Annotated in this window: 46 protein-coding genes (1 of these 46 running past the window's edge); 11 read left to right on the forward strand and 35 right to left on the reverse strand. The window is 71.9% G+C overall.

From position 1 onward, the window contains the following. Positions 1–447 precede the first annotated feature (447 nt). From ACWFQ8_RS00005 to thyX, 3 genes are all read right to left on the reverse strand, one after another. The gene (locus ACWFQ8_RS00005) at positions 448–2,133 is read right to left on the reverse strand and encodes a ribonuclease J (protein WP_453783906.1); all 1,686 of its coding nucleotides are present in this window, start codon (positions 2,131–2,133) and stop codon (positions 448–450) included. A gap of 110 nt (positions 2,134–2,243) precedes the next feature. Then, entirely contained in the window at positions 2,244–3,143 is a 900-nt protein-coding gene (gene dapA / locus ACWFQ8_RS00010; RefSeq protein ID WP_453783907.1) for a 4-hydroxy-tetrahydrodipicolinate synthase, read from the reverse strand. 198 nt (positions 3,144–3,341) lie between these two features. After that, a complete protein-coding gene (thyX, locus tag ACWFQ8_RS00015; protein ID WP_453783908.1) occupies positions 3,342–4,082 on the reverse strand; it encodes an FAD-dependent thymidylate synthase in 741 nt (246 codons plus the stop codon). A 238-nt stretch (positions 4,083–4,320) separates the two neighbouring features. On the opposite strand from thyX, the gene ACWFQ8_RS00020 reads away from it, so the two are divergent. Both ACWFQ8_RS00020 and ACWFQ8_RS00025 read left to right on the forward strand, forming a co-directional pair. Beyond that, entirely contained in the window at positions 4,321–4,560 is a 240-nt protein-coding gene (locus ACWFQ8_RS00020; protein ID WP_453783909.1) for a hypothetical protein, read from the forward strand. Positions 4,561–4,608: 48 nt separating this feature from the next. Then, on the forward strand, positions 4,609–5,169 hold the full coding sequence (locus tag ACWFQ8_RS00025) for a PH domain-containing protein (RefSeq protein ID WP_453783910.1): 561 nt from the start codon (positions 4,609–4,611) through the stop codon (positions 5,167–5,169). Positions 5,170–5,242: 73 nt separating this feature from the next. Here the strand turns inward: ACWFQ8_RS00025 and ACWFQ8_RS00030 are convergent, their stop codons facing one another. From ACWFQ8_RS00030 to rpsO, 5 genes are all read right to left on the reverse strand, one after another. Further along, positions 5,243–5,695 (reverse strand): hypothetical protein, encoded by a 453-nt coding sequence (locus ACWFQ8_RS00030; protein WP_453783911.1) that lies wholly within the window; start codon positions 5,693–5,695, stop codon positions 5,243–5,245. Between the two features lie 10 nt (positions 5,696–5,705). Continuing rightward, on the reverse strand, positions 5,706–6,458 hold the full coding sequence (dapB, locus tag ACWFQ8_RS00035; RefSeq protein WP_453783912.1) for a 4-hydroxy-tetrahydrodipicolinate reductase: 753 nt from the start codon (positions 6,456–6,458) through the stop codon (positions 5,706–5,708). Positions 6,459–6,529: 71 nt separating this feature from the next. Continuing rightward, the gene (locus ACWFQ8_RS00040; protein WP_453783913.1) at positions 6,530–7,909 is read right to left on the reverse strand and encodes a M16 family metallopeptidase; all 1,380 of its coding nucleotides are present in this window, start codon (positions 7,907–7,909) and stop codon (positions 6,530–6,532) included. Then, the gene (locus ACWFQ8_RS00045; protein ID WP_453784269.1) at positions 7,906–10,137 is read right to left on the reverse strand and encodes a polyribonucleotide nucleotidyltransferase; all 2,232 of its coding nucleotides are present in this window, start codon (positions 10,135–10,137) and stop codon (positions 7,906–7,908) included. The genes ACWFQ8_RS00040 and ACWFQ8_RS00045 overlap by 4 nt, the downstream gene beginning before the upstream one ends. Positions 10,138–10,497: 360 nt before the next feature. Further along, positions 10,498–10,785: a 30S ribosomal protein S15 gene (gene rpsO / locus ACWFQ8_RS00050; RefSeq protein ID WP_031143997.1), complete on the reverse strand. Its 288-nt coding sequence runs from the start codon at positions 10,783–10,785 to the stop codon at positions 10,498–10,500. A 674-nt stretch (positions 10,786–11,459) separates the two neighbouring features. On the opposite strand from rpsO, the gene ACWFQ8_RS00055 reads away from it, so the two are divergent. Both ACWFQ8_RS00055 and ACWFQ8_RS00060 read left to right on the forward strand, forming a co-directional pair. Further along, positions 11,460–11,705, forward strand: coding sequence for a DUF397 domain-containing protein (locus ACWFQ8_RS00055; protein WP_384539037.1), 246 nt, complete (start codon positions 11,460–11,462; stop codon positions 11,703–11,705). A 593-nt stretch (positions 11,706–12,298) separates the two neighbouring features. After that, on the forward strand, positions 12,299–15,574 hold the full coding sequence (locus ACWFQ8_RS00060; protein WP_453783914.1) for an SCO5717 family growth-regulating ATPase: 3,276 nt from the start codon (positions 12,299–12,301) through the stop codon (positions 15,572–15,574). Positions 15,575–15,650: 76 nt separating this feature from the next. Here ACWFQ8_RS00060 and ACWFQ8_RS00065 read toward each other — a convergent pair whose 3' ends face one another. From ACWFQ8_RS00065 to rimP, 8 genes are all read right to left on the reverse strand, one after another. Further along, positions 15,651–16,607, reverse strand: coding sequence for a bifunctional riboflavin kinase/FAD synthetase (locus ACWFQ8_RS00065; protein WP_453783915.1), 957 nt, complete (start codon positions 16,605–16,607; stop codon positions 15,651–15,653). A gap of 1,162 nt (positions 16,608–17,769) precedes the next feature. Beyond that, the gene (gene truB, locus ACWFQ8_RS00070) at positions 17,770–18,678 is read right to left on the reverse strand and encodes a tRNA pseudouridine(55) synthase TruB (protein WP_453783916.1); all 909 of its coding nucleotides are present in this window, start codon (positions 18,676–18,678) and stop codon (positions 17,770–17,772) included. Further along, positions 18,675–19,127 carry a 30S ribosome-binding factor RbfA gene (gene rbfA / locus ACWFQ8_RS00075; protein ID WP_453783917.1) on the reverse strand — a complete coding sequence of 151 codons (453 nt, stop codon included), beginning with the start codon at positions 19,125–19,127 and terminating at the stop codon, positions 18,675–18,677. The genes truB and rbfA overlap by 4 nt, the downstream gene beginning before the upstream one ends. Positions 19,128–19,161: 34 nt before the next feature. Next, positions 19,162–19,455: a DUF503 domain-containing protein gene (locus ACWFQ8_RS00080; RefSeq protein ID WP_030030358.1), complete on the reverse strand. Its 294-nt coding sequence runs from the start codon at positions 19,453–19,455 to the stop codon at positions 19,162–19,164. 186 nt (positions 19,456–19,641) lie between these two features. Next, positions 19,642–22,770: a translation initiation factor IF-2 gene (infB, locus tag ACWFQ8_RS00085; protein ID WP_453783918.1), complete on the reverse strand. Its 3,129-nt coding sequence runs from the start codon at positions 22,768–22,770 to the stop codon at positions 19,642–19,644. Positions 22,771–22,913: 143 nt separating this feature from the next. Continuing rightward, the gene (locus ACWFQ8_RS00090; protein WP_453783919.1) at positions 22,914–23,207 is read right to left on the reverse strand and encodes a YlxR family protein; all 294 of its coding nucleotides are present in this window, start codon (positions 23,205–23,207) and stop codon (positions 22,914–22,916) included. A 177-nt stretch (positions 23,208–23,384) separates the two neighbouring features. Next, positions 23,385–24,395: a transcription termination factor NusA gene (gene nusA, locus ACWFQ8_RS00095; RefSeq protein ID WP_453783920.1), complete on the reverse strand. Its 1,011-nt coding sequence runs from the start codon at positions 24,393–24,395 to the stop codon at positions 23,385–23,387. A gap of 2 nt (positions 24,396–24,397) precedes the next feature. Beyond that, positions 24,398–24,895: a ribosome maturation factor RimP gene (gene rimP, locus ACWFQ8_RS00100; protein WP_453783921.1), complete on the reverse strand. Its 498-nt coding sequence runs from the start codon at positions 24,893–24,895 to the stop codon at positions 24,398–24,400. Between the two features lie 155 nt (positions 24,896–25,050). On the opposite strand from rimP, the gene ACWFQ8_RS00105 reads away from it, so the two are divergent. The 4 genes from ACWFQ8_RS00105 to ACWFQ8_RS00120 are packed head-to-tail and all read left to right on the forward strand — an operon-like array spanning position 25,051 to position 27,968. Further along, a complete protein-coding gene (locus tag ACWFQ8_RS00105; RefSeq protein ID WP_453783922.1) occupies positions 25,051–25,614 on the forward strand; it encodes a hypothetical protein in 564 nt (187 codons plus the stop codon). Then, positions 25,611–26,051, forward strand: a complete 441-nt coding sequence (locus ACWFQ8_RS00110; RefSeq protein WP_453783923.1) for a DUF4439 domain-containing protein — start codon at positions 25,611–25,613, stop codon at positions 26,049–26,051. The genes ACWFQ8_RS00105 and ACWFQ8_RS00110 overlap by 4 nt, the downstream gene beginning before the upstream one ends. A gap of 44 nt (positions 26,052–26,095) precedes the next feature. Next, a complete protein-coding gene (locus ACWFQ8_RS00115) occupies positions 26,096–26,998 on the forward strand; it encodes an aminoglycoside phosphotransferase family protein (RefSeq protein WP_453783924.1) in 903 nt (300 codons plus the stop codon). Positions 26,999–27,041: 43 nt separating this feature from the next. Then, positions 27,042–27,968: a slipin family protein gene (locus ACWFQ8_RS00120; RefSeq protein ID WP_453784270.1), complete on the forward strand. Its 927-nt coding sequence runs from the start codon at positions 27,042–27,044 to the stop codon at positions 27,966–27,968. A gap of 66 nt (positions 27,969–28,034) precedes the next feature. On the opposite strand, the gene ACWFQ8_RS00125 is transcribed toward ACWFQ8_RS00120, so the two are convergent. From ACWFQ8_RS00125 to ACWFQ8_RS00175, 11 genes are all read right to left on the reverse strand, one after another. Further along, a complete protein-coding gene (locus ACWFQ8_RS00125) occupies positions 28,035–29,738 on the reverse strand; it encodes a proline--tRNA ligase (RefSeq protein WP_453783925.1) in 1,704 nt (567 codons plus the stop codon). Positions 29,739–29,780: 42 nt separating this feature from the next. Next, positions 29,781–30,323, reverse strand: coding sequence for a GNAT family N-acetyltransferase (locus ACWFQ8_RS00130; RefSeq protein ID WP_453783926.1), 543 nt, complete (start codon positions 30,321–30,323; stop codon positions 29,781–29,783). A 100-nt stretch (positions 30,324–30,423) separates the two neighbouring features. Further along, positions 30,424–31,266 (reverse strand): GNAT family N-acetyltransferase, encoded by an 843-nt coding sequence (locus tag ACWFQ8_RS00135; protein ID WP_453784271.1) that lies wholly within the window; start codon positions 31,264–31,266, stop codon positions 30,424–30,426. A gap of 200 nt (positions 31,267–31,466) precedes the next feature. Further along, the gene (ispG, locus tag ACWFQ8_RS00140) at positions 31,467–32,624 is read right to left on the reverse strand and encodes a flavodoxin-dependent (E)-4-hydroxy-3-methylbut-2-enyl-diphosphate synthase (RefSeq protein WP_453783927.1); all 1,158 of its coding nucleotides are present in this window, start codon (positions 32,622–32,624) and stop codon (positions 31,467–31,469) included. Between the two features lie 175 nt (positions 32,625–32,799). Further along, positions 32,800–34,101 (reverse strand): M50 family metallopeptidase, encoded by a 1,302-nt coding sequence (locus ACWFQ8_RS00145; RefSeq protein ID WP_453783928.1) that lies wholly within the window; start codon positions 34,099–34,101, stop codon positions 32,800–32,802. Beyond that, entirely contained in the window at positions 34,098–35,351 is a 1,254-nt protein-coding gene (dxr, locus tag ACWFQ8_RS00150; protein WP_453783929.1) for a 1-deoxy-D-xylulose-5-phosphate reductoisomerase, read from the reverse strand. The genes ACWFQ8_RS00145 and dxr overlap by 4 nt, the downstream gene beginning before the upstream one ends. 21 nt (positions 35,352–35,372) lie before the next feature. After that, positions 35,373–36,710: a hypothetical protein gene (locus ACWFQ8_RS00155; RefSeq protein WP_453783930.1), complete on the reverse strand. Its 1,338-nt coding sequence runs from the start codon at positions 36,708–36,710 to the stop codon at positions 35,373–35,375. An 87-nt stretch (positions 36,711–36,797) separates the two neighbouring features. Continuing rightward, complete coding sequence (locus ACWFQ8_RS00160; RefSeq protein WP_453783931.1) at positions 36,798–38,789, reverse strand: acyl-CoA dehydrogenase family protein; 1,992 nt, start codon at positions 38,787–38,789, stop codon at positions 36,798–36,800. A gap of 155 nt (positions 38,790–38,944) precedes the next feature. Beyond that, positions 38,945–40,390 (reverse strand): aldehyde dehydrogenase family protein, encoded by a 1,446-nt coding sequence (locus tag ACWFQ8_RS00165; protein ID WP_453783932.1) that lies wholly within the window; start codon positions 40,388–40,390, stop codon positions 38,945–38,947. 147 nt (positions 40,391–40,537) lie between these two features. Further along, positions 40,538–42,118, reverse strand: a complete 1,581-nt coding sequence (locus ACWFQ8_RS00170) for a PucR family transcriptional regulator (RefSeq protein WP_453783933.1) — start codon at positions 42,116–42,118, stop codon at positions 40,538–40,540. 193 nt (positions 42,119–42,311) lie between these two features. Beyond that, positions 42,312–44,426 carry an ATP-binding protein gene (locus ACWFQ8_RS00175; protein ID WP_453783934.1) on the reverse strand — a complete coding sequence of 705 codons (2,115 nt, stop codon included), beginning with the start codon at positions 44,424–44,426 and terminating at the stop codon, positions 42,312–42,314. Between the two features lie 241 nt (positions 44,427–44,667). On the opposite strand from ACWFQ8_RS00175, the gene gabT reads away from it, so the two are divergent. Together gabT and ACWFQ8_RS00185 are read left to right on the forward strand one after the other, a co-directional pair. Next, complete coding sequence (gene gabT, locus ACWFQ8_RS00180; protein WP_453783935.1) at positions 44,668–46,017, forward strand: 4-aminobutyrate--2-oxoglutarate transaminase; 1,350 nt, start codon at positions 44,668–44,670, stop codon at positions 46,015–46,017. A 349-nt stretch (positions 46,018–46,366) separates the two neighbouring features. Next, complete coding sequence (locus ACWFQ8_RS00185) at positions 46,367–46,936, forward strand: phosphatase PAP2 family protein (RefSeq protein ID WP_453783936.1); 570 nt, start codon at positions 46,367–46,369, stop codon at positions 46,934–46,936. Here ACWFQ8_RS00185 and ACWFQ8_RS00190 read toward each other — a convergent pair. From ACWFQ8_RS00190 to ACWFQ8_RS00220, 7 genes are all read right to left on the reverse strand, one after another. Then, positions 46,902–48,686 (reverse strand): chitinase, encoded by a 1,785-nt coding sequence (locus tag ACWFQ8_RS00190; protein ID WP_453784272.1) that lies wholly within the window; start codon positions 48,684–48,686, stop codon positions 46,902–46,904. The two genes, ACWFQ8_RS00185 and ACWFQ8_RS00190, sit on opposite strands and share 35 nt — an antisense overlap. Positions 48,687–48,967: 281 nt before the next feature. Continuing rightward, positions 48,968–50,386: an NAD(P)/FAD-dependent oxidoreductase gene (locus ACWFQ8_RS00195; protein ID WP_453783937.1), complete on the reverse strand. Its 1,419-nt coding sequence runs from the start codon at positions 50,384–50,386 to the stop codon at positions 48,968–48,970. Between the two features lie 23 nt (positions 50,387–50,409). After that, a complete protein-coding gene (locus ACWFQ8_RS00200) occupies positions 50,410–51,216 on the reverse strand; it encodes an ABC transporter permease (protein ID WP_453783938.1) in 807 nt (268 codons plus the stop codon). Then, positions 51,216–52,145, reverse strand: coding sequence for an ABC transporter permease (locus ACWFQ8_RS00205; RefSeq protein ID WP_453783939.1), 930 nt, complete (start codon positions 52,143–52,145; stop codon positions 51,216–51,218). Before ACWFQ8_RS00205 ends, ACWFQ8_RS00200 begins: the two co-directional genes overlap by 1 nt. Further along, complete coding sequence (locus ACWFQ8_RS00210; protein WP_453783940.1) at positions 52,142–53,290, reverse strand: ABC transporter ATP-binding protein; 1,149 nt, start codon at positions 53,288–53,290, stop codon at positions 52,142–52,144. Before ACWFQ8_RS00210 ends, ACWFQ8_RS00205 begins: the two co-directional genes overlap by 4 nt. A gap of 71 nt (positions 53,291–53,361) precedes the next feature. Beyond that, complete coding sequence (locus tag ACWFQ8_RS00215; protein WP_453783941.1) at positions 53,362–54,612, reverse strand: polyamine ABC transporter substrate-binding protein; 1,251 nt, start codon at positions 54,610–54,612, stop codon at positions 53,362–53,364. Positions 54,613–54,662: 50 nt separating this feature from the next. Beyond that, positions 54,663–56,177 carry a gamma-aminobutyraldehyde dehydrogenase gene (locus ACWFQ8_RS00220; RefSeq protein WP_453784273.1) on the reverse strand — a complete coding sequence of 505 codons (1,515 nt, stop codon included), beginning with the start codon at positions 56,175–56,177 and terminating at the stop codon, positions 54,663–54,665. A 193-nt stretch (positions 56,178–56,370) separates the two neighbouring features. Here ACWFQ8_RS00220 and ACWFQ8_RS00225 point away from each other — a divergent pair, with 193 nt between their 5' ends. Then, positions 56,371–56,925: an NADAR family protein gene (locus tag ACWFQ8_RS00225; RefSeq protein ID WP_453783942.1), complete on the forward strand. Its 555-nt coding sequence runs from the start codon at positions 56,371–56,373 to the stop codon at positions 56,923–56,925. A gap of 127 nt (positions 56,926–57,052) precedes the next feature. On the opposite strand, the gene ACWFQ8_RS00230 is transcribed toward ACWFQ8_RS00225, so the two are convergent. Beyond that, on the reverse strand, positions 57,053–57,671 hold the 3' portion of the coding sequence (locus tag ACWFQ8_RS00230; protein ID WP_453783943.1) for a DUF4190 domain-containing protein. 119 nt of this gene lie beyond the right edge of the window; 619 of the gene's 738 nt are visible here — the last part of the coding sequence; the start codon falls outside the window, past its right edge; its stop codon occupies positions 57,053–57,055.

A 57,671-nucleotide genomic window follows, 5' to 3' on the forward strand; every position in this document is an offset into this window, starting at 1 on the left:
ATTTTTGGCACGCTGTTGAGTTCTCAAGGAACGGACGCTTCCTTCGTACTCACCCTGACGGGCTTTCCTCCGGGCTTCGTTTCGTTCTGTTCTTGCGTCTCCGACTCTACCAGACTCTTTCGTGTCCGATTCCCGGTCGAAACGGGTTTCGCTTTCCAGGTTTCCGCTTTCGCGTTTCCCTTTCCGGCGAGTCCGACTCTATCAGAACCGATTCCATGTCGTTTCCGACCGGATTCGAATTCCAATGGCCTTCGGAAGGCCTTTCCCTTTCGGGAGAACCAGACTTTATCAGGTCTCCCCGGTCCGGATTCCCACCCGCTCACGCGAACCGTCGGAACACACGTGTGTGCCCGAGTGCCGTGCGCGGTGGAGACGTAAACGTACTGGAGCGGGGCCCCCGGATGCAAATCCGGTTGCCCCGCTCTCCTGCGGTCGCTACGGCGAGGGTCAGACCTCGACGACGACGGGGAGGATCATCGGGCGGCGGCGGTAGCTGTCCGAGACCCACTTGCCCATGGTGCGGCGGATGAGCTGCTGGATCTGGTGCGGCTCGGCCACACCGTCGGAGGCCGCGCGCGCGATGGCCTCCTCGATCTTGCCGATCACCGGGCCGAAGGCGCCGTCGTCGATGCCGGAACCGCGGGCCTGGATGTTCGGGCCGCTGACGACCTTGCCCGTGGTGCTGTCGACCACCACGTAGACCGAGATGATGCCCTCGTCACCCAGGATCCGGCGGTCCTTGAGCGAGGCCTCCGTGACGTCGCCGACCGAGAGGCCGTCCACGTACACGTAGCCGGCCTGGACCTTGCCGGAGATGCGGGCCTTGCCGTCGATCAGGTCGACGACCACGCCGTCCTCGGCGATGACGATGCGGTCCTTGGGGACGCCCGTCAGGGCACCGAGCTCGGCGTTGGCGCGCAGGTGGCGCCATTCGCCGTGGACCGGCATCAGGTTCCGCGGCTTGCAGATGTTGTAGAAGTACAGCAGCTCGCCCGCGGAGGCGTGGCCGGAAACGTGCACCTTGGCGTTGCCCTTGTGGACGACGTTGGCGCCCCATCGGGTCAGGCCGTTGATCACGCGGTAGACCGCGTTCTCGTTGCCCGGGATCAGGGACGACGCCAGGATCACGGTGTCGCCGGGGACGATCCGGATCTGGTGGTCGCGGTTGGCCATGCGGGACAGGGCCGCCATCGGCTCGCCCTGGGAACCCGTACAGACCAGGACGACCTCATGGGCCGGCAGGTCGTCGAGGGTCTTGACGTCCACGACGAGGCCGGCCGGGACCCGCAGGTAGCCCAGGTCGCGCGCGATGCCCATGTTGCGGACCATCGAGCGGCCGACGAAGGCGACCCGGCGGCCGTACTCGTGGGCGGCGTCGAGGATCTGCTGGATGCGGTGCACGTGGCTGGCGAAGCTGGCCACGATGATCCGGTTGTGGGCGTTCGCGAAGACCGTGCGCAGGACGTTGGAGATCTCGCGCTCGGGCGGCACGAAACCGGGGACCTCGGCGTTCGTCGAGTCCGAGAGGAGGAGGTCGATGCCCTCTTCGCTCAGGCGCGCGAAAGCGTGCAGGTCGGTGAGGCGCCTGTCCAGCGGGAGCTGGTCCATCTTGAAGTCGCCGGTGGCGACGACCAGGCCCGCGGGGGTCCGGATCGCGACGGCCAGGGCGTCCGGGATGGAGTGGTTGACGGCGATGAACTCGCAGTCGAAGGGGCCGAGGTTCTCGCGCTCGCCTTCCTTCACCTCAAGGGTGTAGGGGCGGATGCGGTGCTCCTGGAGCTTGGCCTCGATGAGGGCCAGCGTCAGCTTGGAGCCGATCAGCGGGATGTCCGGCTTCTCCCGGAGGAGGAAGGGGACGGCGCCGATGTGGTCCTCGTGCCCGTGGGTCAGGACGATGCCGTCGATGTCGTCGAGCCGGTCCCGGATGGACGTGAAGTCCGGCAGGATCAGGTCGATGCCCGGCTGCTCCTCCTCGGGGAAGAGGACGCCGCAGTCGACGATCAGCAGGCGGCCGTCGAACTCGAAGACGGTCATGTTGCGGCCGATTTCGCCGAGACCACCCAGAGGGGTGATGCGCAGGCCGCCCTTGGGCAGCTTCGGCGGGGGACCGAGTTCAGGATGCGGATGGCTCAAAAGTATCTCCTCACCACACACGCCACGTACCTCGGAAGGCACGTGGCGCGCATGTCATTCGTGCTCTTGCTTCGTCTTTTTGATCTTGCGTATTCAGTTGTGAAGTCTTGTCAGAGCTGTACCCCGCCGGCGGCAAGGTCGATCTTGAGCTGCGCCGTCTCCTCGACGGACAGCTCGATCAGCGGGAGCCGCAGCGGCCCCGCGGGCAGACCCTGCAGTCCCAGTGCGCCCTTGGAGGTCATCGCGCCCTGGGTGCGGAACATGCCGGTGATCACGGGGAGCAGCTTCTGGTGGATCTCGGTGGCCTTCTGGACGTCGCCGCCCACGTAGGCCTCCAGCATGGCGCGCAGCTCGGGGGTGACCACGTGCCCGATCACGGAGACGAAGCCCACCGCGCCGACCGACAGGAGCGGCAGGTTCAGCATGTCGTCGCCCGAGTACCAGGCCAAGTCGCTGCGGGCGATGGCCCGGCTGGCAAGGCCGAGATCGCCCTTGGCGTCCTTGTTGGCCACGATACGGGGGTGCTCGCCCAGCCGTACCAGGGTTTCGGTGTCGATCGCGACACCAGTGCGGCCCGGGATGTCGTAGAGCATGACCGGCAGGGCGGTGGCGTCGGCGATGGCCGTGAAGTGCCGGTAGAGGGCCTCTTGCGGCGGCTTGCTGTAGTACGGGGTCACCGCGAGGAGGCCGTGGGCGCCGATGCGCTCGGCGTCGCGGGCCAGTTCCAGGGTGTGGCGGGTGTCGTTGGTGCCGATGCCGGCGACGACGTGGGCGCGGTCTCCGACCGCTTCGAGGACGGCTCGTACGAGGTCGTTTTTCTCCGCGTCGGTGGTGGTGGGCGACTCACCGGTGGTGCCGTTGATGATCAGGCCGTCGTTGCCTGCGTTCACCAGGTGGGCGGCGAGTCGCTGCGCGCCGTCGAGGTCGAGTGAGCCATCCGCCGTGAACGGCGTGATCATGGCGGTGAGGACCCGCCCGAAGGGGGTCTGCGGAGTCGAGATCGGAGCCATGGGTAACACGCTACTCGCTGCCATGCTCGCGGAGTCCTTCGGGGACTTCAACAGTGTGTTGGACGCCGGCACTGCCTGCTCGGGGGTTCAAGCAGTGCCGGGTCCGTTTGATCAGCCTAGATGAACTTTACGAAACGCCGCAATACGGACACTTGGGACTTGACTCCGCACATGCGTACGCCGCGAACGTCCCGGAGCCTACGGGGCCACGCGCCCGTTGCCGTTGAAGGCCGCGTACGTGAGCGGCATCAGCGAGGCCCAGTGCTGCTCCATCTTCTCGCCGACCATCTCGATCTCCCGCTGCGGGAAGGACGGGACCGCCGCCAGCTCGTGCTGCGTGCGCAGACCGAGGAAGTGCATGAGCGAGCGCGCGTTGCACGTCGCGTACATCGAGGAGAAGAGACCGACGGGCAGGACCGAACGGGCGACCTCGCGGGCCACGCCCGCCGCGAGCATCTCCTGGTAGGCCTCGTAAGCCTGTCGGTAGGAGTCCTCCATGACGCGGCCGGTGAGCTGCTGCTGCGCCTCGGTGCCCTCGACGAAGACGTACTTGCCCGGGCGGCCCTCCTGGACGAGCTTGCGCTCTGCGTCCGGGACGTAGAAGACCGGTTCGAGCTCCCTGTAGCGGCCGGATTCCTCGTTGTACGACCAGCCCACGCGGTGCCGCATGAACTCGCGGAACACGAAGATCGGGGCGCTGATGAAGAAGGTCATCGAATTGTGCTCGAACGGGCTGCCGTGCCGGTCCCGCATCAGGTAGTTGATCAGCCCTTTGGAGCGCTCCGGGTCCTTCCGCAGCTCCTCCAGGGACTGCTCGCCGGCCGTGGAGACGCGGGCCGCCCACAGCACGTCGGAGTCGGCGGCGGAGTGCTTCACCAGCTCCACCGTCACGTCACTGCGGAAGCTGGGTTTCAGATCTGAAGCGGCGCTGTCGCTCACCGGGGTCCTTCCAAACGTGCGTTCCTGGGGCGCGCCCACTCTACGTCGCCGCTCACCGCCCCTCGCGCACCCGCACGCGGGTCCGGGAACAACCGTGCGGCTGACGCAGTGCCATGGCTTCTGGTGAATGTCCCGGAATCCGGCACCGATTGCGCGCCTCGCGCGTCCTACAGAAGAGAACGCACCGCATCTGCCGTCGCCGCCCCCCAGGGCCCCTGTCGTGAGGAGAGTCGCTGCTGTGTTCCTCCGGCGCGAGAACGTCCCCTTCGCCTTCGTCGCCGAGGCCGATCCCTTCCGAAGCAACGTCACTCCACCGCCGCGCGAGCGGATGAGCAGGACCCAGATGGCCGCCCGTAGTCTGGTCGGGCTGACCGTGGTGGCGGGCCTCGCCGGATCGCTGCTCTTCGGCATGCCGGCGCTGGAGCCGAGCAAGGCACCGGAGACGTCGCAGCAGTCCGGGGCGTCCCAGGGGCGGTAGCCTCACGGGCACTGCCCAACCGAACGTGCATGTGAGTGAGGTACAGCCGTGCCCCTGCCCTTCCTGACGGCCGACGGCGTGTTCGACGCGGATGACGACGGCGGCGAGGTACTGGCCCACGACGACCGCGACCGCTGGCGGCGTCCCTACCGGCCCGGACCCTGGCGGGTCGCCATCGCCGCGCTGCTGCTCCTGCTGTCGGCCTTCATGCTGCTGGCCACGATGATCGTCGGCTTCGTCGGCGCCTGGGGCGGGGCGAGCGTATGCCTGGTGCTGGCGCTCGGCGTCCTCGGATCGGCCTTGCGGATCCTGCGCGCCGGGGTCTGGGTGAGCCGTACGGGCCTGCGCCGGGTGGCGTTCTTCGGGACCCGCTCCATCGCGTGGAGCGAGATCGCCGACGTGCGCACCGTGCAGCAGCCGGTGCGCTGGCTGGGTCTGCCGAGGACCGTGCAGGGCCAGGCGCTGACGGTGGCCGGGCACGGCGGTGCGCAGCTGCCGGTGCTGCTGACCGACCACAACGCCGACTTCCTGTCCCGGGCCGAGGCCTTCGACCGCGCGGCCGACACGGTCGAGGCCTGGGCGGAGGAGTACCGGCCGGTCGCCGCCTGACGCGCGGACGGCACGCACGCACGGGGGCCCGTACGGGTATCTGGCCTGTACGGGTATCTGGCCCGTACGGGTATCAGGCCCGTACGGGCTTTCCGTCGTGCAGGGCGATCGCCCGCTGCATGGCCTTGCGCGCCCGCGGGGTGTCGCGGGCGTCGTGGTAGGCGACGGCGAGCCGGAACCAGCTGCGCCAGTCCCCCGGAGCGTCCTCGGTCTCGGCCCGGCGGCGCGCGAAGACCTCGTCGGCGGAGTCGCGCCGGATGCGGCCGTACTGGTCGCGTTCCAGCTCGTCGACGGGCAGTCCGCCCTCGGCCTCCAGCTCGGTCGCGAGCTGGTTGGCCCGGGTGACGAACCGGGTGTTCTTCCAGAGGAACCAGATGCCGATGACCGGCAGGATCAGCACGGCCACGCCGAAGGTGACGGTGAGCCAGGTGCCGTGCCGGATCAGCATCAGGCCCCGGCTGCCGACCAGGACGAAGTAGACGACCAGGACGGCGGCCGTGAGGAAGTACGTGATCTTCGCGCGCATGGTGGTCGATTCAGCCCAGGTCGAGGAAGTTTTCCAGGCCGAAGGTGAGGCCCGGGGTCCGCACCACACGGCGGGTGCCGAGCAGGATGCCCGGCATGAAGCTGCTGTGGTGCAGGGAGTCGTGACGGATGGTCAGGGTTTCGCCCTCGGCGCCGAGGAGCACCTCCTGGTGGGCCAGCAGGCCGCGCAGGCGGACGGCGTGCACGGGGACCCCGTCGACGTTCGCGCCGCGCGCGCCGTCGAGGGCCGTGGCGGTGGCGTCGGGCTGCGGGGCGCAGCCCGCCTCCGCACGAGCGGCCGCGATGAGCTGCGCCGTACGGGTCGCCGTGCCGGAGGGGGCGTCGACCTTGTCGGGGTGGTGCAGTTCGACGACCTCGACGGACTCGAAGTAGCGGGCTGCCTGGGCCGCGAACTTCATGGTGAGGACGGCGCCGATGGAGAAGTTCGGGGCGATGAGCACACCGGTCTGCGGGGAGCCGGCCAGCCAGGTGTTCAGCTGCGCGAGGCGGTCCTCGGTCCAGCCGGTCGTACCGACCACTGCGTGGATGCCGTGGCGGATGAGGAAGTCCAGGTTCCCCATCACGGAGGCGGGGGTGGTCAGCTCGACCGCGACCTGGGCGCCGGCTTCCGCCAGCGTCTCCAGTTTGTCTCCGCGGCCGAGCGCGGCCACCAGTTCCATGTCCTCGGCGGCTTCGACCGCCTTGACGGCCTCGGCGCCGATGCGGCCCTGGGCTCCGAGGACTGCCACGCGCAGCTTGCTCATATCCATGTCCTTAAATCAGCACAGACTTACCTACGTGAGAACTGGTGCTGTGGCCGGCGAGGTCCACAGCACTAGGCGACCACTTCGTCGAGGCGGCCGGCCTGCTTCTCCTTCAGCGGGCCGATCACCGCGAGCGAGGGGCGCTGGGCCAGTACATCCTGCGCGACCGCGCGGACGTCGTCCGGGGTCACGGCGGCGATCCGGGCCAACATGTCGTCGACCGACATCTGGTCGCCCCAGCACAGCTCGCTCTTGCCGATGCGGTTCATGATCGCGCCGGTGTCCTCCAGGCCCAGGACGGTGGATCCGGAGACCTGGCCGATGGCACGCCTGATCTCCTCGTCGCTGAGCCCGTCCGCGGCGACCTTGTCGAGTTCGTCGCGGCAGATCCGCAGCACGTCGTGCACCTGGCTGGGCCGGCAGCCCGCGTACACGCCGAACAGGCCGGTGTCGGCGAAGCCCGAGGTGTACGAGTACACGCTGTAGGCCAGGCCGCGCTTCTCCCGGACCTCCTGGAAGAGGCGCGAGGACATGCCGCCGCCGAGGGCGGTGTTCAGCACGCTCAGGGCCCAGCGGCGCTCGTCGGTGCGGGCCAGGCCGGGCATGCCGAGGACCACGTGGGCCTGCTCGGTCTTGCGGTTGACCAGGTCCACGCGGCCGGCCGTGCGGATCCGCTTGGTGCCGGTGCGCGGGCCGACGGGCTCGGCGTCGGTGCGGCCGAGGGCGCCGGCCTTCTCGAAGGCGGCGCGTACCTGGCGTACGACCTTGGCGTGGTCGACGTTTCCGGCCGCGGCCACGACCAGGTGGGTCGGGTCGTAGTGCTTCTTGTAGAAGCGGCGGATCCGGTCGGCGCCGAGGGCGTTGATCGTGTCGACCGTACCGAGGACGGGACGCCCGAGCGGGGTGTCGCCGAGCATGGTCTTCGCGAACAGGTCGTGCACGCAGTCGCCCGGGTCGTCCTCGGTCATCGCGATCTCTTCGAGGATGACGCCGCGCTCGGCGTCGACGTCCTCCTCGCGGATGAGCGAGCCGGTGAGCATGTCGCAGACCACGTCGATGGCCAGCGGCAGGTCGGTGTCGAGCACGCGCGCGTAGTAGCAGGTGTACTCCTTCGCCGTGAAGGCGTTCATCTCGCCGCCGACCGCGTCGATCGCGGCGGAGATGTCGAGGGCACTGCGCTTCTCGGTGCCCTTGAAGAGGAGGTGCTCCAGGTAGTGCGTGGCGCCGTTCAGCGTGGGGGTCTCGTCACGGGAGCCGACGTGCGCCCAGATGCCGAAGGTGGCGGAGCGGACGGAGGGCAGCGTCTCGGTGACGATGCGCAGTCCGCCGGGCAGGACGGTGCGCCGGACGGTGCCGATGCCGTTCCGGCCCTGGAGGAGGGTTTGGGTACGGGTGACGGCCCGCCCCTCCGAGGAGGGGCGGGCCGTCACACGGGAACTACGCGACATCACTTGTCGGAGTCGTCCTTGTCTGCGTCATCGGCGGCAGCATCGGCGGACTCGCCGTCGACCACGGGGATCAGGGAGAGCTTGCCGCGCTGGTCGATCTCGGCGATCTCCACCTGGACCTTGGCGCCGACCGCGAGCACGTCCTCGACGTTCTCCACGCGCTTGCCACCGGCGAGCTTGCGGATCTGCGAGATGTGCAGCAGGCCGTCCTTGCCGGGCATCAGGGAGACGAAGGCACCGAAGGTGGTGGTCTTGACGACCGTACCCAGGTAGCGCTCGCCGACCTCCGGCATGGTCGGGTTGGCGATCGCGTTGATCGTGGCGCGGGCGGCCTCGGCGGCCGGGCCGTCGGAGGCACCGATGTAGATGGTGCCGTCGTCCTCGATCGTGATCTCGGCGCCGGTGTCCTCCTGGATCTGGTTGATCATCTTGCCCTTGGGGCCGATGACCTCACCGATCTTGTCCACCGGGATCTTGACGGTGATGATCCGGGGGGCGAACGGGGACATGGCGTCCGGCGTGTCGATCGCTTCCATCATCACGTCGAGGATGTGGAGGCGGGCGTCGCGGGCCTGCTTGAGGGCGGCGGCCAGGACCGAGGCCGGGATGCCGTCGAGCTTGGTGTCCAGCTGGAGCGCGGTGACGAACTCCTTGGTACCGGCGACCTTGAAGTCCATGTCGCCGAAGGCGTCCTCCGCACCGAGGATGTCGGTGAGGGCGACGTAGTGCGTCTTGCCGTCGATCTCCTGGGAGATCAGACCCATGGCGATACCGGCGACGGGGGCCTTGAGGGGCACACCGGCGTTCAGCAGCGACATGGTGGAGGCGCAGACCGAGCCCATGGACGTCGACCCGTTGGAGCCGAGGGCCTCGGACACCTGGCGGATCGCGTAGGGGAACTCCTCGCGGGTCGGGAGGACCGGCACGATCGCGCGCTCGGCGAGCGCGCCGTGGCCGATCTCGCGGCGCTTGGGCGAGCCCACGCGGCCGGTCTCACCGACGGAGTACGGCGGGAAGTTGTAGTTGTGCATGTAGCGCTTGCGGGTCACCGGGGAGAGGGTGTCCAGCTGCTGCTCCATGCGGAGCATGTTGAGGGTGGTGACGCCCAGGATCTGGGTCTCGCCACGCTCGAACAGTGCCGAGCCGTGCACGCGCGGGATGGCCTCGACCTCGGCGGCGAGGGTACGGATGTCCGTGATCCCGCGGCCGTCGATGCGGACCTTGTCCTTGATGACGCGCTCGCGCACCAGGGCCTTGGTCAGGCTGCGGTAGGCGGCGGAGATCTCCTTCTCGCGGCCCTCGAAGGCCGGGAGGAGCTTGTCGGCGGCCAGCTCCTTGACGCGGTCCAGCTCGGCTTCGCGGTCCTGCTTGCCGGGGATGGTCAGCGCCTGGGAGAGCTCGCCCTTGACGGCGGCCGCGAGGGCCTCGAACACGTCGTCCTGGTAGTCCAGGAAGACCGGGAACTCGCCCTCGGGCTTGGCGGCCTTGGCGGCCAGGTCGGCCTGGGCCTTGCAGAGGACCTTGATGAACGGCTTCGCGGCGTCGAGACCCGCGGCCACGACCTCCTCGGTCGGCGCCTCGGCGCCGCCCTTGACGAGGGCGATGGTCTTCTCGGTGGCCTCGGCCTCGACCATCATGATCGCGACGTCGCCGTCGTCCAGGACGCGGCCCGCGACGACCATGTCGAAGACGGCGTCCTCAAGCTCGGTGTGCGTCGGGAAGGCGACCCACTGGCCGCGGATCAGCGCGACGCGGACGCCGCCGATCGGGCCGGAGAAGGGCAGGCCGGCCAGCTGGGTGGACGCGGACGCGGCGTTGATCGCGACGACGTCGTACAGGTGGTCCGGGTTGAGCGCCATGATCGTGGCGACGACCTGGATCTCGTTGCGCAGGCCCTTCTTGAAGGACGGGCGCAGCGGGCGGTCGATCAGGCGGCAGGTGAGGATCGCGTCCTCGGAGGGGCGACCCTCGCGGCGGAAGAACGAGCCGGGGATCTTGCCGGCCGCGTACTGGCGCTCCTCGACGTCCACCGTCAGGGGGAAGAAGTCGAGCTGGTCCTTGGGCTTCTTCGACGCGGTGGTCGCGGAAAGCACCATCGTGTCGTCGTCCAGGTAGGCAACGGCGGAGCCGGCGGCCTGGCGGGCCAGACGGCCCGTCTCGAAGCGGATGGTGCGGGTGCCGAAGGAACCGTTGTCAATGACGGCCTCGGCGTAGTGGGTCTCGTTCTCCACTAGCGTTTTCTCCATTTTCGTCGTCTCCGTCCGCCACCCGTGTGGTGGCGAACGGTTGCGGAGAAGCGCTCCTGGCCTGGGGCCGGTCTTCGATCGAAGCACCCGGTTCGTTGCCCGTCGGGGCATTCCGGGTGCCACTACCGAGGACCGGCGGCGTAGGGAGGGCGCTCCTCCTCTTCGGTTGTGCACGTCCTCGCGCGTCTCGCGCGTCTTCACGCGTCTTCTCAGGTCATGTCCGACCTACACGCTTCTCAGACGTGCGCGTGCGTCCTCTCCAGACTACAAAGGGTCCGGTCGGTCCCGCACGTACAGCAAAGGGAGCGGCCCCCGGATGTGGGAACCGCTCCCCTTCACGCCGTGTTACTTGGCGCCGGCCGCACCGCGGCGGATGCCGAGGCGCTCGACCAGCGTACGGAAGCGCTGGATGTCCTTCTTGGCCAGGTACTGCAGCAGGCGGCGACGCTGGCCGACCAGGATCAGCAGACCACGACGGGAGTGGTGGTCGTGCTTGTGCGTCTTGAGGTGCTCGGTCAGGTCCGAGATGCGGCGGGACAGCATGGCGACCTGGACCTCGGGAGAGCCGGTGTCGCCCTCCTTGGCACCGAACTCGCTGATGATCTGCTTCTTCGTAGCGGCGTCGAGCGGCACGCGTACTCCTCGTTTAGGTCTTCGTAGCCACCGAGTGCCCCAGGTCTGAGTCTCTGGGGAGCTTCCGTTACTCGGGAGGCGGGGTCCGCTGAGCGCAGCCTCCAGAGGACTCCGGGGGCGCGTACACAAACGGCCGTAACACAGCGTACCAGGCTGCCGCACGCCCGCGTCTCAGCTGGTGAGCGCGCGGACCTCGGCAAGATCGTCGGGAAACGGCCGCCGGGGGACGGGAACGTGCGCACCGGGTGCCGAACCGGGCCGGGGCTCCGCGGCCTCCGCGAGGTCGAGCCGTCGCCTCCAGAAGAGTGACAGACGGGGGCGGGCGGGGCCAGTGGTTTTCTCGGGGGTGAAGTAGGGGGCGGGGCGGAGGCCGGCGGCGACGCTGAGTCACCGGGGGGACCGGGGGGACCGGGGGGACCGGGGGAAATCGGCGGGCGGATCGGGCCGGGGTGGCGGTGCGGCGGTCGGTCGGGGGTGGGGCGGTCATGGTGCCGGCGGACCTCTTGGATCACCTGGGTCCTGGATCAGCCGGCTCCTGGATCAGCCGGCTCCTGGATCACCCGTGGATCCTGGAGCACCTGGATCACCCGGAAAGCTCCCGGTGGAGCCGGGTCGTCGCCGATAATCGGCAGCGGAGACCGAGCAGGACCGCACCACCGAGGGAAAGGCCGCGCATGGGCACCCAGCAGGAGAAGGACGAGCTGTACGCGCTCGACATCAGCGGTGTCGAGTGGGAAGGCCCGCCCGGGACCAGCCCGGAGGAGGAGCGCGTCGAGATCGCCCGGCTGCCCGAGGGCGCGGTGGCCATGCGGTCCTCGCTGGACCGGGAGACCGTGCTGCGGTACACCGCCGCCGAGTGGGAGGCATTCGTACTGGGCGCCAGGGACGGCGAGTTCGACCTGGACCGCCATCACCCCTGAGGGCGGCGGCAGGACGGACGACGGAAGGGGCGCGCCCGGTGGGGCGCGCCCCTTTCCGTGCGTACGCGTGCGCGGTGCGGGTACGGGAGCCCAGCACGGGTGCGGCGTACGGGCGCCTGGTGCGCGTACGGGCGCCTGATGCGCGTACGGGTGCCTGGTGCGGGTACGCGTCATGCGTGCGTACGGGTGGCTGGTGCGGGTACGCGCCGTGCGTACGGTCCGGTGCGGCGGCCCCCTCTCCCTCCTTCAACGTTGCCTCTTCGTCCTCTTGTTCTCGTCCCGCTCTGGTCCCCTTTCATCCGGCCGGTGGGAGTCGGCCGTGAGCCGACGGGGGATCACCTCCTGTGGGAACCAACCCCGTTGTCCGAGGCGACCTTGAACATGTCCGAAGCCGCGTGCCGCAGTGCGGAGAGCGGGGAGGGGCAGTTGCCGTGCGGCGGACCGCTGCGGGCACTATGAGAGGTGCGTCCGGCCAGCCGGGGAGGGGTGCGTCGACGGGGGCGGACTCTGGCGGGCGGAGCGCGATTAGGCTGAGCGTGGGCGCGGCGTCGAGGTGGGCGCCGGACCGGTGTTCGACAGACCAGGAGGACCAAGTGAGCGGCGATCGGAACGAGAGGCGCGGCGGGACGTGGGACGTCCCGACGGACGATCAGTCCGACGCGGAGCCCGAGACGACGGGCGAGTTCACCATCGACTACACCCCGCCGGCTTGGTACACCCAGGGCTCGACGGCTCCGGCCGCGTCGGTACCGGGACTGCCCGAGGGCAGCGGCTACGAGCCCTACCGCCCTGCGGAAGTGGTCTCGCCGCCGCCGGTGCGGTTCACTCCGCCGACGCCCCGGACGCCGCCCGCCGGCGCGGCCGAGCCCGCCCCGTACACGCCTCCGGCGTCGGACTCGGCGGGCACGTACACGCCGTACTCGGCGCCCGCCGCCGAACCGGTCGCTCCCCCGAAGTCCGTCGACAGCCCGCCGGCCGCGCAGGCGCCGAAGGACGTCGCCCCTGAGTCGTCGGCCGCTCCCGCGGCCGCCGCACCCGCTCCGGCCGACGAGGCACCCTCCTCCTTCTCCGCTTCCGTGGCGTTCGGCGGCGCCGGGTCGCGCGCGGCCTTGCCGGTCACCGGGACCCCCTTCGGTGGTGGCGCCGCGGTGAGCACCGCGGGTCCGTCCGACTGGGCCGGCTCGCTGCCGCCCTTCGCGGGAGCTCCTGCGGCTCCGACCGCTGCCGTGGCCGAGCCTGTGGCCGCGGAGGAGCCTGCGGCCGTGGCCGAGCCTGTGGCCGCGCCCGAGCCGGCCGATGCCGTTCGCGACGCCGTCGCGCCGGTTGCGGGCCCCGAGCCCGTGGCGTCGGCCGACCCGATCGAGGAGGTCGGCGTACCCGCGCCGCGCAAGGCCCCCGCCGAGGAGGCAGTCGCCGCGTCCGCGACCCAGGAGCGTCGGGTCGCGGAGAGGCCCTTCGCCGGGTCGGCCACCGAACTGCCGCCGCTGCCGCCCGCGTTCGCGGCGTCGGAATCCCCGCAGGACGGGTACGGCTTCCCGCCCGCGCCTCCCGCACCGGCGCCGACGCCCGCTCCGGCCGACGCGCCGGGGTACGGGTTCCCTCCACCCGCGCCCGAGCAGCCGCAGGCCGCCGGGAGCCCGCACGGTTACGGCTTCCCGCCGCCGGCGCAGGCTGCCGAGGACGGCACTCCCCCTGCCCCGAAGCAGGCACCGGCACCGGCACAGGCACCGGCACCGGCGTCCGTGGACACCCCCGGACACGGCTTCCCGCCGGCGCAGCCGCACGACGCGAACTCCGATGGCGCCTCGTTCGCCCCGGCACAGGCCGCCGACGGCTACGGCTTCCCGCGCGCGCAGGCGCAGGACGCGCACCCTTACACCCCGGCCACCCCGGCCCAGGCCGACGCCGACGGGCACACCGCCCCTTCCGCGCGGCCAAAGGCCGACACCCCCGGCTACGGCTTCCCGCCCGCCCCCGCGCAGCCGCAGGCACCGGCCCCCCAGGACGCGAACCCGTACGGCGCCCCATCAGCCCCGGCCGACGGGCACACCGCCCCTTCCGCGCGGCCGCAGGCCGGCACCGCCGGCTACGGCTTCCCGCCCGCGCCCGCGCAGCCGCAGGATCCGGCGTCTCAGGACGCGAGCTCGTACGGTGCCCCGTCCGCCCCGGCACAGGGCGACCGTTCCGGCTACGGCTTCCCGCCCGGCCCGGCAAAGCCGCAGGGGCCGTCCCCGCAGGCGCCGCAGGATGGGACCCCGTACGGCGCCCCGTCCGCCCCCGCGTCGGCCGACGCCGGCGGGTACGGCTTCCCGCCCGCGCAGCCGCAGGCACCTCGGGACGTGAACCCGTACGGCGCTCCGCCCGCGCCCGCGATGCCCGCACCGGAGCAGCCGCAGGCGGCCGAGGACGGTCATGGGTACGGATTCCCGCCCGCGCAGCCGCAGGCGCCGCAGGGCGGCGGACCGTACGGTGCTCCGCCCGCCCCGGCCGGGGCCGATGGGGCACCGTACGGGATCCCGTCCGGGCCGGAGCGGCCGCAGGCACAAACGCAGCCGCAGGCACAGCCCCAGCCACCCGCACACCCCCAGGCCCAGGCACAACCGCAGTGGACCCCCGGGCCCGGGCAGCAGCCGTACGACCCCCGTTACGCGGCCGGTCAGACGGCCAGCGGTGCGCCGCTCGGCTACACCGCCGCCGTCGAGCTGTCCTCCGACCGGCTGCTGCGCAACAAGCACAAGCCGAAGACCGCCGGCAGCGGGAGCGGCAACGGCGGGCTGTTCCGTTTCGGCGGCAAGGCGGCCGAAGCGGAGCGCCAGCGCAAGCTGGCCCTCATCCGCACCCCCGTGATGTCCTGCTATCGCATCGCCGTCATCAGCCTCAAGGGCGGCGTCGGCAAGACCACGACCACCACCGCGCTCGGCGCCACCCTCGCCACCGAGCGCCAGGACAAGATCCTGGCCATCGACGCGAACCCCGACGCCGGCACGCTCGGCCGCCGCGTCCGCCGCGAGACCGGTGCCACGATCCGGGACCTCGTCCAGGCGATCCCGTACCTGCACTCGTACATGGACATCCGGCGGTTCACCTCGCAGGCGCCGTCCGGACTGGAGATCATCGCCAACGACGTGGACCCGGCCGTCTCCACGACCTTCAACGACGAGGACTACCGCCGCGTCATAGAGACGGTGGGCCGGCAGTACCCGATCGTCCTCACCGACTCGGGTACCGGTCTCCTCTACTCCGCGATGCGCGGCGTCCTGGACCTGGCCGATCAGCTGATCATCATCTCCACGCCCTCGGTGGACGGTGCGAGCAGCGCCAGCACGACGCTCGACTGGCTTTCCGCGCACGGGTACTCCGAGCTCGTCTCACGCTCCCTCACCGTCATCTCCGGGGTCCGCGAGACCAGCAAGATGATCAAGATCGAAGACATCGTGCAGCACTTCGAGACCCGCTGCCGGGGTGTCGTCGTGGTGCCTTTCGACGAGCACCTGGCGGCGGGCGCCGAGGTCGACCTCGACATGATGCGGCCGAAGACGCGCGAGGCGTACTTCAACCTCTCCGCCCTGGTGGCCGAGGACTTCATCCGCGCGCAGCAGCAGGCCCCGCAGGGGCAGTGGGGAGCTCCCCAGCAACCGCACCCGGCTCAGCCGCAGCAGCCCCAGCAGCCGCACGTGCACCCGCAGCAGCCCCATCCGCAACAGCCGCCGTACGGGCAGCCGCAGCCCCAGGGCCAGCCCCCGTACCAGCAGCCGCAGCCCCCGCAGCAGCCCTACGGACAGCCGTACCCCCAGGCCGGGCAGCCCTGGCAGGAGCCCCCGGCCCCGCCGCAGCCGGGACAGCCGCCGCGCGACCCCCGACTCGGCTGAGACAACGAGGAGGGCCCGTACCTTCCCGGATCGTGGATCCGGGAAGGTACGGGCCCTCGCCCGTCAGCGCCGCGCGTCAGCGTCGGGCGTCGTACGCGTCCGTCAGCACCCGCGCGCGCTTCACGTCGTCCGCGATCGCTTCGAGCAGCCCGTCCAGCGACTCGAACTTCGCCATGCCCCGCACGTACGCGAGGAACTCGACGGCCACGTGCATGCCGTAGAGGTCCAGCCCGATGCGGTCGATCGCGTACGCCTCCACGGTCCGCTCGGTGGCGTCGAACTGGACGTTCGTCCCGACCGAGATCGCCGCGGGCATCCGCTCGCCGTCCGCGTTCAGCCAGCCCGCGTACACGCCGTCCGCGGGGATGGCGGTGTGGGGCTGCGTCTCGACGTTGGCGGTGGGGTAGCCGAGTTCCCGTCCGCGCTGCGCTCCGCGCACCACGACGCCCTCGACGCGGTGCGGCCGTCCGAGGATCTCGGCCGCGCCCTCCACGTCACCGTCGGCGACCAGTTTCCGCGCCAGCGTCGAGGAGAACGGCACACCGCCGCCCGCCGCGCCCCGCACGACCAGGTCCACGACCTCGACCTCGTAGTCGTAGGTGGAGCCCAGTTCGCTGAGGAAATCGACGTTCCCCGCGGCCCGGTGGCCGAAGCGGAAGTTCGGTCCCTCTATGACGGCGCGCGCGTGCAGCTTGTCGACGAGCACCTTCACGATGAAGTCGGCCGGGGAGAGCTGCGAGAACTCCGCCGTGAACGGCAGGATCAGCAGCGCGTCCACGCCCAGCCCGGCCATCAGTTCGGCGCGGCGGTCGTACGGGGCCAGGATCGGCGGATGGCTGCCGGGCCGGACGACCTCGCTCGGATGCGGGTCGAAGGTGACGACGACGGACGGGACGCCCAGCTCGCGCGCCTTGGCGACCGCCCGTCCGATGATCAGCTGATGACCCCGGTGCACACCGTCGTAGGAGCCGATGGTGACGACGCTGCGTCCCCAGTCCTGGGGGATGTCCTCCAAGCCACGCCAGCGCTGCACTGTGACCGCTCCTCGCCCGAACCCGTGTAGTCCCTGTACCGATTGCCGATTGCAGGTCTAAGACTGCCATGCCGTCGGCCGGTGCCCCGCATCGGCATCCGGCACCTCCGTCACGTCACGTCCGCCGCTGCTCCGCCGAGGGTCTCCACCGCCCGCCACGCCCTCGGTCCCGCCGGCGCCGCCGCCCCGACGCCGACCCCGACGCCGACCCGGCCGCCGGGTGCGCCGCGGCCGCTCGCGGCTCCGGTCGTCCGGCGGCACCGGCCGCGTACGTGCGGGTCGCGGTCCATCCACACGGCCCGCCGCTTGCCGCGGAAGACCACCGCGCACCGATCGCCGGCTCGACGTCCACCCCAGGGGCAGGACGCACGCGGGTTCCGGCTCCTCCTGGACGACCTGGCCACAGCAAAAGCGCCCCCCTTACGCTCCCTCCATCACTCCGAGCGCCTGCTCGGACGGGTGAATAACGGGGTCCGGATGGACAGACACCTACCCGAGGGGGGTCGTGGAGCGGTGAGCGGCAGTGAGTGCGGCGCTCACCGCTCCACGTCGACAACGCGGCAGCGGCACCGGGGTCGGGGGGCGCGGATCGGCTTCCGTGGCAGCCGGAGAAACCGATCCGCGGACCGGTACCACGGGTCCGGCGGAAGGGCCGGCCGACAGACCGGTTCACCCGGGTCGGCCTCCGAAGAACCGGCCCGTCCGGGGCCGAACCACGTACCGGTCCACCGGGCAGCAAGGCGAAGGGGCCGGCCTGGGGACGGCCGAAGGCCCGTACCGGCCGACCCCGAGCCCAGGCCACGCACCGCCGCCCCCCCGGACGGACAGGCCTCAGGGACGGTTCACCGGGAGGCCAAGCGAAGGACCCCGCCGGGGACGGCCGAAGAATGGGTCCGCGGACCGGCCCCGGACCCGGGCATGGACCGGCACGTCCGGGCCAAACCGCGAATTGTCGGGGCCAGGCCACGGGCCGGACCGCCGGACAGTCAGGCCACGAGCCGGTCCGCCGGACGAGCCACAGGCCGGCTCCCGCCCAGGCCCGGGCCCCGGGCGGGAGCCGGCTTGGGCACGGCCGCGGGCCCAGGTGGGCGGGGTGCGGGGCGAGAACCGGCCCGGGCCCGGGCCGCGGGCGCGGGCGGGCGGGGTGCGGGGCGGGCGGTGGTCAGGCGAAGACCGCGAGGGACTTCGCCTTGCCCCCCTTGCTCTCCACCAGGCCGAGCAGTTCGCCCGCCGGCCCGTAGACCGCAACGGTCCGGCCGGCCTCGTACGCGTCCGGCATCTCGATCCGCACGCCGTTGGCGAGCAGCGATGCCCGCCGGGCGTCCAGGTCCCAGCGCGGGAAGGCGGCGGCCGCCGCCTCGCCGATCGGCATGACGGTCAGCTCCTCCTGGAGCTGGTCCAGCGTCTTCGCCCGGTCGATCTTGTACGGCCCCACCCGGGTGCGCCGCAGCGCGGTCAGGTGCCCGCCGACGCCCAGGTCGGCGCCGAGGTCACGGGCCAGGGCGCGGATGTACGTACCGCTGGAGCAGACGACGGAGACGACGAGATCGACGACCTGGGTGCCGTCCTCGGCCTGCGCCCCGCGCATGTCGTACACCTGGAACGAGGAGACGGTCACCGGCCGGGCCGGGATCTCGAAGTCCTCGCCGTCGCGGGCGCGCTTGTAGGAGCGCACGCCCTTGATCTTGATGGCGCTGACCTTGGAGGGGACCTGCATGATGTCGCCGGACAGCTTGGCGACTCCCGCGTCCACGGCCTCGCGGGTGACCGAGGTGGCGTCCACCGAGGAGGTGATCTCGCCCTCGGCGTCGTCCGTCAGGGTGTTCTGGCCCAGGCGGATCGTGCCGAGGTACTCCTTCTCCGTGAGCGCGAGGTGGCCGAGGAGCTTGGTGGCCTTCTCGACGCCCAGGACCAGCACGCCCGTCGCCATCGGGTCGAGGGTGCCGGCGTGGCCGACGCGGCGGGTCCTGGCGATCCCGCGCATCTTGGCGACCACGTCGTGCGAAGTGAAGCCGGACGGCTTGTCGACGATGACAAGGCCGTCCGGAGTCTTCCCTGCTTCGGTGCTCATTCCGCGGCTGCGTCCTCGTCGTCGTCCTCGCCCGGCTTCTTGTACGGGTCGGCTTCGCCGGCGTACTTCGCCCCGGAGGACACCTCGCGCACCTGGGCGTCGGAGGCGCGCGCCTTGTTGAGGAGGTCCTCGATGGTCTTCGCGTTCTCGGGGAGGGCGTCGGCGACGAAGGTCAGGGTGGGCGTGAACTTGGTCCCCGCCGCCCGGCCGACCGCGGAGCGCAGGACGCCCTTGGCGCTCTCCAGGCCCGCTGCCGCACTGGCCCGGTCCTCGTCGTCACCGTAAACCGTGTAGAAGACCGTGGCCTCCCGCAGGTCGCCGGTGACCCGGGTGTCCGTGATGGTCACGTGCGTGCCGAGGCGGGGATCCTTGACACCGCGCTGCAGCTTCTCGGCCACCACCTCCCGGATGAGGTCCGCCAGCTTCTTCGCCCGCGCATTGTCGGCCACTGGTCCGTCTCCTTCTTTTCTTGCAGACAAGCAATCAGTCTTCATCACCGTGGAAGCGCCGTCGTACGGACAGCAACTCCACTTCCGGACGCGCCGCGACCAGCCGCTCGCAGCGGTCCAGTACGTCCGAGAGGAACCCCGCGTCCCCACTCACCAGGGCGACCCCTATACGGGCCCTGCGGTGCAGGTCCTGGTCGCCCACTTCGGCCGCGCTCACGGAGAACTTGCGTTGGAGCTCGGCCACGATGGGGCGGACGACGGAGCGTTTCTCCTTCAACGAGTGGACGTCGCCGAGGAGCAGATCGAAGGACAGAGTCCCTACGTACATGCAGTTCCGGATGTCCCGCCGGTGCGGGTTCGGTGGCCCTCCGGGCCGTCGCCCGGTGGAGGTCACCCGGCGCTCGCACGGCCGGGTCACCAGAACCGTACACGCAACGGCCGGGGCCGATCGACGGATATTCCGCCGACCGGCCCCGGTGCTACGCGTTACGACACGGTGCGAACCGCCTCGCGCTTACGCGCGCGGCTTCTCGCGCATCTCGTACGTCGCGATGACGTCGTCGATCTTGATGTCGTTGTAGCTGCCGAGGTTGATACCGCCCTCGAAGCCTTCGCGAATCTCGGTGACGTCGTCCTTGAAGCGGCGCAGACCGGAGATGGTGAGGCTCTCCGCGATGACCTTGCCATCGCGCAGGAGCCGCGCCTTGGTGTTGCGCTTGACCTCGCCGGACCGGATGAGGACACCGGCGATGTTGCCCAGCTTGGACGAGCGGAAGACCTCGCGGACCTCCGCCGTACCGAGCTCGACCTCTTCGTACTCCGGCTTGAGGAGACCCTTGAGGGCCGCCTCGATCTCCTCGATGGCCTGGTAGATCACCGAGTAGTAGCGAACGTCGACGCCCTCGCGGTCCGCCATCTGCGCGGCACGGCCGGCCGCACGGACGTTGTAACCGATGACGATGGCGTCGGAACCCATCGCCAGCGAGATGTCGGACTCGGTGACCGCACCCACACCGCGGTGCAGGACCCGGATGTCGACCTCTTCACCGACGTCGAGCTGGAGCAGCGAGGACTCGAGAGCCTCGACCGCACCGGACGCGTCGCCCTTGATGATGAGGTTGAGTTCCTGGACCAGACCGGCCTTGAGCACGGAGTCGAGGTCCTCGAGGGACACGCGACGGACGCGCTTGGCGAAGTTGGCGTTGCGCTCGCGCGCTGCCCGCTTCTCGGCGATCTGACGGGCCGTACGGTCCTCGTCGACGACGAGGAAGTTGTCGCCGGCGCCGGGGACGTTGGTGAGACCCAGGACCAGGACGGGGGTCGACGGACCCGCTTCCTCGACGTTGTTGCCCTTGTCGTCGAGCATGGCGCGCACACGGCCGTAGGCGTCGCCCACGACCATCGTGTCGCCGACGCGGAGGGTACCGCGCTGGACGAGGACGGTGGCGACGGCACCGCGGCCGCGGTCGAGGTGGGACTCGATCGCAATACCCTGAGCGTCCTGCTCCGGGTTGGCGCGCAGGTCGAGCGAGGCGTCGGCGGTGAGGACGACGGCCTCGAGCAGGGAGTCGATGTGCAGACCCTGCTTGGCGGAGATGTCGACGAACATCGTGTCGCCGCCGTACTCCTCGGCGACCAGACCGAACTCGGTGAGCTGACCGCGCACCTTGACCGGGTCGGCACCCTCGACGTCGATCTTGTTGACCGCGACGACGATCGGGACGCCGGCGGCCTTGGCGTGGTTGAGCGCCTCGATCGTCTGCGGCATGACGCCGTCGTTGGCCGCGACCACGAGGATCGCGATGTCGGTCGACTTGGCACCGCGGGCACGCATGGCGGTGAACGCCTCGTGACCCGGGGTGTCGATGAAGGTGATCTTGCGCTCTTCACCGTTGACCTCGGTACCGACCTGGTACGCACCGATGTGCTGCGTGATGCCGCCGGCCTCGCCCGCAATGACGTTCGTCTTGCGGATGGCGTCGAGCAGTCGGGTCTTACCGTGGTCGACGTGACCCATGACGGTCACGACCGGCGGACGCGGCATGAGGTATTCCTCGCCGCCCTCGTCCTCGCCGAACTCGATGTCGAAGCCCTCGAGGAGCTCGCGGTCCTCTTCCTCCGGGCTGACGATCTGGACGACGTAGTTCATCTCGCCGGCCAGCATTTCGAGCGTCTCGTCGGAGACGGACTGCGTGGCAGTGACCATCTCGCCGAGGTTCATCATCACGGCGACGAGCGACGCCGGGTTGGCGTTGATCTTCTCCGCGAAGTCGGTGAGGGACGCACCGCGCGACAGGCGAACGGTCTCGCCGCCGCCGCGGGGCAGCATCACGCCGCCGACGGACGGGGCCTGCATGGCCTCGTACTCCTGGCGCCTCTGACGCTTGGACTTGCGACCACGACGGGCCGGACCGCCGGGACGGCCGAAGGCACCCTGCGTGCCACCACGGGCACCGGGACCACCGGGACGCCCGCCGAAGCCGGGACGACCGCCGCCACCGGCACCGGCCGGACCGCCGCCGAAGCCGCCGCCACCGGGACGCGGGCCGCCGAAGCCGCCGCCACCACCGGGACGCGAGCCCGGACCGGCCGGACGGCCGGCGAAGCCGCCGCCACCGGGACGGGCGCCGCCGCCACCGGGACGAGCACCGCCGCCACCGGCACCGGGACCGCGGCCACCGGGGCCGCCACCGGGACGCGGACCGGGACCACCGGCAGCGGGACGCTGCGGCATCATGCCCGGGTTGGGACGGTTACCGCCGGGAGCACCACCCGGACGCGGGGCGCCGCCCTGCGGACGGGGCATGCCGCCCGGAGTCGGACGGGCGCCGCCCTGACCCTGCGGACGCGGAGCGCCGCCGGGGCCGCCCTGCGGGCGGGGAGCACCCTGGCCGCCGCCGGCGCCGGGGGCACCGGGACGGGGAGCGCCGGCCGGACGGGGCGCCTGCGGGCGCGCCATGCCGGTGGAGCCACCAGAGGTGAACGGGTTGTTGCCCGGACGGGGACCCGCCGGACGGGAACCCTGCGGACGCGGGGCCTGCGAGCCGGGGCCCGCGGGACGCTGCGCCGGAGCACCGGGAGTGGTGCCCGCGGGACGCGGGGCACCGGGACGGGCGCCGGCCTGGCCGCCCTGGGCCGCCGGACGCTGCTGCGCCGGACGGGGGCCGGGGGCCGCGGCGGGACGCTCGGTGCGCGCCGGGGCGGCCGGAGCCGCCGGAGGCGCGGAGAACTCGGTCGCCACGGGCGCCGCCGGAGCGGGCTTCGGGGCGGCCGGAGCCTTCGGGCCGGGACGCGGGCCGGATGCGGCCGGAGTCACCGGGGCGCCGGGGGCCGGAGCCTCGGCAGCGGCCGGCTTGGGAGCCGGTGCGCCGGGCTTCGGGGCGGCGGGACGTGCCGCAGCGGCCGGGGAGGGCGCTGCGGGCTTGGCGGGCGCGGCCTTGCGGGGCGCGCCGGGCTTCGCAGCGGACTTGCCGGCGTTGCCGCCGGGCCCCTGCAGTGCGTCAGTCAACTTGCGTACAACCGGCGCCTCGATCGTCGAGGACGCCGAACGGACGAATTCACCGAGTTCTTGGAGCTTGGCCATGACGACCTTGCTCTCCACTCCGAACTCCTTGGCGAGTTCGTATACCCGGACCTTAGCCACTTCGCTCCTTTTAGGTCCGGGTTACGCCGGACCGTCGCTACTTCATGGGCGTACTCATCGCGTACTCATCGAGTGCTCATCGCAATCTCGACCTACTTCCAACTCGCGAGGTACCTGACCGCACGGGGTATCCGTGCGCCGTACTACTTCTTTCGGTGTGCCCCGGCCTCGCCGGCCACGGCGTTGCGCAGTTCGTCCGTCCCGAGTGCTCCGGCGGACCGGAGGGCCCGGGGGAACGCGCGGCGGCGGACCGCCTGGTCGAGGCAGACCACGGCGGGATGCACGTACGCACCCCGACCGGGCAGCGTACCGCTTGGATCGGGGACGCATGCGTCCTCGACCGCCACGATGCGCAGCAGATCGCTCTTGGCCGCTCGCTCCCGGCACCCGACACAGGTGCGTTCGGGGCGTGCGCGGGCTTGCGTCCGGCCAGACACGCTTAAGTCTACCTCCCCGCACCGACGTATTCCCCGGCGAGATCCGGGCGAAAGTCGAACGGTCGTCGATGTGGTCGTTCCGGACGTCCCACGCGGCGCGCGCGGAACCCGCTGGGGGTCCCGTGCGCGCGGTCGTGATCCTGTCTACCGTCGGGGTAGCCCCGACCGGTACCGGTTTTATTCCCCGTCCCGGTCCGAGTCGGCGTCCTGGACCGTCTCGGTGTCGGGGCGGATGTCGATGCGCCAGCCGGTGAGCCGCGCGGCGAGGCGGGCGTTCTGGCCCTCCTTGCCGATGGCCAGCGACAGCTGGTAGTCCGGCACGGTCACCCGGGCGGAGCGGGTGTCCCAGTCGACGACGTCGACCTTGCTCACCCTGGCCGGTGACAGGGCGTTCGCGACCATCTCGGCGGGGTCGTCCGACCAGTCGACGATGTCGATCTTCTCGCCGTGCAGCTCCGCCATGACATTGCGCACACGGCTGCCCATCGGGCCGATGCAGGCGCCCTTCGGGTTGAGGCCCGAGCGGGTGGACCGGACGGCGATCTTGGTGCGGTGTCCCGCCTCACGGGCGATCGCCGAGATCTCGACGCTACCGTCGGCGATCTCCGGGACCTCCAGCGAGAAGAGCTTCTTCACCAGGTTGGGGTGGGTGCGCGAGAGGGTCACGGACGGGCCGCGGACACCCTTCGCCACCCGCACGACGTACGCCTTCAGGCGCAGGCCGTGCGTGTACTCCTCGCCGGCTACCTGCTCCTGCACGGGCAGGATGGCCTCCAGCTTGCCGATGTCGACGAGGACGTTCTTGGGGTCCTTGCCCTGCTGGACGACGCCGGTGATGACGTCGCCCTCGCGGCCGGCGAACTCGCCGAAGGTCAGGTCGTCCTCGGCGTCGCGCAGACGCTGGAGGATCACCTGCTTGGCGGTCGTCGCCGCGATGCGGCCGAAGTCCGACGGGGTGTCGTCGAACTCCTTCGGCTCCTGGCCCTCTTCGAGGTCCCTCGGGTCTTCCGTCGCCCACACGACCACGTGACCGTTGGTGCGGTCCAGCACGACGCGGGCGCGGCGGAAGCTCCCCTCGGTCCGGTGGTACGCGATGAGGAGGGCCGACTCGATCGCCTCGACGAGCAGGTCGAAGGAGATCTCCTTCTCCCGGACCAGACCCCGCAGGGCACTCATGTCGATGTCCACGGCTACGCCTCCTCTTCCTTCTTGTCCTTGCGGTTGAACTCGATCTCGACGCGCGCCTTGGCGATGTCGGTGAAAGTGATGCGGCGGGCGGTCGCCTTGCGGCCCTTCACGCCCGGGATTTCGAGGTCCAGGCCCTCGTCGTCCACGTCGAGGACGCGGGCGATGATTTCCCCGCCGTCCGCGAGCTGGAACTTCACGAGGCGGCCGATCGCCCGTACGTAGTGACGGTGCTCGGTCAGCGGGCGGTCGGCGCCCGGCGAGCTCACTTCGAGGACGTACTCGTCCTCACCCATCACGTCGGACGCGTCGAGCGCGTCGGAGACCTCGCGACTCAGCTCGGCACACGCGTCCAGCTCCACGCCCTCGTCGGAGTCCACGATGATCCGCAGCATCCGGCGCTTGCCCGCCCGGGACAGCTCGATCTCTTCGAGGTCCAGGCCCTTGGCGGCGACGAGCGGCTCCAGCAGTCCGCGCAGCCTGTCGCTCTGGGTGGTGCTCATCCGGGTGACTCCTCGGCCGCGTGTGCTGTTGTGATGTCCGTCGTGTGTCAGGTCAAAGGGTATCCGGTCGCGGAGGGTGTTGCCGTCAGCCCTGTGGACGGGGCGCCGGGTACGGTGATCACACCTGTCCCGCCATCACCCCCGAGGACGTCGCCGTGCCCTGGACCCCGCCACCTCGGCCCTCGCGGAGGAGCCTGCTCGTCGGTGCCGCCGGTGCGGCCGGCGCCGCCCTGCTCACCGGGTGCTCCGAGGGCGACCCGCCCGACGGCGACACCGGTATTCCACTCGAACGGCGGATGCGCGCGGCAGCCGTTCGTGACAGTGAGCGGCTGGTGGAGCGCTACGACGCCACCACCACCGCCCATCCGGCGCTGACGGAGCGGCTCGCGCCGCTGCGGGCCTCGGTCGCGGCGCACGTGGCGGCCCTGTCGCCGTCCGGAACGGCCGTGCGCCCCCCTTCGGGTTCCCCGCCGCCCTCGTCCCCGTCCGGAGCGGCGGCGGGCGGTTCCGCGACGCCCGCCGAGCCGGTGCCGCCCGTGCCGCCGCAGCCCGCCGACGCGCTGACCGCCCTCGCCGACGCCGAGCGGCGCCTGTCCGAGACCCGGACCGTCGATCTCGCCGCGGCGCCCGGGGAGCTGGCCCGGCTGCTGGCCTCGGTGGCCGCCTGCGGCGCCGTCCACGCCCATCTGCTGACCTCGACCCCGGGAGCCAAGCCGTGACGCCCGAACCCTCCCCCGTCGGCCGCCCGTTGGAAGCGGCGCAGGCCGCACTCGCCGCCGAGCACGCGGCCGCGTACGGGTACGGGGTGATCGGCGCCCGCAGCGCCGGCGCCCGCGCCGCCGAGGCCCGGGAGGCGTACGGCGAGCACCTCGCGCGCCGGGACGCCCTCGCCCGTACCGTGCGGGAGCTGGGCGGGGCGCCGCGCGCCGCGGAGGCCGCGTACGCCCTCCCGTTCGCGGTGCGCACCCCCGCCGACGCCGAGCGGATGGCGGCCGACATCGAGGACCGCGTGGCCGGCGCGTACTCCGATCTGGTGCGGGCGGCCGAGGGTCCGCTGCGCCGGGAGGCGGCCGACGCGCTGAGCGCCGCGGCCGTGCGGGCGGCACGCTGGCGCGGGGTCGGCGTAGCCTTCCCTGGGCTCACGGAAATGCGCTGAGGCAGCGCGACGGGCCCGGCTCCACTGAAAGGGACCACTCACGCATGGCTTTCGAACCGCCGCAGCGGCTTGTACGGGCGCTCGGCGAGCTGCCGGAGACGGCGCGGGACGCGGACTGGCTGGGGCAGCTGCCCGGGCTCACCGAGGACGCGCTGGCCCGGCGCGAGGTACAGGCCCAGCGGGTGCAGGCCCCGGGGGGCCGCAGCAGCCTGGTCGTCCTCGTCCGGTACGCCGACGGCACCCCGGCCGCTCTGAAACTCGCGCCCCCGCAGGCCCGGCCCGGCCTGGAGCTGGCCGCGCTCGCGCACTGGGGCGGTTTCGGGGCCGTACGGGTCCTGGACACCCGCCATCACGAGGTGGACGGCGCGCTGCTCCTGGAGCGGCTCCATCCGGAGGTCTCGCTGCGCTCGCTGCCGGAGGCCAAGGCCCTGCTGGAGGCGAGCGGCACCCTGCGCAGGCTGTGGGTGGCGCCGCCGGCCGGGCACGGATGGGAGACGGTCGCGGAGCGCACGGAGCGGCAGGCGCGGGCCTTGCGGGCGGCGCCGGCCGAGGCGGAGGCCCTGGCCGCGACGGCTCTGGCGATCCGCGAGGAGCTGACGGCCCTGCCCGGTGAGGAACTGCTGCTGCACGGCAACTTCCGGCAGGGCAAGGTGCTGGCCGGCGAACGGGCCCCGTGGCTGACGGTGGGACCGGATCCGCTGGTCGGCGAGCGGGCGTACGACCTGGCGCGGCTGGTCCGGGACCGGCTGGAGGACCAGATGGCCACCTCGGCGGGGGCGGCGGGGGCCCGGCGCCGGGTGAACAAGCTGGCCGACGCCCTGGAAGTGGACCGGGAACGGCTGCGCGGCTGGACGGTGTTCCGGGCGGTGGAGTCCGGGAACCGGGCCCTGGCGGCGGGACGGCGTCGGGAGGCCGAGCTGTTGTTGGAGTTCGCCGCCTGGTTGTAGGGCATACCGTTCATAGGTAGACATGTCCGGGCAGGGGGCCGTCATGGTCGAAGAACTGCTGACCGCGGGGATCGCCGCGGGTGTGGGCATCGCGGCCTACATGGGTGTCGCGGCCCGGGTGGTGAAACAGTACGAGCGGGGCCTGGTCTTCCGCTTCGGCCGCTTGCGCGAGGGGATCCGGGGGCCCGGTTTCACCGTGATCCTGCCCGCCGTGGACCGCCTGAAGAAGGTGAACATGCAGATCGTGACGCTGCCGGTGCCCGCGCAGGAGGGCATTACGCGGGACAACGTCACGGTCCGCGTGGACGCGGTGGTGTACTTCAAGGTCGTCGACCCCGCGAGCGCGATCGTGGCCGTGGAGGACTACCGCTTCGCGGTCTCGCAGATGGCGCAGACCTCCTTGCGGTCGATCATCGGCAAGTCCGACCTGGACGACCTGCTCTCCAACCGGGAGATGCTCAACCAGGGGCTGGAGCTGATGATCGACAGTCCGGCGGTGGGGTGGGGCGTCCAGATCGACCGGGTCGAGATCAAGGACGTGTCGCTGCCGGAGACGATGAAGCGGTCGATGGCCCGGCAGGCGGAGGCCGACCGGGAGCGGCGGGCACGCGTGATCAACGCGGACGCCGAACTCCAGGCCTCGCACAAGCTGGCCGAGGCGGCGGAGGTCATGTCGGAGCAGCCGGCGGCGCTGCAGTTGCGGCTGCTGCAAACGGTGGTGGCGGTGGCCGCCGAGAAGAACTCGACGCTGGTGCTGCCGTTTCCGGTGGAACTGCTGCGGTTCCTGGAGCGGGCCGCGCCGGCGCCGGCGCACCCGGAGCAGGGCTCCGACTCCGCCGCGAGGGGCGGGGCGGCGGCTCCGCCCGCCGGGGGCCCGGGCGAGGACGGGGGCCCGGCCCCGGACGGGGTCCCGCCGGTTCCGGTGGACCCGGTGGACTCGGTGGACCCCGACGCCGGGCTGCGCCCGTAGCGGCCGGTGCGGCCCGGAGATCGGGGCTCCGCCCCGGACCCCGCGCCTCGAACGCCGGCGGGCCGGCTACCGGCGGGCAGTCAGGCGGGACAGGGCCTCCTGGAGGGGGAGCTCCTCGCGGGTGCCCGTGCGGCGGTCCTGGAGTTCGACCACCGACTCGGCGGAGCGGCGGCCCGCCACCAGGATCCACGGGACGCCGATCAGTTCCGCGTCCGTGAGCTTGACGCCCGGGGAGAGCCCGGGCCGGTCGTCGAGGAGCACCCGCAGGCCGGCGCCGGCCAGCTCGGAGGCCGCCGACTCCGCCAGCGCGAGCGGCACCGCCTTGCCCGCCGCCACCACGTGGACGTCGGCCGGGGCCACCTCCGCAGGCCAGCACAGGCCGCGCTCGTCCGCCGTCTGCTCGGCCAGCGCCGCCACCGCGCGCGAGACGCCGATGCCGTACGAGCCCATGGTGACCCGGACCGGCTTGCCCTCGCGGCCCAGGACGTCCAGTCCGAAGGCGTCCGCGTACTTGCGGCCCAGCTGGAAGATGTGCCCGATCTCGATCGCGCGGCCGAGCCCGAGTCCCGCCCCGCAGGACGGGCACGGGTCGCCCGGCTCGACGACCACCACGTCGAGGTACTGGTCCACCTCGAAGTCGCGGCCGCACACCACGTTCCGGGCGTGGGTGTCCGCCCGGTTGGCCCCGGTGACCCAAGCCGTGCCCGGGGCCACGCGGGGGTCGGCCAGGTAGCGGACCTTGTCCAGGCCCTGCGGGCCCACGTAGCCCCGTACGAGATCGGGCCGGTCCGCGAAGTCCTCGGCCGTCACCAGTTCCACCGCGGCGGGCGCCAGGTGCTCGCCGAGCTTGCCCAGGTCCACCTCGCGGTCCCCGGGCACGCCCACGGCCACGATCTCGCCGTCCACCTTCACCAGAAGGTTCTTCAGGGTCGCGGAGGCGGGGACCCCGAGGTGCGCGGCGAGCGTCTCGATCGTCGGGGTGTCGGGGGTGTCCACCTCCTCCAGCGGCGGATGCCGGTCCGTGGCCGGCGCCGGGGCGAAGGTCACGGCCTCCGTGTTGGCCGCGTAGGAGCAGGACGGGCAGTCCACGAAGGTGTCCTCGCCCGCCGCGGCGGGGGCCAGGAACTCCTCGGACGCCGAGCCGCCCATCGCCCCGGACACCGCCGAGACGATCCGGTGGTCCAGGCCGAGCCGCTCGAAGATGCGGACGTAGGCCTCGCGGTGGAGCCGGTAGGACTCCGCGAGGCCCTCGTCGGACACGTCGAAGGAGTACGAGTCCTTCATGTGGAACTCGCGGCCCCGCAGCACGCCGGACCGGGGGCGGGCCTCGTCGCGGTACTTCGTCTGGATCTGGTAGAGCATGACCGGCAGGTCCTTGTACGAGGTGCACTGGTCCTTCACCAGCAGGGTGAAGATCTCCTCGTGCGTCGGGCCGAGCAGGTAGTCCGCGCCCTTGCGGTCCTTGAGCCGGAACAGCAGGTCCCCGTACTCCGACCAGCGGCCGCTGACCTCGTACGGCTCCTTCGGCAGCAGCGCCGGGAGGAGCACCTCCTGGGCGCCGATGGCGTCCATCTCCTCGCGGACGACACGCGAGACGTTGTCCAGGACCCGCTTGCCGAGCGGCAGCCAGGTCCACACCCCGGCGGAGCTGCGCCGGACGTACCCGGCGCGGACCAGGAGCCGGTGGCTGAGGGTCTCGGCGTCGGCCGGGTCCTCGCGGAGGGTCTTGGCCATCAGACGGGACATGCGCTGCACGGGTTGCGTAGACATGTCCGGAGGCTACCCGGGGGCCCGGGGCGGCGGAAACCGGATTCAGGCCCTGCGCAGCGGCAGCGGGGCGCCCATGACCGCGTACGGGAGGCTCGCGCTCGGGAAGTGGACCTGGCGGGCGAGGTCCGTGTAGCCGAGGGCCCGGTACAGGGTGCGGGCCGGGCTGTCGGTGTCGATCGCGGAGAGGATCGAGCGCGGTTCGCCGGCGTCGTCGGTGAGGCGGGTGATGAGCTCGCGCCCGACGCCATGGCCCTGGAAGCCCGGGTGGACGTGGAGTTCGGTGATCACGAAGGAGTCGTCGAGCCACATGTCGTGTCCGCCGGCCCGCAGGTGCGGTTCGACGATCGTGGACCACCAGTGGGTGCGGTCGTTCGGCATGCCGTAGACGAACCCGGTGAGGGCGCCGTCCTCGGCGAAGGCGCCGAGCGCGCGGGCTCCGCGGCAGGTCATGTGGCGCTGGACGATGTAGCGCCGGATGCCGACCTCCTCCTCGCTGAGGCCGAAGGCGACGGCCTGCACGCGCAGGGCCTCGTCCACGCGGGCGGCGAGGTCGAGGGGGCCGATGCGTAGTCCGGTTGGCAGCATGCGGCGACCTTACTCGGCGGTACCGGCTACCGGTACGCCTCCGCGGCCGACGGCCGTTTCGGGCCGCCCGGACCCGGCGGATCCGGCCGTTCGGGCCGGATCAGAACAGCACGCTCATGAACGCGCCGACCTCGCGGAAGCCGACCCGGCGGTAGGAGGCCCGGGCGGCGGCGTTGAAGTCGTTGACGTAAAGGCTGACCACGGGCGCCACATCGCGCAGGGCGTACGCGACGACTGACGCCATGCCGCGCTCCGAATGCCCCAGCCCGCGGAACTCAGGGTCCACCCAGACGCCCTGGATCTGGCAGGCGCGGGGGGTGGCGGCGCCGATCTCGGCCTTGAAGACGATCCGGCCGTCCTCGACGCGGGCGAAGGAACGGCCGGTACCGACCAGCTCGGCGACGCGGGCCTGGTAGAGCAGGCCGCCGTCCCCGGCCGTGGGCGAGATGCCGACCTCCTCGGTGAACATGGCCACGCAGGCGGGCATGATCAGTTCCATCTCGTCCTTGCGGACCCGGCGGACCAGCGGGTCGGCCTCGACCGTGGCGGACGGCCGGTCGATGGTCATCAGCGGCTGGTGGGAGCGGACGTCGCGGGCGGGACCCCAGCTCGGTTCCAGGAGCTGCCACAGCAGCCGGGTGGGTTCGGCGGGGCCGACGATGGAGGAGCAGCGGCGGCCGGTGCGCCGCGCGCGGTCGGCGAAGGCACGGACGGCGTCGTGCTCGGCGCAGACGGGAACCAGGTTGGCACCGGCGTAGCAGAGCGAGCGGAGCTCGCCGTCGGCGTACCAGCCCCACATCTCGCCGCCCAGGCGCCACGGGTCGAGGCCGGCGACCTGGACCCGGGAGGTGACGAAGGCGTTCTCGACCGGCTCGCGTCCGAGGACTTCGAGCGCGGCGTCGAGATCACTGGGCTCAAGGACCCGGGTGGTGGTCTGCGTCAACACTGGGGCCTCACCGTACATGTCTGCTGATCTCCGCACTGTACCCGGCGGCACCGGAGGATGCCGCGTCACACGGGTCGCGAACAAGCCCCGGCCCCCGCCCGCGAACTGCGGGAACGGGACCGGGGCCGGGAGCTTCGCGGAGGCGGGCCGGGCTCCGCCGGAAGAAGTCTGGGGGGGCGGGGCCGACCGCGGGAGCATCAGACGCCGATGGCCACGGTGGGCTCGCCCGACATGACGCCGTCCTTCTCCATCTGCGCGGCGATCTTCATCGCTTCTTCGATGAGGGTCTCCACGATCTTCGATTCGGGGACGGTCTTGATGACCTCGCCCTTCACGAAGATCTGGCCCTTGCCGTTGCCGGAGGCGACGCCGAGGTCGGCCTCGCGGGCCTCGCCGGGGCCGTTGACGACGCAGCCCATGACCGCGACGCGCAGTGGGACCTCCATGCCCTCCAAGCCCGCCGTGACCTCCTCGGCCAGCTTGTAGACGTCGACCTGGGCGCGTCCGCAGGACGGGCAGGAGACGATCTCCAGGCGGCGGGGCTTGAGGTTCAGCGACTCCAGGATCTGGATGCCGACCTTGATCTCCTCGACCGGCGGGGCCGAGAGGGAGACGCGGATGGTGTCGCCGATGCCTTCGGACAGCAGCGCGCCGAAGGCGACGGCGGACTTGATGGTGCCCTGGAAGGCGGGGCCGGCCTCGGTGACGCCGAGGTGCAGCGGGTAGTCACAGGCGGCGGCCAGCTGGCGGTAGGCGTTGACCATGACGACGGGGTCGTTGTGCTTGACCGAGATCTTGATGTCGCTGAAACCGTGCTCCTCGAAGAGGGAGGCCTCCCAGAGCGCGGACTCCACCAGCGCCTCGGGGGTGGCCTTGCCGTACTTCTTGAGCAGGCGGGCGTCGAGGGAGCCCGCGTTGACGCCGATCCGGATCGGGGTGCCCGCGTCCTTGGCGGCCCGCGCGATCTCTTTGACCTTGTCGTCGAACTGCTTGATGTTGCCCGGGTTCACGCGGACGGCGGCGCAGCCGGCGTCGATCGCGGCGAACACGTACTTGGGCTGGAAGTGGATGTCGGCGATGACCGGGATCTGCGACTTCTTGGCGATGACCGCGAGGGCGTCGGCGTCGTCCTGGGTCGGGCAGGCGACGCGGACGATGTTGCAGCCGGAGGCGGTCAGTTCGGCGATCTGCTGGAGCGTGGCGCCGACGTCGGAGGTGCGGGTCGTGGTCATCGACTGCACCGAGACGGGTGCGTCGCCACCGACGGCCACGGAACCGACCTGGATCTTGCGGCTGACCCGGCGGTCGGCAAGCTTCATCGGCACGGACGGCATTCCGAGAGAGATGGCAGTCATCTGCTGTGCAACCCCAAGGTGTGGATCGAGGTCCCGAGATCGGCGGGCTCCAGCCTTCGAGATTACGCCAATCAGCGAGCGCTCCACGCATCCGAGGGGCCGCGCCACCCGAACGTAGGGAGCCGGGCACGATCCGTGCCCGGCTCCGCTGCGCATGAAATACGGCCCCGGGCGGTTAGGTGATCTTGATGGGGTTCACCACGTCCGCGACCATCACCAGCAGCGTGAAGCAGATGAACAGCCCGGCCACCACGTAGGCGACGGGCATCAGCTTCGCCACGTCGAACGGGCCGGGGTCGGGGCGCCGGAAGACCCGGGCCAGGCCGCGCCGGACGGACTCCCACAGCGCGCCGGCGATGTGGCCGCCGTCGAGCGGGAGCAGCGGCACCATGTTGAACAGGAACAGCGAGAGGTTGAAGCCGGCCAGCAGGTTGATGAAGAACACCAGCTGGTGCTGGACGGGGATGTCCAGGTTGAAGATGTCGCTGCTGACCCGTGCGGCACCGACGACGCCCATCGGGCTGTCCTGCTTGCGCTCGGCCCCGTTGAAGGCGGCGTCCCACAGCTCCGGGACCTTGGACGGGAGGGCGATCAGGGACTCCACGCCGCTCTGCATCATCTCGCCCATGCGGCTGACGGACTGGCCGAAGGACTGCGGGACGTAGCCCGTGGCGGGGGCGAAGCCGAGGAAGCCGGCGGTGACGTACTGGTCCTTGACGGCGTTGCCGCTGCCGTCCATCTTCGCGACCTTGTTCTCGATCAGGTTCGCGTTCAGGTCGACCCGCTGTCCGGCCCGCTCGACGGTGATGACGGCGGGTCCGATGGTGGCGCGGATGTCCTTCTGCAGCGAGGCCCAGTCCTCGACCGGACGCCCGTTGAAGGCGACGATCTTGTCCTTCTGCCGCAGGCCGGCCGCCTTCGCGGGGGCGGCCGGGTCGGCGGGCGCGCACGTGTCGCGCTTCTCGCTCTGCTGGATGACGCAGTCGGAGACCGAGCCGACCACGGTCGTCTGGGTGTTCAGACCGAAGGTCATCAGCGTGGTCAGGAAGATCGCCACGGCCAGGATCAGGTTCATGAAGGGGCCGGCGAACATCACGATCACGCGCTTCCACGGCTTGCGCGAGTAGAAGAGCCGGCTCTCGTCGCCCGGCTGCAGCTCCTCGTACGCCGCGGAGCGCGCGTCCTCGATCATCGACCGGAACGGCGAGGTGGACCGGGCGGTGACCTTGCCGTCCTCGCCGGGCGGGAACATCCCGATCATGCGGATGTAGCCACCCATCGGGATGGCCTTGATCCCGTACTCGGTCTCGCCCTTCCTTCGCGACCAGACGGTCGGCCCGAAGCCGACCATGTACTGCGGCACCCGGATGCCGAAGAGCTTGGCCGTGGAAAGGTGTCCGAGCTCGTGCCAGGCGATGGAGATCAGCAGGCCCACCAGGAAGAGCACGACCCCGATCACCGTCATCAGAACTGTCATGCGCTCGCCTCCGCGGCGGCCCGAGCCGCCATCTCCCGCGCCCGGGCCCTGGCCCAGGCCTCAGCTTCAAGGACGTCCTGGACCGTCAGGGAAGTTCCCGACTCCGGCGTCCCGTGCTCATCGACCACGGCAGAGACGGTATCCATGATTGCGGTGAACGGCAGGCGACCTGCCAGGAACGCCTCCACGCACTCCTCGTTGGCCGCATTGAACACGGCCGGGGCGGTACCGCCGAGGGAACCCACGTGGCGGGCCAGGCCCACGGACGGGAAGGCCTCGGTGTCCAGCGGGAAGAACTCCCAGGTGGAGGCCTTGGTCCAGTCGAATGCGGGAGCCGCGTCCGGGACCCGCTGCGGCCAGCCGAGGCCGATCGCGATGGGGCCGCGCATGTCCGGCGGCGTGGCCTGCGCGAGCGTGGAGCCGTCCGTGAACTCCACCATCGAGTGCACGTACGACTGGGGGTGGACCACGACCTCGATGCGGTCGAAGGGGATGTCGTAGAGCAGGTGCGCCTCGATGACCTCCAGCCCCTTGTTGACCAGGGTCGCCGAATTGACGGTGATCACCGGTCCCATGGCCCAGGTCGGGTGCGCGAGGGCGTCCTGGACGGTCACATGGGCCAGCTCGGCGCGGGTGCGACCGCGGAAGGGGCCGCCCGAGGCGGTGACGACGAGCTTGCGGACGTCGGCCCGGGTGCCCGCGGCGAGCGCCTGGAAGAGCGCGGCGTGCTCGGAGTCCACCGGAATGATCTGGCCGGGCTTCGCCAGGGCCTTGACCAGCGGGCCGCCGGCGATCAGCGACTCCTTGTTGGCGAGGGCCAGGGTCCGGCCCGCCCGCAGTGCGGCGAGGGTGGGCGCGAGGCCGATGGAGCCGGTGATGCCGTTCAGGACGGTGTGGCACGGCGAGGCGGCGAGCTCGGCCGCGGCGTCGGGTCCGGCCAGGATCTCGGGCAGCGGCTCGGACCCGCCGTACTCGGCGCTCAGCGCCTCTTTCAGGGCCGGTACGACGTCCTCGCGGGCGACGGCCACGGCGTCGACCCGCAGCAGCCGGGCCTGCTCGGCCAGGAGTGCGACCCGGCCGCCGGCGGCGGACAGCGCGGTGACGCGGAACCGGTCCGGATTGCGCAGGGCCAGGTCGATGGCCTGGGTACCGATGGACCCGGTGGACCCGAGGACGACGATGTCGCGGGGGCCGGCCGCGGCGTCGAAGAGGAGGTGCGGGTCGGCGAGAGGGGCTGGACGGTCGCTCATGCCCCCCATTGTTGCCGGAACTCAGAACGGCTCGGACACGGAGTCCCCGTCCGCGACCCGGGCGAGCAGCTCCGGGAGGGTCCCGGTGAAGTGCGGGAGCGCGCGGGCCGCCCGCCACCAGGCGTCCGGGTCGTCGTCGAGGGCGGCGGCGAACAGCCGGTCCGCCTCGGCGCGGGCGGCCAGCACGGCCTCGGGCCGGTCGTGCCGGTCCGGGTGGTCCACGTCGCCCAGCCAGTGGTCCTCGTCGAGGGCCCAGCAGGCGGGCAGCTTGTGCCGGATCACGTCGGCGCCGGTGAGCACCCCCCGGGCCAGGCAGTCGCGCACCCAGCGGACGTCCTCGCGGACGTCCTCCATGGGCACGGCGAGGCTCGCCAGCGCGAGTTCGTACTCCACGTCGCCGGAGGGTTCGGCGGCGGTCGTCGGCCCGAAGTCGCGGACCACCCGGGTGAGCCACGGCTCCGGCTCCGCCTCGGGCTCCGACGTCGACGGCGACGGCAGGGCGCCGGCGACCACGGCGGCGACCAGCTCGGGCAGGGTGCCCGGGAAGGCGGCGGCGTGCCGCGTCAGCTCGGACCACGGGCGCGGATCGTCCCCCAGCGGGCGCAGCGCCCGGGCCACGGCCGTCCGCATGCCGGCTTCCTCGGGCAGGGTCCAGCGCAGGCCGCTCCGTTCGGGCAGGTGTCCGAGCAGCAGGGTCCGGTGCGCCGGGGCGACGTGCGCCACCAGCTCCTCGTGGGTGAGCAGGCCCATCCGTACGGCGCGGACGGCCGGCCGGTGCCAGTGGCGCCGGCGGACGGGAACCGCGCGGGTGTCGAGGAGGGCGAGGCCGACCTCCCGGGGCAGGTCCGCGACGAGCAGCAGCGCCTCGACCGCGCCCGTCGGCAGCGGGGCGGCGGCGTGCTCGCGCAGCAGCAGGTCGAGGTCGGGCGCGCAGGGGAAGGTGAGCACGTCGAGGGCGGCCTTCGGGCGCCGCCCGCCGTGCCGGCGCAGCTGGGCGATCAGCTCGTCGGGGGTGAGGCCGGCGGCGGGGTCCCGGCCGAGTTCGGACTCGACCACCCGCCGCAGTTGCTCGGAGGCCTTGCGGGCGGCGTACAGCTCGGGCCCCCGCAGGCCGGGCAGCGGGCGCCCGACGACGCGCGGGTTGCGGGCGATGTAGTGCCGGTCGCCCTCGGCGCCGTGGCGCAGCAGCAGGGTGACGGTGGAGGCGGGCAGCCACGCGTCGCGGCACAGGTACCTGCGGGCGGACGGGTCGAGCCGGTCGACGAGGTCCATGACGACGTGGTCCGGTGCGTGGCGCAGCAGGTGGGCCGTGCACCAGGCCAGCCGTCGGCTGGCGCGGTCTTCCTCGGCAGTCGGCATCGTCCTCGTCCGCCCTGTGCTCGTACGCGTAGCCAGTACTCGTACACATCCTCGTACGCCGGTCCGGCGTCCGGAGATGATCGCAGGTCAGCGCAGTGGGCGGTGCACGTTTTCCCGGGTGGAGGGACCGGGTGCGGCGTCGGCGATCCAGGGGCCGTCGCCGGAGGGGTCGAGGACTCCTTCCTCCAACCAGGCGTAGGTGCCCGTCAGGACGCCCTCGACGACCTTGCGGTCGAGGTCGTCGGTGTTGGACCAGAGCCGGCCGAAGAGTTCCTCGACGCGGATCCGGGACTGCCGGCAGAAGGCGTCGGCCAACTGGTAGGCCTCCCGGCCGTGCTCGTCGGCGGCGCGCAGGTGCTCGGCGCGGACGCAGGCGGCGCTCATGGCGAACAGTTCGGCGCCGATGTCGACGATCCGGCCGAGGAAGCCCTGCTTGGTCTCCATCCGGCCCTGCCACCGCGCCATGGCCAGGAACGTGGCGCGGGCGAGTTTGCGCGCGCCGCGTTCGACGTAGCGCAGGTGGACGGCGAGGTCGGGGTGGCCGGCGGGGTGGAACTCCCGGTAGGTGCCGGGGACCTGGCCGGCCCCGGCGGCCAGTTTCGGCAGCCAGCGGGCGTAGAAGCCGGCGGCGCGTGCCCCGGCCTTCGCCTTCTCCCCGAGGTCCTTCTCCGGGTCGATGAGGTCCCCCGCCACCGACAGGTGGGCGTCGACGGCCTCACGGGCGATGAGCAGGTGCATGATCTCCGTCGAGCCCTCGAAGATCCGGTTGATGCGCAGGTCGCGCAGCAGCTGTTCGGCCGGAACGGCCCGTTCGCCGCGGGCGGCGAGCGACTCGGCCGTCTCGAAGCCCCGGCCGCCGCGGATCTGGACCAGCTCGTCGGCCATCAGCCAGGCCATCTCGGAGCCGTAGAGCTTGGCGAGGGCCGCCTCGATGCGGATGTCGTTGCGGTCCTCGTCGGCCATCTGGGAGGCGAGGTCGACGACCGCTTCGAGGGCGAAGGTGGTGGCGGCGATGAAGGAGATCTTCGCGCCGACCGCCTCGTGCCGCGCGACGGGCCGGCCCCACTGCTCGCGGACGCCGGACCACTCGCGGGCGATCTTCAGGCACCATTTCCCGGCGCCGACGCACATGGCGGGCAGGGAGAGCCGGCCGGTGTTGAGGGTGGTCAGCGCGATCTTGAGGCCGGTGCCCTCGGCGCCGATGCGCTGGGCGGCGGGGACCCGTACGCCGTGGAAGCGGGTGACGCCGTTCTCCAGGCCGCGCAGGCCCATGAAGGCGTTGCGGTGCTCGACGGTGATGCCCGGCGAATCGGCCTCCACGACGAAGGCGGTGATCCCGCCCCGGTGGCTCTCGCTCCTGGGCACCCGGGCCATCACGACGAGCAGGTCGGCGACGACCCCGTTGGTGGTCCACAGCTTCACCCCGTCGAGGACGTACGCGTCCTCCCCGTCGGGAACGGCGGTGGTGGCCAGTCGCGCCGGGTCGGAGCCGACGTCTGGCTCGGTGAGCAGGAAGGCGCTGATGGCGCTGGTGGCGCAGCGTGGCAGGTAGGCGTCCTTCTGCTCCTGCGTGCCGAACATCTTCAACGGCTGGGGCACGCCGATCGACTGGTGCGCCGAGAGCAGGGCGCCGATGGCCGGGCTGACCGAGCCGACGAGGGCGAGCGCCTTGTTGTAGTAGACCTGGGTGAGGCCGAGGCCTCCGTACTCGGTGCCGATCTTCATCCCGAGGGCGCCGAGCTCCTTGAGCCCGCGCACCGTCTCGTCGGGGATCTTCGCCTCCCGCTCGATGCGGGCGCCGTCGACGTGCGTCTCGCAGAACTCCCGCAGCCGGGCCAGGAAGGCCTCGCCGCGCCGGACGTCCTCGTCGGCGGGGAGCGGATGGGGGTGGATCAGGTCGAGCCGGAAGCGGCCGAGGAAGAGCTCCTTGGCGAAGCTGGGCTTGCGCCAGCCCTGTTCGCGGGCCGCTTCCGCGACCTGCCGTGCCTCGCGCTCGGTCACCTTGGGCCGGGCGCCCGGCCGGGTCGCGCCGCCGGGCTGTACGGGCCGTGCGGGCTGTGCGGGCTGTGTTGCGGACATGCGGGGACTCACCTCGCCGCCGAGTCGGGGGCCGGCCAGGAGCTACCGGCCGGTGCTACCTGGGAGTCGTACCCACTGCGGGCGGTTCGGAAAAGGGGGACGGCCGGAGCCCCCGCACAGTGGGCTCCGGCCGTCGGCTCTTTGGCCGTACGGGATCAGATGTCGAGGCCGGTCAGGACCAGGACTCGCTCGTACGTGTAGTCGTCCATCGCGTAGCGCACGCCCTCGCGGCCCACACCGGACTGCTTGACGCCGCCGTAGGGCATCTGGTCGGCGCGGTAGGACGGCGCGTCGCCGACGACCACACCGCCGACCTCGAGCTCGCGGTGGGCACGGAAGGCGATCTGGATGTCGCGGGTGAAGACGCCGGTCTGGAGACCGAACTTCGAGTCGTTCACGGCGGCGAAGGCCTCGTCGGTGCCGTCGACCTTCTGCAGCGTCAGCACCGGTCCGAAGACCTCCTCGGTGGCGAGCTTGACGCCCGCCGGGACCTCCGCGAGGACGGTGGGCTCGTACGAGGCGCCCTGGCGCTTGCCGCCGGTGAGCAGCTTGGCGCCGCCGGACACCGCTTCGTCCACCCAGGACTCGACGCGCTTGGCGGCGTCCTCGGAGACCAGGGGGCCGACGTCGGTGGCGGAGTCGGACGGGTCGCCGGTGACCTGCTCACGGACCTTGTCGACGACCTTCTCGACCAGCCGGTCGTAGACGGTGGCGTCGGCGATCACGCGCTGCACGGAGATGCAGGACTGGCCGGCCTGGTAGTTCGAGAAGGTCGCGATACGGGTCGCGGCCCAGTCGAGGTCGGCCTCGGAGGCCCAGTCGGCCAGTACGACGGCCGCGGCGTTGCCGCCCAGCTCCAGGGTGCAGTGCTTGTGCGGCACCGACTGCTGGATGGCGTAGCCGACGGTGTCGGAGCCGGTGAAGGAGATGACGGGGAGGCGCTCGTCCTTGACCAGGGCGGGCATCTTGTCGTTCGCGACCGGGAGGACCGACCAGGAGCCGGCCGGGAGGTCGGTCTCGGCGAGCAGCTCGCCCAGGATCAGCCCGGAGAGGGGCGTGGCCGGGGCAGGCTTGAGGATGATCGGCGCACCGACGGCGATGGCCGGGGCCACCTTGTGGGCGCACAGGTTCAGCGGGAAGTTGAACGGCGCGATGCCGAGGACCGGACCCTTGACGAAGCGGCGCGTCAGCGCGAGCCGGCCGACGCCACCGGCGTCGGTGTCCAGGCGCTGGGCGTCTCCGCCGTTGAAGCGGCGGGCTTCCTCGGCGGCGAAGCGGAACACGGACACCGCACGGCCGACCTCGCCGCGGGCCCACTTGACGGGCTTGCCGTTCTCGGCGGAGATCAGCTGGGCGATCTCCTCCGTGCGCTCGGCCAGCCGCTTGGACATGTGGTCCAGGGCGGCCGCCCGTACGTGGGCGGGGGTCGCGGAGAACTCCGCCGTCACGGCGTACGCCGCGGCCACGGCCTCTTCGACCTGGGCGTCGGTGGGCACGCTCACGGTGCCGACCAGGCGACCGTCCCACGGGGAGTGGACGTCGAAGCTGTCCTCGCCGGTGGCCAGGCGGCCGGCGAGCCAGAAGGCGTGGGTGGAAGTCATGCGAATCCCGGCCCTTCGAATGTGTGCGGTGGGTCCTTGTCCCCTCCACCGTAGGACTCCGCCGGGGAAACGTCGTTTGTCCGGCGTGTAGTACACGCCGTGCGCGTCGCGCCGGTTTGTCACTGTCGTCCCGGCCGCGGCCGCTGATCAGGCCGGGGTGGAGGTGGCCTTGAGGGCCAGCCACAGCTCCATGCGGACGTCCGGGTCGTCCAGGGAGCGGCCTAGGATCTCCTCGACGCGCTTCATCCGGTAGCGCAGGGTGTGCCGGTGGACGCCGAGGTCGGCGGCGGCCGCGTCCCACTGACCGTGCCGGGAGAGCCACGCCTGGAGCGAGGCGACCAGGTCCCCGCGGCCGGTCGCGTCGTGCTCCCGCAGGGCCCGCAGGGTGCCGTCCGCGAAGGCCCGTACCGCGTCGTCGGCCAGCAGCGGCAGGACGGAGCCGGCCGCCATGTCCTCGTGCTCCACCATCGGCCGTCCGCGCCGGCGGGCCACCGCGAGGGCCTGGTCGGCCTGGGTGAGGGCGCCCGCCACCGTCGCCGGTCCGGCCGGCGCGGACAGGCCGATCACCAGCTCGTCGGGCTCCGGGCCGGTGGCGTCCCGGCCCCGCCTGACCTCCAGCGCCTCGGCGTGCGCCGCGCAGGCCTGGACGGCCGAGCCGCCGTCGGCCGCCAGGACCACGAGCCGCCCCGCCTCCGGGACCACCAGCAGGGTCTCCCCCGTACGGGCGGCCGCCGCCTCCACGGCGTCGGCCAGCAGCGCCAGCCCCTCGGGCCGGTCCGTGCCCGGGAGCGCCGGTTCGGCCACGACCAGCCGGAACGGCCCCTCCAGCAGGGCCCCGTACAGGTCCCCGGCCACGGCCCGCGCGTGCTCGGCCTGCCCGGCCAGCAGCATCCGCAGTACCGCCGAGCCCAGCCGGGACTCGGCGTCGTGCAGCGAGCGCGAGCGTTCGGTGGTGAGGGTGAGGAGGGCGACCGCGGAGTGCACGGCGTACCGCTCGGCCGTGCCCAGCGGGGCCCCGGTGCCGACGGCCAGCGCCCCCCTGGGCCGCCGCCCCGTACCGAGGGACTGGAGCTCCACCCGGTCCTCGGAGCCGCCGACCACGGCGCTGGCGGGCGCGGGCCGCTCCCGCAGCCGCTCCACGTCGGGGGTGAGCCGGGCGGCGCGCCGCGCGGCCCAGTCGGGGGCGGCCGCGACGACGGCGCCCGAGGTGTCGTAGAGCGCGGCCCAGCCGTGGACGTGGGCCGCCAGCTTCGTCAGCAGCTCGGCGGGGCCGTCCGGGGACAGCGCGGCGCGGGTCAGCTCGCGCTGCGCCTCGAAGCCGGCGGTGACGGCCCGGTACTGGTCGGCCGCGAGGGCGGCGGAGACGGCCTTGCTGATCGCCAGGAAGGGGGTCCGCCGCGGCACCTCCAGCAGCGGGAGGTCCTCGGCCCGGGCCGCGTCGACGAGGGCCTGCGGGATCTCCTCGTAGTTGACGCCGATCGCGAAGCCGATGCCGACGACCCCGGCGGCCGCCAGCCGGCGCACGTACCGGGCCATCTCCCGCGGGTCCTCGGCGTCCAGCTTCATCGCGGTGGTCAGGAGCAGTTCGCCGCCCTCCATGTAGGGGACGGGGTCGGCGAGCTCGCTGACGTGGGCCCAGCGCACGGGGGTGTCGAGGCGGCCCTCCCCCGCGCGGACGCTGAGCTTGAGCGCCGAGTGCTGGACGAGCGAGGCGAGGGTGAGCGGCATCGGTTACCAGGGGCCTTAGCGGGAGGAGGGGGCGCAAACGCAGGTCCGTCGGCTTCGGGTCCTCCGGCTTCCAGGGCCGTCGGGGCCGTCGGGGCCGTCGGGAGAAGAGCAGCAGAGGGCCGCCCGCGCTTTTCGCCTTGTCGTATGAACGGCTCTCCTCGATTCTGCCACCTCGTACGGTTCGGCGTACCGGTCAGGCCGTTCCGGCCAGCTTGATCAGCAGCGGAGCGGTCCGCTCGCCGCGGACGGAGGTCAGCGACAGCACCGCGTGCCCGGGCGGCACGCCGTGCGCCAGCTCCGAGGCGGACCAGCGCTCGCGCTCCACCTGCCGCACGGTGACCGCGTCCGTGGTGACGGCCTTGCCGGTGACCAGCTTGCGGAAGGCGTGGACGGCGCGGGTCAGCGGCTGGTCGGCGAAGACGGTCCGGTGGGTGACGTCCCGGGCCTCGACCCATTCGGTGCCCCAGGCCTCGGCGAAGCGCTTCCCGTCCCAGGTGGTGACCCCCGAGAAGGCCATCCGGCAGCCGACGGCCCCGAGCAGCGGGGTGCGCAGCGCCTCCGGTACGTCGTCCAGCGTGCGCAGGGCGAGCAGCACTCCGGCGTGCGCCGAGCGCAGCCGCTGGACGCCGCGCACCGTGCCGGGAGTCAGGGTGTGCGAGGCGTCGTCGAAGGCGAGGAAGGCGAAGAGGGAGCGGTCGGCGCGGGCGGTCGCGGCGGCGTTGAACTGGGCCAGCAGCAGCCGGGCCAGCATCCGGGAGGCGTCGGCGTGGCCCCGCTCGGGCAGGTCGACGCGCACCCGGACCGGGTGTTCCAGGGCGCGCAGCGAGAAGGGGCGGCCGGGTCCGTCGGGACCGTCACCCCCGACGTTGAAGAACGCGGCGAAGGCGGGGCGGTCCAGCAGGGCAACCCGGTCGGCGAGGGCGGGTCCGGGGTCCGCGGGGGCGCCGTGCTGGCGCTCCCGGGCGTCGAGCTCCCGCAGCATGGCGTGGTGCTCGCCGCCGGCCAGCGCTTCGCGCAGCGCGGTCAGGGCGGCGGGCACCCCGTCGAGCAGCTCGCGCAGCTCGGGCACGGCGGGGAAGCGGCCGCGGGCGGCCCGGAAGGGACCGATGAGCTGGGCGAGGGCGGTCGCGGAGCGTCGTACGTCGATCCCGGGGATGTCGCCGACGAAGGCCTCGGCGAGCAGGGTGGCGGCCTCGTCGGGGTCGGTGGCGCCGCCGTAGAGGTCGAGGTCGTGGACGGAGGCGGGGTCGCCGACGCGGACCACGACGTCGTAGGCCTCGTCCGGGCCGAGCGGGGCGCCGGCCGCGCCGACGGCCACGACGGCGGCCTGTCCGGCGAGCGCCTGGAGGGCGAGCGCCTCGACGACGGGCCGCACCAGCCGGACCGTCTTGCCGGTCCCGGACGGGCCGACGGCCAGCAGCGAGGTGCCGAGGACGTCGGGGGCGAGCGCGAGCGCGGTGCCGCGGCGGACGTAGGGGTTGCGCGGGCCGTCCTCGACGGTGCCGAGGAGCACCTGCCGGGCCAGCAGGTCGTGCCGGGCCGTCCGCGCGGGCAGGTCGCGCGCGCCCGACGGGTGCGCGCAGGCGGCGGCGCCCTTGTCCCGTACGGCGTCGGCGAAGGCCCGCGCGCGGGAGGGGTCGACGCGGACGGACTCCCAGGCCCGGCGGATCCGGGCGTAGTCGACGTCGTTCATCCGCCCGGACTCCGCCTCCCGCGCCAGCCGGTCGGCCACGTCCGCCATCCCGGCCCCGCGCACCTGCGGCCACCGCGCGGGGTCGTCGGGCCCTCCCGGCACGGGCGGGGCCGGCGCGGCGGGGCGCGCCACGCGTGCGGAGCGGCCGCCGCCGATGATCCGGCGGCCGAGCTCGGGCCAGCGGCCCAGGCGCCCGAAGCCCACGGCCAGGCCGCCGGCGACCACGGCGTACCAGAGGTACGAGGCCACGACGGAGGGCAGCGTCCCGGCCCAGGAGTCGGGCGTGAACATGTAGAGCGGCCACAGCCAGAAGCCGCCGAGGTAGCCGTTCCACAGCAGGGACCACAGCAGCAGGCCGGCCAGCAGGGCGATCAGGGCGCCGCTGACCAGCTGACGGGTCGGGGTCTCCTCGGGTTCCTCGTCGGCCCGCGGGACGTGCCCGTACGACCACACGCCGGGCCCGACGCCCGAGCGCGGGACCCGCAGCCAGTCCGTGAGGGCGGGATGGGTGGCGGGAGCGTGGCGGGGCTTCGGCGGGTGGACGGGTGGGCCCGCGGGTCCCGGTACGTGACCCGCGCGGGTGGTCTGCCCGTCGTACGTGCCCTCGGTGTCCATGAAACCCCTGCCCCCTGCCCGTTCCGTGCGCTGCGCTGCGGCGCTCAATCTAGTGCCCGGGCGGGCGTCCGGCCCGTGCCCCGGCCCGATCCGCGGGACACCCCCGTCGCCCTTCCTATGGCCGCCACGGACAAGGACACGCGGGCACCACTCCCGAACGGAGCATGCAGTACCCCCTCCCCCGGGCCTAGCCTGCGGACAAAGACACAAGTGCGTCCGAAAACACCCCCAGGAGCCCCCTATGACCTCTGTCCCGCAGGAGCGCCGCATCGTCACCGCGATCCCCGGCCCCAAGTCGCAGGAGCTGCAGGCCCGCCGTCTGGAGACGGTCGCCGGCGGCGTGGGCTCCGTGCTCCCCGTCTTCACGGCCCGCGCGGACGGCGGCATCATCGAGGACGTCGACGGCAACCGCCTGATCGACTTCGGTTCCGGTATCGCCGTGACCTCCGTCGGCGCCTCCGCCGAGGCCGTCGTGCGCCGCGCCTCCGCGCAGCTCGCGAACTTCACGCACACCTGTTTCATGGTCACCCCGTACGAGGGCTACGTCGAGGTCTGCGAGGCCCTCGCCGAACTGACCCCGGGTGACCACGCCAAGAAGTCGGCCCTGTTCAACTCGGGCGCCGAGGCCGTCGAGAACGCCGTCAAGATCGCCCGTTCGTACACCAAGCGCCAGGCCGTCGTCGTCTTCGACCACGGCTACCACGGCCGTACGAACCTGACGATGGCGCTGACCTCGAAGAACATGCCGTACAAGCAGGGCTTCGGGCCGTTCGCCCCCGAGGTCTACCGCGTGCCGGTCGCCTACGGCTACCGCTGGCCCACCGGTGCCGAGAACTGCGGCCCCGAGGCCGCCGCCCAGGCGATCGACCAGATCAGCAAGCAGATCGGCGCCGACAACGTCGCCGCGATCATCATCGAGCCGGTCCTCGGCGAGGGCGGCTTCATCGAGCCGGCCAAGGGATTCCTGCCGGCCCTCGTGAAGTTCGCCAATGACAACGGCATCGTCTTCGTCGCCGACGAGATCCAGTCCGGATTCTGCCGCACCGGCCAGTGGTTCGCGTGCGAGGACGAGGGCATCGTCCCGGACCTGATCACCACCGCCAAGGGCATCGCGGGCGGCCTGCCGCTCGCCGCCGTGACCGGCCGCGCCGAGATCATGGACTCCGTGCACGGCGGTGGCCTGGGCGGTACGTACGGCGGCAACCCGGTGGCGTGCGCCGGCGCGCTCGGCTCCATCGAGACCATGAAGGAGCTCGACCTCAACGCCAAGGCGAAGAAGATCGAGTCCCTGATGAAGGCCCGTCTGACGGCCATGCAGGAGAAGTTCGCCCACAGCGACCGGTTCAGCATCGGCGACATCCGCGGTCGCGGCGCGATGATCGCCATCGAGCTGGTGAAGGACGACGCCACCAAGGCACCGGCTCCCGAGGTCGCCGCGGCCGTCGCCAAGGCCTGTCACGCCGAGGGCGTTCTCGTCCTCACCTGCGGCACCTACGGCAACGTGCTCCGCTTCCTCCCGCCGATCGTCATCGGCGAGGACCTGCTGAACGAGGGCCTGGACATCATCGAGGCCGCTTTCGCGGGCATCTGATCGAAGGTCTAGAACATCCGAACGCGGCGACCGCCCTCTACCACCGGTAACGGTCGGGCGCTGTGAAGAAGGTGTGGGGGGCCGATGTCGGGAGCGCGTTCCGGCTGTCGGTCCCCCTTTCGCTGCCGTACGGTTTCTGCAGATGAGTGAGACACCCCGTTCCCGGGAAACCGGGGGCGACACCAGTGCCGGGCTTCCCCAGCGCCGTACTGGGCATGCGTTCGCGCACACTCCTCACCGATCGGACGGCCGTCCGCCCCAAACCCCCCGGGGCGCGCGGCAACCCGATCCGGGCGGCCGTCCCGGAACCATCCCCCCTGTTCCGGGACGGCCGGCCACTCTCCTCCTGGTGTCCTCCGCGCTCCTCGTTCTCGGGCTGATCACCTGGCAGGTCCTCGTGTCGGGCCCGCTGCTGATTCCCGACGAGCGGCTGAGCGGCGCGCTGGTCCGTACCGTCCCCGACTCCGTCACCGAGCGGCTCTCGGACCTCGGCAACGTACCCGTCGCCCTGCCCGTGCTGCTGCTGTGCGCCGCGTACGCGGCCCGGCGCGGCGACCGGTGGGGCGCCCTGGCTTCGGTCGGGGCCATGGCCCTGGTTCCGGCGCTCGTGGTCCCGCTGAAGGTGTGGACCGGCCGCCCGGGCCCGCTGGAGCCCTGGGCCGCCGGCTACTTCCCCTCGGGGCACACCGCCACCGCGGCCGTCGCCTACCTCGGCGCGGCCCTGCTCGTCTCCCCGTACGTCCGCCGCCCCTGGCCGACGGCCGCCGCCCTCGTACTGACGGGGGCGACGGCCGTCGGCCTGGTGGTGCGGGGCTTCCACTGGCCGCTGGACGTACTGGCCAGCCTCCTGCTGTGCGTGCCCCTGCTGCTGGGAGTGGCGCGGGTCAGCCGCCGAAGTACGCGTCGAAGTTCCGGCTGAACTCCCAGGACCCGAACCGGTCCCAGTTGATGGACCAGGTCATCAGTCCGCGCAGCGCGGGCCATGTGCCGTGCGTCCGGTACGTGCCGCAGTCGGTCTTCTTCGTGAGGCAGTCCAGCGCCTTGTTCACCTCGGCGGGCGGGGTGTGTCCGTTGCCGGCGTTCGTCGTGGCGGGCAGGCCTACGGCGACCTGTTCGGGGCGCAGCGGCGGGAAGACGCGGGCGGTGTTCCCGGCCACCGGGAAGCCCGTGAGCAGCATGTCGGTCATGGCGATGTGGAAGTCCGCGCCGCCCATGGAGTGGTACTGGTTGTCGAGTCCCATGATCGGGCCCGAGTTGTAGTCCTGGACGTGCAGCAGGGTGAGGTCGTCGCGCAGGGCGTGGATGACGGGGAGGTAGGCGCCGGCGCGGGGGTCCTGGCCGCCCCAGGGGCCGGAGCCGTAGAACTGGTAGCCCAGCTGGACGAAGAAGGTCTCCGGAGCCATGGTCAGGACGAAGTCCGGGCCGTACCTGGCCTTCAGGGTCTTCAGCGCCGAGATGAGGTTGACGACGACGGGGGTGGTGGGGTTCCGGAAGTCGGTGTCCCCGGTCGCCAGGGACAGGGAGTGGCCCTCGAAGTCGATGTCGAGGCCGTCGAGGCCGTACTCGTCGATGATCTTGCCGACCGAGGAGACGAAGGTGTCGCGCGCGGCCGTGGTGGCCAGCTGCACCTGGCCGTTCTGACCCCCGATGGAGATGAGCACCTTCTTGCCGGCGGCCTGCTTGGCCTTGACGGCCGCCTTGAACTCCGCCGGTGATTCGACGTTCGGGCATTCGGCGACCGGGCAGAGCCGGAAGCGGATGTCGCCCGAGGTCACCGAGGTCGGTTCGCCGAAGGCGAGGTTGATGACGTCCCAGGAGGCCGGCACGTCGGCCATCCGGAGGTAGCCCGAGCCGTTGGCGAAGCTCGCGTGCAGGTATCCGACGAGCGCGTGCGCGGGCAGGCCCGGGTCGCCGGGGTCGCCGCCGGCGGTGGTGGTCGCGGAGACGGGGGCGCTCGGCGGGGACTGGCCCGCCGCGTTCGCGGCGCTGACCCGGAAGGTGTACGTCGTGGACGCGGCGAGGCCGGTGACGGTCGCCGAGGCGGTGGTGACCGGGAGCGGCGCGGCGCCGTCCCGGTGGACGGTGTACGAGGTGGCTCCGGGCACGGCGGTCCAGGACAGCGCCACGGAGGCGGCCGAGGTCGCGGTCGCCGTCAGGCCGGTGGGGGCGGCCGGGAGCTGGGGCCGGCCGGGGTCGGGGCCCACCACGGTGACATCGTCGGTGAAGTGCGCCGGCTGGCCGTACCAGCCGTGGGTGTAGACCGTCACCGAGGTCGTCGAGGGGCCGGTGCGGAAGGTGGTCGTCAGCTGCTTCCAGGCGCCGGGGCTCTGCGTCCAGGTCGACACGTCGGTGGTGCCGGTCCCGCTCGCGCCGAGGTAGACGTACGCACCCTGTACCCAGGCGCCGAGCGTGTAGGTGGAGTCGGGCTTCACGGTGACGGTCTGGGCGCAGCGGGCTTGGTCCTGGCCGGCCGGGGTGGCCTTGAGGGCGGAACTGCCGCCGTGGACGGGTGTGGTGACGACGGCTCCGCTGCCCGCCGAGCAGCTCCAGCCGTCCAGGCCGGCCTCGAAGCCGCCGTTGCGGGCGAGGTCGGCGTCGGCCGCCGTGGCGGGCGGGCCCGCGGTGAGGAGGCCGGCCACCGCCAGGGCGGCGGCCGTGAGGAATGACAGGGCTCTGCGCACAACTGCCTCCGGGGCATGGGGGGATGGAGGGGGTCAGCGGCGCCCAACATGGTCCAGACCAATGCTGTTGTCAAGGGTTCCGCCCGCCGCGCTCCGCCGCGGCCGCCCCCCCATGGCGGTCACGGCGGCCTCGTGCCTGGCGAGCTCCGGCACGGCCGGGCCGGTCAGGGCGCCCCGGCCGTCCGGGAGCATCAGCCGGCGCACCCCGCCGGTCGCCCGGCCCGGGTACGGGACCACGGGGCGGGCTCGACGCGGCGCGCGGACCGCGCTCAGCTGTCGAAGCCGAGGCCCAGCCGGTCCAGGGTCCGCAGCCACAGGTTCCGGTGTCCGCCGCGCCGGTCGGCGCGGGCCAGGGACCACTTGGTGAGGGTGATGCCCGTCCAGGCGAAGGGTTCGGGCGGGAAGGGCAGCGGCTTGGACTTCACCATCGCCAGCCGGGTGCGCTCGGTGGGCACCCCGTCGAGCAGGTCGAGCATCACGTCCGCGCCGAACCGGGTGGCTCCCACCCCGAGCCCGGTGTAGCCGGCCGCATAGGCGACCCGGCCCGAGTGCGCGGTGCCGAAGAAGGCCGAGAAGCGCGAGCAGGTGTCGATGGCCCCGCCCCAGGCGTGGCTGAAACGCACCCCCTCCAGCTGCGGGAACGCCGTGAAGAAGTGCTCGGCGAGCTTGAGGTAGGTCTCGGGGCGGTGGTCGTACTCGGAGTCGAGCTTCCCCCGGTAGGGGTAGATCGCGTCGTAGCCGCCCCACAGGATGCGGTGGTCCTTGGTGATCCGGAAGTAGTGGAACTGGTTGGCGCTGTCGCCCAGTCCCTGCCGGTTCTTCCAGCCGATGGCGGCGAGCTGCGCCTCGTCCAGCGGTTCGGTCATCAGCGCGTAGTCGTAGACCGGCACGGTGAACGGGCGGATGCGCCGGACGAGCGACGGGAAGATGTTGGTGCCCAGGGCCACCCGGCGGGCGAGGATCGTGCCGTAGGGGGTCTCGACGGTCATCCCGGCGCCGGCCGGGGCCATCCTCAGGCCGCGGGTGTTCTCGTAGATCCGCACGCCGAGCTCCCCGCACGCCCGCTTGAGGCCCCAGGCCAGCTTCGCCGGGTTGAGCATGGCGACGCCGTCGCGGTCCCACAGGCCCGCGAGGAAGGTCGGGGAGTCGACCTCGGCGCGCAGCGCGTCGCCCTCCAGCCACTCGGAGCCGCCGGCGAGGCCGAGGCGCAGGGCCGCCTCGTGGAGTTCGCGCAGTTCCTCCACCTGGTGGGGTTCGGTGGCGACGTCGATCTCGCCGGTGCGCTCGAAGTCGCAGTCGATGCCGTAGCGGGCGACCGCTTCCTCGATGGCGTCGAGGTTGCGGGCGCCCAGCTCCTCCAGCCGGGCGAGCTCGTCCGGCCAGCGGGACATGCCGTTGGCGAGGCCGTGGGTGAGGGAGGCGGCGCAGAATCCGCCGTTGCGGCCGGAGGCGGCCCAGCCCGCCTCCTTGCTCTCGATCAGTACGACGTCCCGGCCGGGGTCGCGCTCCTTGGCGAGGAGCGCGGTCCACAGTCCGCTGTAGCCGCCGCCGACGACCAGCAGGTCGCACCGCTCGTCGGTGGTGAGCGCGGGCTCCGCGGCGGGCTTGCCGGGGTCGTCCAGCCAGTACGAGACCGGCTTCGCTTCGGAAAGGGATTTCGCAACACTACGCATGGCGACTGGGGCCATGGCTTCCAACTCCCTACAGGGGTCTACTTCGGTTGTGCCTTCTTGCGGCGGTTGCCGACCGTCTGGCCGGCCAGGACCACCAGCACCGCGATGACGAACATCGCCGTGCCGATGACGTTGATCTGTACAGGCGTACCGCGCTGCGCCGACCCCCACACGAACATGGGGAAGGTGACGGTGTTGCCCGAGTTGAAGTTGGTGATGATGAAGTCGTCGAAGGAGAGCGCGAAGGACAGCAGCGCACCCGCCGCGATACCCGGCGCCGCGATCGGCAGCGTGACCCGTACGAAGGTCTGCACCGGCCCCGCGTAGAGGTCGCGGGCGGCCTCCTCCAGCCGCGGGTCCATGGACATGACCCGCGCCTTGACGGCGGCGACGACGAAGCTGAGGCAGAACATGATGTGGGCGATCAGGATCGTCCAGAAGCCCAGCTCGATGCCCATGTTCAGGAAGAGGGCGAGCAGCGAGGCGGCCATGACGATCTCGGGCATGGCCATGGGCATGAAGATCAGCGAATTGACCGCGCCCCGCGCCCGGAAGCGGTAGCGGACGAGCGCGAAGGCGATCGCCGTGCCCAGGGCGGTGGCCGCGAGGGTGGACCACAGGGCGATCTGGAGCGACAGCGAGAGGGAGCCGCACAGGTCGGCGACCCCGCAGGGGTCCTTCCACGCGTCGAGCGAGAACTCCTGCCAGGCGTAGTTGAACCGCCCGGTGGGGTTGTTGAAGGAGAAGACGGTGACGACGAGGTTCGGCAGGATCAGGTAGGCGAGCGTGCCGAGGCCCGCGACGACCACGAGATTGCGCCGGAGCCAGGCGATGGGGGTGCGCATCAGACCAGGTCCTCCGTTCCCGCTCGGCGGATGTAGATGGTGACCATGATCAACACGATGGCCATGAGGATGAAGGACAGCGCGGCAGCCGTCGGGTAGTCGAGGATCCGCAGGTACTGCGACTGGATGACGTTGCCGATCATCCGGGTGTCCGTGGAGCCGAGGAGCTCGGCGTTCACGTAGTCGCCGCTGGCCGGAATGAAGGTGAGCAGGGTCCCGGAGACCACGCCCGGCATGGAGAGCGGGAAGGTGACCTTCCGGAAGACCGTGGCGGGGCGGGCGTACAGGTCCCCGGCCGCCTCGTGGAGGCGGGTGTCGATGCGCTCCAGGGAGGAGTACAGCGGCAGGATCATGAAGGGGAGGAAGTTGTAGGTCAGGCCGCAGACCACCGCGAGCGGCGTGGCCAGCACCCGGTCGCCCTGGGTCATGCCGAGCCAGCTGGTGACGTCCAGGAAGCCGATGCCGTTCAGGAAGCCGACGACGGGGCCCCCGTCCGCGAGGATCGTCTTCCAGGCCAGGGTGCGGATCAGGAAGCTGGTGAAGAACGGGGCGATGACCAGCACCAGCAGCAGGTTGCGCCAGCGGCCGGCCTTGAAGGCGATCAGGTAGGCCAGCGGGTAGCCGAGCAGCAGGCACAGCGCGGTGGCGGTGCCGGCGTACAGCAGGGAGCGCAGGAACTGCGGGTAGTACTCGGTGAAGGCGTCCCAGTAGGTCCGGAAGTGCCAGGTGACCTGGAAGCCCTCTTCGAGGGAGCCGGTCTGCACCGAGGTGGAGGCCTGGTAGACCATCGGCAGCACGAAGAAGACCAGCAGCCACAGGATTCCGGGGAGCAGCAGCCAGTACGGGACCAGCCGCTTGCGCCGGGACGGCCTGTGCACCGGCGGCTCGGCGGGGGCGGGCGCCTGGGGCGGCGCCGCGGTGACGGTCACGCGGCCTCCTCCCCGGTCTCGATGCCGGCGTCGATGTCCTGAGCGGCGTCCAGGCCGAAGGAGTGCTCCGGGTTCCAGTGCAGGACCACCTCGGCGCCCGGGACCAGGCGGGCGTCCCGCTCGATGTTCTGGGCGTAGACCTCCAGCTCGGGAGAGACCTCGCTGTCGATCACGAACTGGGTGGAGACGCCGATGAAGGCGGAGTGGCCGATCCGGCCGGAGACCCTGTTCCGGCCCGCCGCGACGGTGTGCGCCTCGTCGGCGTGCACCAGCGATATCTTCTCCGGGCGCACTCCGACCAGCAGCTTCCCGCCGGCGCGGGGGGTGGTGGCGCAGCGGGCCGCCGGCAGCCGGAGCTTCGTACCGGAGGCGGAGACCACGACCTCGGAGCCGGCGGTTTCCACGGAGGCCTCGATGAGGTTCGAGGTGCCGAGGAAGTTCGCCACGAAGGTGGTGCCCGGGTTCTCGTACAGCTCGGCGGGGGCGCCCAGCTGCTCGACGCGCCCTCCGTTCATGACGGCGACCGTGTCGGCCATCGTCATGGCCTCCTCCTGGTCGTGCGTGACGTGCACGAAGGTGATGCCGACCTCGGTCTGGATCCGCTTGAGCTCCAGCTGCATCTGGCGGCGCAGTTTGAGGTCGAGGGCGCCCAGCGGCTCGTCGAGCAGGAGCACCTGGGGGTGGTTGATCAGGGCGCGGGCGACGGCGACGCGCTGCTGCTGGCCGCCGGAGAGCTGGTGCGGCTTGCGCTGGGCGAACTGGCCGAGCTGGACCAGCTCCAGCATGTCGTCGACCTGCTTCTTGACCGACTTGATGCCGCGGCGGCGCAGGCCGAAGGCGACGTTCTCGTAGATGTCGAGGTGCGGGAACAGCGCGTAGCTCTGGAAGACCGTGTTGACGGGGCGTTTGTACGGCGGCAGGTGGGTGACCTCGCGGTCGCCGAGGCGGACGGTGCCGGTGGACGGCTCCTCCAGGCCGGCGATCATGCGCAGGGTGGTGGTCTTCCCGCAGCCCGAGGCACCGAGCAGGGCGAAGAAGGAGCCCTGGGGGATGGTGAGATCCAGCGGGTGCACGGCGGTGAAGGTGCCGTAGTGCTTGCTGATCCCGGCGAGTCGGACGTCGCCGCCCGCGTTCTTGTCAGTCATGGGTGGGTCCCGGGGTTGGGTGGGGAAGATGTCGGGGGACTCGGCGGCCCGGAACGCGGCCGGGCCGGGAGCTAGGCGCCGATGAGCTTGGCGAACTTCTCCTCGTACGCCGTCTCTTCCTCGCCGGTGAGGGAGCGGAAGGCGTGGGACTTGGCCGTCATCGCCCGGTCCGGAACGATCAGGGTGTTCTCGGCGAGCTCGGGGTCGATCTTCGCCAGCTCGTCCTTGACGCCTTCGACCGGGCAGACGTAGCTGATGAACGCGGCCAGCTGGGCGGCGACCGGGAGCTCGTAGTAGTAGTCGACGAGCCGTTCCGCGTTGGCCTTGTGCCGGGCCTTGGCGGGGACCAGCAGGTTGTCGCTGGAGGTGATGTAGCCGGCGGCCGGTATCGCGTACTTGATGTCCGGGTTGCCGGCCTGGAGCTGGATGACGTCGCCCGCCCAGGCGAGGCAGGCGGCGAGGTCGCCCTTGTCGAGGTCCGCCGTGTAGTCGTTGCCCGTGAAGCGGCGGATCTGGTTCTTGTCCACGCCCTTCTGGAGCCGGCCGATCGCCTCGTCGTAGTCGGCCGTGGTGAAGTTCGCCGGGTCCTTGCCCTGGTCGAGCAGGGTCATGCCGACGCTGTCGCGCATCTCGGTGAGGAAGCCGACCCGCCCCTTGAGGGTGGGGTCGTCGAGCAGCTGCGTGACGGAGTCGACGGTCCGGCCTTCGGTGGCCTTGGAGTTGTAGGCGATGACGGTGGAGATGCCGGTCCAGGGATAGCTGTACGCGCGGCCCGGGTCCCAGTCGGGGCTGCGGAACTGCGGGGACAGGTTCGCGAAGGCGTGCGGGAGGTGGGCCGGGTCCAGTTTCTGCGCCCACCCGAGGCGGATGATGCGGGCGGCGAGCCAGTCGGTGACGACGAGGAGGTCGCGGCCGGTGTCCTGGCCGGCCGCGAGCTGCGGCCGGATCTTGCCGAAGAACTCGACGTTGTCGTTGATGTCCTCGGTGTACTTGACCTCGATCCCGGTCCTCTTGGTGAACTCCTCCAACGTGGGGCGGGACTTCTCGTCCTCGCCGACGTCCATGTACTCGGTCCAGTTGGAGAAGTTGATCTCCTTCTCCCGGTCCGAGTGGTCGTCGGAGGCCACCGCGGAGTCGCCCGTACGCTGGGCGGGCGGGATGCCGCACCCGGCGAGGGCGGACAGGCCTCCGAGGGTGAGCGCTCCGACTCCGGAGGCGCGCAGCAGCGAGCGTCGGGTCAGGGACCCGCGTCCGCTGGTGAGGCTGCGCCGCATCGCGGCGAGTTGCGCCGCCGAGAGGCGGTCGGGCTCGAACTGCTCCATGCGCGTTGCCCTTTCGGGATGTTACGTCCGCCGGTCGAGCGGATACGTGGTTAGCGGTCCCCGAAGATCGTGCGGTGCCAGTCCTTCGCGGCCACCGCCGTGTTGTCGTACATCACATGCTTGACCTGCGTGTACTCCTCGAAGGAGTACGAGCTCATGTCCTTCCCGTAGCCGCTCGCCTTGTAGCCGCCGTGCGGCATCTCGCTGATGATCGGGATGTGGTCGTTGACCCATACGCAACCAGCCTTGATCTCGCGGGTGGCGCGGTTCGCGCGGTAGAGGTCGCGGCTCCAGGCCGAGGCCGCGAGGCCGTACGGGGTGTCGTTGGCCAACGCGATGCCCTCGTCGTCGGTGTCGAAGGGCAGGACGACGAGGACCGGGCCGAAGATCTCGGACTGGACGACCTCGCTGTCCTGGTCGGCGCCGGCGATGAGGGTGGGCCGGTAGTACGCGCCGTCCGCCAGCTCGCCGGCGGGGATCTCGCCGCCGGTGACGACGGTGGCGTAGGCGCGGGCGCGCTCGACGAAGCCGGCGACCCGGTCGCGGTGGGCGTGGGAGACCAGCGGGCCGAGGTCGGTGGTGGCCGCGAAGGGGTCACCCAGGCGGACCGTCTCCATCAGCTCCGCGACCCGGGCGACGAACGCGTCGTGCAGGGGCCGCTGGACGTACGCGCGGGTGGCGGCGGTGCAGTCCTGACCAGTGTTGATGAGGGAGGCGGCGACGGCGCCGTGCGCGGCCGCCTCCAGGTCGGCGTCGTCGAAGACCAGGAAGGGGGCCTTGCCGCCGAGTTCCAGGTGGAGGCGCTTGACGGTGGCGGTGGCGATCTCGGCGACGCGCTTGCCGACGGCGGTGGAGCCGGTGAAGGAGGTCATGACCACGTCGGGGTGGCCGACCAGGTGCTCCCCCGCCTCGCGGCCGGCGCCGGTGACGATGTTGATCACGCCGTCGGGCAGGCCCGCCCGCCGCGCGGCCTGAGCGAACATCAGCGAGGTCAGCGGGGTGAGCTCGGCGGGCTTGAGCACGATCGTGTTGCCTGCCGCGACGGCCGGGAGGATCTTCCAGGCCGCCATCTGGAGCGGATAGTTCCAGGGCGCGATGGAGCCGACGACCCCGATGGCCTCACGGCGTACGTAGGAGGTGTGGTCGCCGGAGTACTCGGCGGCGGCCTGCCCCTGGAGGTGCCGCGCGGCACCCGCGAAGAAGGCGGTGTTGTCGATGGTCCCCGGTACGTCGAACTCCGTGGACAGCTTGATCGGTTTGCCGCACTGGAGGGACTCGGCGTACGCGAAGTCCTCCGCCTCCTCGGCCAGTACGGCGGCCAGCCGGTGCAGGGCGTCCGAGCGCTCCCCGGGGGTGGCGCCGGACCAGGCCGGGAAAGCTCTCTTGGCGGCGGCGACGGCCTCGTCCACGTCCGCCGTGCTCGCCAGTTCGTAGGTGAGGACCTCGTCACCGGTGGCCGGGTCGACCACGGTGTGTGACTGTCCGGAGGTGCCGGGCCTCAGTCGCCCCTCGATGTACTGCGCGCCTTCTGCGAAGCGGTCCTTGACCTGGAAGCGGTTGCCCATCACGCTCTCACGCTCTCCGTAGCTACAGTTCGGACTACAGCCGAATTGAGTGCCGATCCTGACAGAGGGGATGCCCTCGGCCAAGTGATTCCGTTGTTGCCTTTTGATTACGCGACGGAATCGGTCGACCATGTGTCGAGGCACACCGGAAATCCCGTACGAAGTGTCAGTGGCGACTGCCACACTCGCGTGCATGGAGATGATCGAGGACCTGATCAAGCAGGTCAGCCGGGGTGAACGGGTGAAGTTCCTGCCCTTCTGGGGACACCGGCCGCGGGCGGACGGCTCGCTCGGACCGAGCTGTCTGAGCCAGTGGTGGCCGTCCGCTTTCACTGTGGGTGACGTCCGCTACGCGACCGCGGAGCACTGGATGATGGCCGGGAAGGCCCGGCTGTTCGGGGACCCGCAGGCGGAGCGCGCCGCCCTGGAGGCCGAGAGCCCGGCGGAGGCGAAGAAGGCCGGGCGGCTGGTGCGCGGCTTCGACGACGCCGTGTGGAAGCGCGAGCGGTTCGACCTCGTGGTGGCGGGCAGCGTGCACAAGTTCTCCTCCGACCCGTCGCTGCGCTCGTACCTGCTGTCCACGGGGAACCGCGTGCTGGTGGAGGCGAGCCCGATGGACCGCGTCTGGGGCATCGGACTGGCGGCGGACGACGAGCGCGCGCTGGACCCGGCCCGGTGGCGCGGGCTGAACCTGCTGGGCTTCGCCCTGATGCGGGCGCGGGAGCAGCTGCGGACCGGCGCGGTATGACGGAGCCGGGCGGCGGCCGCCGCCCGGTACGTCGGCGCGGACGGCTGCCGCGGGGAGGGCGCCGGGGCAGTCGGTCGCCGTCGTCGCCCCGGGGCTCCGGTCCGCGGGCGGCGGACTGTACGGGCCGTCAGATCTTCTCGCTGACCGGCGTGTCCGAGTACGGGCTGTCGTAGTCGGGGTCCGACCCGGATCCGTCGAACATGAAGCCGGCGAACACGGCGACCGTCATCACGGCGCCCAGCGCGATGCCCACGGCCCCCGTGATGATGCCGGCCAGCGCCATGGAGCCGTTGTCCGCCTCGCCGCGGGCCGCCCGGCCCCTGCCCAGCACACCGAAGACGATCGCGGCGATGCCGAGCGGTACCCCGAGGAAGCCGGTGACGCATCCCATCACGGCGACGAGGGCGACGACGCCGAGGACGAGGGCGGCGGTGCCGTGGCCGTTCCGCCGGGGCGCGCCGTAGGCCCGGTAACCGGCGTGGGTGGGGTGGTGCGGGTACGCGGGCGCACCGAGGTACCCGGCGTGGCCCGGACCGGCGTACCCGGCGTCGCCCGGGTACCCCGTGTCACCGGCGTACCCGTAGCCCGGCTGGGCGGGGGGCGGGCCGGGGTACCCGTAACCGCCGGGGCTGTGCGGGGCCGGGTATCCGTACACCGGCGCGTGGGTACCGGGCGCGGGCGGGGCGGCGGGCGCGTACGACGGCGCCGGCGCGGTCGGTGGTGTCGCGCCGCCCGGCACCGCCGCG

The sequence above is a fragment of the Streptomyces sp. NPDC055254 genome, from assembly GCF_053606025.1.

Coding starts and splice junctions, on each gene's coding strand:
- ACWFQ8_RS00115 (WP_453783924.1), top strand. CDS start 26,096: ATGGCTTTCGAACCGCCGCAGCGGCTTGTACGGGCGCTCGGCGAGCTG.
- ACWFQ8_RS00200 (WP_453783938.1), bottom strand. CDS start 51,216: ATGCGCACCCCCATCGCCTGGCTCCGGCGCAATCTCGTGGTCGTCGCG.
- dapA (WP_453783907.1), bottom strand. CDS start 3,143: ATGGCTCCGATCTCGACTCCGCAGACCCCCTTCGGGCGGGTCCTCACC.
- ACWFQ8_RS00165 (WP_453783932.1), bottom strand. CDS start 40,390: ATGACTTCCACCCACGCCTTCTGGCTCGCCGGCCGCCTGGCCACCGGC.
- ACWFQ8_RS00125 (WP_453783925.1), bottom strand. CDS start 29,738: ATGTCTACGCAACCCGTGCAGCGCATGTCCCGTCTGATGGCCAAGACC.
- ACWFQ8_RS00080 (WP_030030358.1), bottom strand. CDS start 19,455: ATGTACGTAGGGACTCTGTCCTTCGATCTGCTCCTCGGCGACGTCCAC.
- ACWFQ8_RS00215 (WP_453783941.1), bottom strand. CDS start 54,612: ATGGAGCAGTTCGAGCCCGACCGCCTCTCGGCGGCGCAACTCGCCGCG.
- ACWFQ8_RS00220 (WP_453784273.1), bottom strand. CDS start 56,177: ATGGGCAACCGCTTCCAGGTCAAGGACCGCTTCGCAGAAGGCGCGCAG.
- ACWFQ8_RS00170 (WP_453783933.1), bottom strand. CDS start 42,118: ATGCCGCTCACCCTCGCCTCGCTCGTCCAGCACTCGGCGCTCAAGCTC.
- ACWFQ8_RS00155 (WP_453783930.1), bottom strand. CDS start 36,710: ATGCCGACTGCCGAGGAAGACCGCGCCAGCCGACGGCTGGCCTGGTGC.
- ACWFQ8_RS00195 (WP_453783937.1), bottom strand. CDS start 50,386: ATGGCCCCAGTCGCCATGCGTAGTGTTGCGAAATCCCTTTCCGAAGCG.
- ACWFQ8_RS00145 (WP_453783928.1), bottom strand. CDS start 34,101: ATGACAGTTCTGATGACGGTGATCGGGGTCGTGCTCTTCCTGGTGGGC.
- dapB (WP_453783912.1), bottom strand. CDS start 6,458: ATGAGCAAGCTGCGCGTGGCAGTCCTCGGAGCCCAGGGCCGCATCGGC.
- gabT (WP_453783935.1), top strand. CDS start 44,668: ATGACCTCTGTCCCGCAGGAGCGCCGCATCGTCACCGCGATCCCCGGC.
- ACWFQ8_RS00130 (WP_453783926.1), bottom strand. CDS start 30,323: ATGCTGCCAACCGGACTACGCATCGGCCCCCTCGACCTCGCCGCCCGC.
- dxr (WP_453783929.1), bottom strand. CDS start 35,351: ATGAGCGACCGTCCAGCCCCTCTCGCCGACCCGCACCTCCTCTTCGAC.
- truB (WP_453783916.1), bottom strand. CDS start 18,678: ATGAGCACCGAAGCAGGGAAGACTCCGGACGGCCTTGTCATCGTCGAC.
- ACWFQ8_RS00055 (WP_384539037.1), top strand. CDS start 11,460: ATGGGCACCCAGCAGGAGAAGGACGAGCTGTACGCGCTCGACATCAGC.
- ACWFQ8_RS00225 (WP_453783942.1), top strand. CDS start 56,371: ATGGAGATGATCGAGGACCTGATCAAGCAGGTCAGCCGGGGTGAACGG.
- ACWFQ8_RS00120 (WP_453784270.1), top strand. CDS start 27,042: ATGGTCGAAGAACTGCTGACCGCGGGGATCGCCGCGGGTGTGGGCATC.
- ACWFQ8_RS00160 (WP_453783931.1), bottom strand. CDS start 38,789: ATGTCCGCAACACAGCCCGCACAGCCCGCACGGCCCGTACAGCCCGGC.
- ispG (WP_453783927.1), bottom strand. CDS start 32,624: ATGACTGCCATCTCTCTCGGAATGCCGTCCGTGCCGATGAAGCTTGCC.
- ACWFQ8_RS00175 (WP_453783934.1), bottom strand. CDS start 44,426: ATGGACACCGAGGGCACGTACGACGGGCAGACCACCCGCGCGGGTCAC.
- rimP (WP_453783921.1), bottom strand. CDS start 24,895: ATGAGCACCACCCAGAGCGACAGGCTGCGCGGACTGCTGGAGCCGCTC.
- ACWFQ8_RS00210 (WP_453783940.1), bottom strand. CDS start 53,290: ATGACTGACAAGAACGCGGGCGGCGACGTCCGACTCGCCGGGATCAGC.
- ACWFQ8_RS00030 (WP_453783911.1), bottom strand. CDS start 5,695: ATGCGCGCGAAGATCACGTACTTCCTCACGGCCGCCGTCCTGGTCGTC.